At 46.6% G+C, this 57,671-nt stretch carries 54 protein-coding genes (2 of these 54 cut by a window edge); 21 read left to right on the top strand and 33 right to left on the bottom strand.

Annotated features, from left to right (window positions below; genetic code table 11):
• Together NDI44_RS07145 and NDI44_RS07140 are read right to left on the bottom strand one after the other, a co-directional pair.
• Positions 1-20, bottom strand: partial view of an ABC transporter ATP-binding protein gene (locus NDI44_RS07145; protein ID WP_347276889.1) — the 5' end (the start) only. 736 nt of this gene lie to the left of the window's left edge; 20 of the gene's 756 nt are visible here — the first part of the coding sequence; the start codon lies at positions 18-20; its stop codon lies off the left edge, out of view.
• A gap of 112 nt (positions 21-132) precedes the next feature.
• A complete protein-coding gene (locus tag NDI44_RS07140; RefSeq protein ID WP_190410571.1) occupies positions 133-1,026 on the bottom strand; it encodes a branched-chain amino acid ABC transporter permease in 894 nt (297 codons plus the stop codon).
• 116 nt (positions 1,027-1,142) lie between these two features.
• Here NDI44_RS07140 and NDI44_RS07135 point away from each other — a divergent pair, with 116 nt between their 5' ends.
• The 3 genes from NDI44_RS07135 to NDI44_RS07125 all read left to right on the top strand — a co-directional run bounded on the left by NDI44_RS07135 (position 1,143) and on the right by NDI44_RS07125 (position 3,546).
• The gene (locus NDI44_RS07135; protein WP_190410570.1) at positions 1,143-1,361 is read left to right on the top strand and encodes a hypothetical protein; all 219 of its coding nucleotides are present in this window, start codon (positions 1,143-1,145) and stop codon (positions 1,359-1,361) included.
• 107 nt (positions 1,362-1,468) lie between these two features.
• A complete protein-coding gene (locus NDI44_RS07130; RefSeq protein WP_190410569.1) occupies positions 1,469-1,726 on the top strand; it encodes a cytotoxic translational repressor of toxin-antitoxin stability system in 258 nt (85 codons plus the stop codon).
• Between the two features lie 233 nt (positions 1,727-1,959).
• Positions 1,960-3,546, top strand: coding sequence for a glucose-6-phosphate isomerase (locus NDI44_RS07125; RefSeq protein ID WP_190410568.1), 1,587 nt, complete (start codon positions 1,960-1,962; stop codon positions 3,544-3,546).
• A 298-nt stretch (positions 3,547-3,844) separates the two neighbouring features.
• On the opposite strand, the gene NDI44_RS07120 is transcribed toward NDI44_RS07125, so the two are convergent.
• Both NDI44_RS07120 and NDI44_RS07115 read right to left on the bottom strand, forming a co-directional pair.
• Complete coding sequence (locus tag NDI44_RS07120) at positions 3,845-4,516, bottom strand: 2OG-Fe dioxygenase family protein (RefSeq protein ID WP_190410567.1); 672 nt, start codon at positions 4,514-4,516, stop codon at positions 3,845-3,847.
• 220 nt (positions 4,517-4,736) lie between these two features.
• Positions 4,737-5,498 (bottom strand): aldolase/citrate lyase family protein, encoded by a 762-nt coding sequence (locus NDI44_RS07115; RefSeq protein ID WP_190410566.1) that lies wholly within the window; start codon positions 5,496-5,498, stop codon positions 4,737-4,739.
• Between the two features lie 95 nt (positions 5,499-5,593).
• Here NDI44_RS07115 and NDI44_RS07110 point away from each other — a divergent pair, with 95 nt between their 5' ends.
• Positions 5,594-6,259: a response regulator transcription factor gene (locus NDI44_RS07110; RefSeq protein WP_190410902.1), complete on the top strand. Its 666-nt coding sequence runs from the start codon at positions 5,594-5,596 to the stop codon at positions 6,257-6,259.
• A gap of 39 nt (positions 6,260-6,298) precedes the next feature.
• Here the strand turns inward: NDI44_RS07110 and NDI44_RS07105 are convergent, their stop codons facing one another.
• The gene (locus NDI44_RS07105) at positions 6,299-6,775 is read right to left on the bottom strand and encodes a low molecular weight protein-tyrosine-phosphatase (RefSeq protein ID WP_190410565.1); all 477 of its coding nucleotides are present in this window, start codon (positions 6,773-6,775) and stop codon (positions 6,299-6,301) included.
• A gap of 330 nt (positions 6,776-7,105) precedes the next feature.
• Here NDI44_RS07105 and NDI44_RS07100 point away from each other — a divergent pair, with 330 nt between their 5' ends.
• The gene (locus NDI44_RS07100; protein WP_190410564.1) at positions 7,106-8,476 is read left to right on the top strand and encodes an SGNH/GDSL hydrolase family protein; all 1,371 of its coding nucleotides are present in this window, start codon (positions 7,106-7,108) and stop codon (positions 8,474-8,476) included.
• A 217-nt stretch (positions 8,477-8,693) separates the two neighbouring features.
• Here NDI44_RS07100 and NDI44_RS07095 read toward each other — a convergent pair whose 3' ends face one another.
• The 3 genes from NDI44_RS07095 to murC form a co-directional block, all read right to left on the bottom strand.
• Positions 8,694-9,032 carry a YbaB/EbfC family nucleoid-associated protein gene (locus NDI44_RS07095; RefSeq protein WP_190410563.1) on the bottom strand — a complete coding sequence of 113 codons (339 nt, stop codon included), beginning with the start codon at positions 9,030-9,032 and terminating at the stop codon, positions 8,694-8,696.
• Positions 9,033-9,105: 73 nt separating this feature from the next.
• Positions 9,106-10,086 (bottom strand): UDP-N-acetylmuramate dehydrogenase, encoded by a 981-nt coding sequence (gene murB, locus NDI44_RS07090; RefSeq protein ID WP_190410562.1) that lies wholly within the window; start codon positions 10,084-10,086, stop codon positions 9,106-9,108.
• Positions 10,087-10,225: 139 nt separating this feature from the next.
• Positions 10,226-11,767: a UDP-N-acetylmuramate--L-alanine ligase gene (gene murC, locus NDI44_RS07085; protein ID WP_190410561.1), complete on the bottom strand. Its 1,542-nt coding sequence runs from the start codon at positions 11,765-11,767 to the stop codon at positions 10,226-10,228.
• A gap of 329 nt (positions 11,768-12,096) precedes the next feature.
• Here murC and nadD point away from each other — a divergent pair, with 329 nt between their 5' ends.
• The 3 genes from nadD to NDI44_RS07070 all read left to right on the top strand — a co-directional run bounded on the left by nadD (position 12,097) and on the right by NDI44_RS07070 (position 14,671).
• Complete coding sequence (nadD, locus tag NDI44_RS07080) at positions 12,097-12,735, top strand: nicotinate (nicotinamide) nucleotide adenylyltransferase (protein WP_190410560.1); 639 nt, start codon at positions 12,097-12,099, stop codon at positions 12,733-12,735.
• Positions 12,736-12,806: 71 nt separating this feature from the next.
• On the top strand, positions 12,807-12,956 hold the full coding sequence (locus NDI44_RS07075; protein ID WP_190410559.1) for a hypothetical protein: 150 nt from the start codon (positions 12,807-12,809) through the stop codon (positions 12,954-12,956).
• A gap of 701 nt (positions 12,957-13,657) precedes the next feature.
• Positions 13,658-14,671: a type I glyceraldehyde-3-phosphate dehydrogenase gene (locus NDI44_RS07070; protein ID WP_190410558.1), complete on the top strand. Its 1,014-nt coding sequence runs from the start codon at positions 13,658-13,660 to the stop codon at positions 14,669-14,671.
• On the opposite strand, the gene thiL is transcribed toward NDI44_RS07070, so the two are convergent.
• The 9 genes from thiL to NDI44_RS07025 all read right to left on the bottom strand — a co-directional run bounded on the left by thiL (position 14,668) and on the right by NDI44_RS07025 (position 25,379).
• Entirely contained in the window at positions 14,668-15,684 is a 1,017-nt protein-coding gene (gene thiL, locus NDI44_RS07065) for a thiamine-phosphate kinase (protein WP_190410557.1), read from the bottom strand. The two genes, NDI44_RS07070 and thiL, sit on opposite strands and share 4 nt — an antisense overlap.
• A gap of 250 nt (positions 15,685-15,934) precedes the next feature.
• Positions 15,935-16,777, bottom strand: a complete 843-nt coding sequence (locus NDI44_RS07060) for an exosortase-dependent surface protein XDP2 (protein ID WP_190410556.1) — start codon at positions 16,775-16,777, stop codon at positions 15,935-15,937.
• 710 nt (positions 16,778-17,487) lie between these two features.
• Positions 17,488-18,153 (bottom strand): phycobilisome degradation protein NblB, encoded by a 666-nt coding sequence (nblB, locus tag NDI44_RS07055; RefSeq protein ID WP_190410555.1) that lies wholly within the window; start codon positions 18,151-18,153, stop codon positions 17,488-17,490.
• A 96-nt stretch (positions 18,154-18,249) separates the two neighbouring features.
• Entirely contained in the window at positions 18,250-18,714 is a 465-nt protein-coding gene (locus NDI44_RS07050) for a CBS domain-containing protein (protein WP_190410554.1), read from the bottom strand.
• Between the two features lie 70 nt (positions 18,715-18,784).
• On the bottom strand, positions 18,785-19,858 hold the full coding sequence (locus NDI44_RS07045; protein WP_190410553.1) for a M20/M25/M40 family metallo-hydrolase: 1,074 nt from the start codon (positions 19,856-19,858) through the stop codon (positions 18,785-18,787).
• Positions 19,859-19,945: 87 nt separating this feature from the next.
• On the bottom strand, positions 19,946-21,070 hold the full coding sequence (locus tag NDI44_RS07040; RefSeq protein ID WP_190410552.1) for an SGNH/GDSL hydrolase family protein: 1,125 nt from the start codon (positions 21,068-21,070) through the stop codon (positions 19,946-19,948).
• 461 nt (positions 21,071-21,531) lie between these two features.
• Positions 21,532-22,581: an SGNH/GDSL hydrolase family protein gene (locus NDI44_RS07035; protein ID WP_190410551.1), complete on the bottom strand. Its 1,050-nt coding sequence runs from the start codon at positions 22,579-22,581 to the stop codon at positions 21,532-21,534.
• A 318-nt stretch (positions 22,582-22,899) separates the two neighbouring features.
• Positions 22,900-24,333 (bottom strand): S-layer homology domain-containing protein, encoded by a 1,434-nt coding sequence (locus NDI44_RS07030; protein WP_190410550.1) that lies wholly within the window; start codon positions 24,331-24,333, stop codon positions 22,900-22,902.
• 200 nt (positions 24,334-24,533) lie between these two features.
• Complete coding sequence (locus tag NDI44_RS07025; protein WP_190410549.1) at positions 24,534-25,379, bottom strand: XDD3 family exosortase-dependent surface protein; 846 nt, start codon at positions 25,377-25,379, stop codon at positions 24,534-24,536.
• Between the two features lie 589 nt (positions 25,380-25,968).
• On the opposite strand from NDI44_RS07025, the gene lepB reads away from it, so the two are divergent.
• Positions 25,969-26,493, top strand: coding sequence for a signal peptidase I (lepB, locus tag NDI44_RS07020; RefSeq protein ID WP_347275843.1), 525 nt, complete (start codon positions 25,969-25,971; stop codon positions 26,491-26,493).
• A 76-nt stretch (positions 26,494-26,569) separates the two neighbouring features.
• Here lepB and NDI44_RS07015 read toward each other — a convergent pair whose 3' ends face one another.
• Positions 26,570-27,118 (bottom strand): ComEA family DNA-binding protein, encoded by a 549-nt coding sequence (locus NDI44_RS07015; RefSeq protein WP_190410547.1) that lies wholly within the window; start codon positions 27,116-27,118, stop codon positions 26,570-26,572.
• A gap of 30 nt (positions 27,119-27,148) precedes the next feature.
• Entirely contained in the window at positions 27,149-27,532 is a 384-nt protein-coding gene (locus NDI44_RS07010; RefSeq protein WP_190410901.1) for an NINE protein, read from the bottom strand.
• Positions 27,533-27,983: 451 nt separating this feature from the next.
• Between NDI44_RS07010 and NDI44_RS07005 the strand changes: the two genes are divergently transcribed.
• Positions 27,984-28,106, top strand: coding sequence for a hypothetical protein (locus tag NDI44_RS07005; protein ID WP_348235263.1), 123 nt, complete (start codon positions 27,984-27,986; stop codon positions 28,104-28,106).
• A gap of 107 nt (positions 28,107-28,213) precedes the next feature.
• A complete protein-coding gene (locus NDI44_RS07000) occupies positions 28,214-28,537 on the top strand; it encodes a DUF1825 family protein (RefSeq protein ID WP_190410546.1) in 324 nt (107 codons plus the stop codon).
• A gap of 43 nt (positions 28,538-28,580) precedes the next feature.
• Here NDI44_RS07000 and NDI44_RS06995 read toward each other — a convergent pair whose 3' ends face one another.
• Positions 28,581-30,500, bottom strand: a complete 1,920-nt coding sequence (locus tag NDI44_RS06995; protein WP_190410545.1) for a PBP1A family penicillin-binding protein — start codon at positions 30,498-30,500, stop codon at positions 28,581-28,583.
• Between the two features lie 324 nt (positions 30,501-30,824).
• On the opposite strand from NDI44_RS06995, the gene tyrS reads away from it, so the two are divergent.
• The 4 genes from tyrS to NDI44_RS06975 all read left to right on the top strand — a co-directional run bounded on the left by tyrS (position 30,825) and on the right by NDI44_RS06975 (position 34,933).
• Positions 30,825-32,033, top strand: coding sequence for a tyrosine--tRNA ligase (gene tyrS, locus NDI44_RS06990; RefSeq protein ID WP_190410544.1), 1,209 nt, complete (start codon positions 30,825-30,827; stop codon positions 32,031-32,033).
• A gap of 67 nt (positions 32,034-32,100) precedes the next feature.
• Positions 32,101-32,853: an orotidine-5'-phosphate decarboxylase gene (gene pyrF, locus NDI44_RS06985; protein ID WP_190410543.1), complete on the top strand. Its 753-nt coding sequence runs from the start codon at positions 32,101-32,103 to the stop codon at positions 32,851-32,853.
• Entirely contained in the window at positions 32,850-33,473 is a 624-nt protein-coding gene (locus tag NDI44_RS06980) for a hypothetical protein (RefSeq protein ID WP_199299660.1), read from the top strand. The genes pyrF and NDI44_RS06980 overlap by 4 nt, the downstream gene beginning before the upstream one ends.
• Positions 33,474-34,078: 605 nt before the next feature.
• Positions 34,079-34,933 (top strand): exosortase-dependent surface protein XDP2, encoded by an 855-nt coding sequence (locus tag NDI44_RS06975; protein WP_190410542.1) that lies wholly within the window; start codon positions 34,079-34,081, stop codon positions 34,931-34,933.
• Between the two features lie 353 nt (positions 34,934-35,286).
• Here NDI44_RS06975 and NDI44_RS06970 read toward each other — a convergent pair whose 3' ends face one another.
• Both NDI44_RS06970 and NDI44_RS06965 read right to left on the bottom strand, forming a co-directional pair.
• A complete protein-coding gene (locus tag NDI44_RS06970) occupies positions 35,287-35,598 on the bottom strand; it encodes a hypothetical protein (protein ID WP_190410541.1) in 312 nt (103 codons plus the stop codon).
• A 99-nt stretch (positions 35,599-35,697) separates the two neighbouring features.
• A complete protein-coding gene (locus tag NDI44_RS06965) occupies positions 35,698-36,834 on the bottom strand; it encodes a peptidylprolyl isomerase (protein ID WP_190410540.1) in 1,137 nt (378 codons plus the stop codon).
• Between the two features lie 195 nt (positions 36,835-37,029).
• Between NDI44_RS06965 and efp the strand changes: the two genes are divergently transcribed.
• The 3 genes from efp to NDI44_RS06950 all read left to right on the top strand — a co-directional run bounded on the left by efp (position 37,030) and on the right by NDI44_RS06950 (position 38,932).
• Positions 37,030-37,587 carry an elongation factor P gene (gene efp, locus NDI44_RS06960; RefSeq protein ID WP_190410539.1) on the top strand — a complete coding sequence of 186 codons (558 nt, stop codon included), beginning with the start codon at positions 37,030-37,032 and terminating at the stop codon, positions 37,585-37,587.
• 145 nt (positions 37,588-37,732) lie between these two features.
• Positions 37,733-38,251 carry an acetyl-CoA carboxylase biotin carboxyl carrier protein gene (gene accB / locus NDI44_RS06955; RefSeq protein ID WP_190410538.1) on the top strand — a complete coding sequence of 173 codons (519 nt, stop codon included), beginning with the start codon at positions 37,733-37,735 and terminating at the stop codon, positions 38,249-38,251.
• A 327-nt stretch (positions 38,252-38,578) separates the two neighbouring features.
• Entirely contained in the window at positions 38,579-38,932 is a 354-nt protein-coding gene (locus NDI44_RS06950; RefSeq protein ID WP_190410537.1) for a metalloregulator ArsR/SmtB family transcription factor, read from the top strand.
• A gap of 8 nt (positions 38,933-38,940) precedes the next feature.
• On the opposite strand, the gene NDI44_RS06945 is transcribed toward NDI44_RS06950, so the two are convergent.
• The 3 genes from NDI44_RS06945 to NDI44_RS06935 all read right to left on the bottom strand — a co-directional run bounded on the left by NDI44_RS06945 (position 38,941) and on the right by NDI44_RS06935 (position 42,495).
• The gene (locus NDI44_RS06945) at positions 38,941-39,594 is read right to left on the bottom strand and encodes a GerMN domain-containing protein (RefSeq protein ID WP_190410536.1); all 654 of its coding nucleotides are present in this window, start codon (positions 39,592-39,594) and stop codon (positions 38,941-38,943) included.
• Positions 39,595-39,683: 89 nt separating this feature from the next.
• On the bottom strand, positions 39,684-40,502 hold the full coding sequence (locus NDI44_RS06940; protein WP_190410535.1) for a DUF2993 domain-containing protein: 819 nt from the start codon (positions 40,500-40,502) through the stop codon (positions 39,684-39,686).
• A gap of 184 nt (positions 40,503-40,686) precedes the next feature.
• A complete protein-coding gene (locus NDI44_RS06935) occupies positions 40,687-42,495 on the bottom strand; it encodes a proline--tRNA ligase (protein ID WP_190410534.1) in 1,809 nt (602 codons plus the stop codon).
• A 78-nt stretch (positions 42,496-42,573) separates the two neighbouring features.
• Here NDI44_RS06935 and NDI44_RS06930 point away from each other — a divergent pair, with 78 nt between their 5' ends.
• Complete coding sequence (locus NDI44_RS06930) at positions 42,574-44,013, top strand: 1-acyl-sn-glycerol-3-phosphate acyltransferase (RefSeq protein ID WP_190410533.1); 1,440 nt, start codon at positions 42,574-42,576, stop codon at positions 44,011-44,013.
• 12 nt (positions 44,014-44,025) lie between these two features.
• Here NDI44_RS06930 and NDI44_RS06925 read toward each other — a convergent pair whose 3' ends face one another.
• Positions 44,026-44,217 (bottom strand): hypothetical protein, encoded by a 192-nt coding sequence (locus tag NDI44_RS06925; RefSeq protein WP_190410532.1) that lies wholly within the window; start codon positions 44,215-44,217, stop codon positions 44,026-44,028.
• Between the two features lie 236 nt (positions 44,218-44,453).
• Here NDI44_RS06925 and NDI44_RS06920 point away from each other — a divergent pair, with 236 nt between their 5' ends.
• On the top strand, positions 44,454-44,933 hold the full coding sequence (locus NDI44_RS06920) for an orange carotenoid protein N-terminal domain-containing protein (protein WP_190410531.1): 480 nt from the start codon (positions 44,454-44,456) through the stop codon (positions 44,931-44,933).
• A 269-nt stretch (positions 44,934-45,202) separates the two neighbouring features.
• Here the strand turns inward: NDI44_RS06920 and NDI44_RS06915 are convergent, their stop codons facing one another.
• The 4 genes from NDI44_RS06915 to NDI44_RS06900 all read right to left on the bottom strand — a co-directional run bounded on the left by NDI44_RS06915 (position 45,203) and on the right by NDI44_RS06900 (position 50,013).
• Positions 45,203-45,883: an acetoacetate decarboxylase family protein gene (locus NDI44_RS06915; protein WP_190410530.1), complete on the bottom strand. Its 681-nt coding sequence runs from the start codon at positions 45,881-45,883 to the stop codon at positions 45,203-45,205.
• Between the two features lie 30 nt (positions 45,884-45,913).
• On the bottom strand, positions 45,914-47,317 hold the full coding sequence (locus tag NDI44_RS06910) for a DUF2079 domain-containing protein (RefSeq protein ID WP_199304713.1): 1,404 nt from the start codon (positions 47,315-47,317) through the stop codon (positions 45,914-45,916).
• An 87-nt stretch (positions 47,318-47,404) separates the two neighbouring features.
• The gene (locus NDI44_RS06905; RefSeq protein WP_190410529.1) at positions 47,405-48,385 is read right to left on the bottom strand and encodes a methyltransferase domain-containing protein; all 981 of its coding nucleotides are present in this window, start codon (positions 48,383-48,385) and stop codon (positions 47,405-47,407) included.
• A gap of 338 nt (positions 48,386-48,723) precedes the next feature.
• A complete protein-coding gene (locus NDI44_RS06900; protein ID WP_199304712.1) occupies positions 48,724-50,013 on the bottom strand; it encodes a mannosyltransferase family protein in 1,290 nt (429 codons plus the stop codon).
• A 176-nt stretch (positions 50,014-50,189) separates the two neighbouring features.
• Here NDI44_RS06900 and dxr point away from each other — a divergent pair, with 176 nt between their 5' ends.
• Entirely contained in the window at positions 50,190-51,386 is a 1,197-nt protein-coding gene (gene dxr, locus NDI44_RS06895) for a 1-deoxy-D-xylulose-5-phosphate reductoisomerase (RefSeq protein WP_190410897.1), read from the top strand.
• 35 nt (positions 51,387-51,421) lie between these two features.
• Here the strand turns inward: dxr and NDI44_RS06890 are convergent, their stop codons facing one another.
• From NDI44_RS06890 to NDI44_RS06880, 3 genes are all read right to left on the bottom strand, one after another.
• On the bottom strand, positions 51,422-52,231 hold the full coding sequence (locus NDI44_RS06890) for a methyltransferase domain-containing protein (protein ID WP_190410528.1): 810 nt from the start codon (positions 52,229-52,231) through the stop codon (positions 51,422-51,424).
• A 466-nt stretch (positions 52,232-52,697) separates the two neighbouring features.
• Complete coding sequence (locus NDI44_RS06885; protein ID WP_190410527.1) at positions 52,698-56,834, bottom strand: NACHT domain-containing protein; 4,137 nt, start codon at positions 56,832-56,834, stop codon at positions 52,698-52,700.
• A 287-nt stretch (positions 56,835-57,121) separates the two neighbouring features.
• Positions 57,122-57,671 carry the 3' portion of an ATP-binding protein gene (locus NDI44_RS06880; protein WP_190410526.1) on the bottom strand. 3,746 nt of this gene lie beyond the right edge of the window, so only the last 550 of its 4,296 coding nucleotides appear in the window; its start codon lies beyond the right edge, outside the window; the stop codon is at positions 57,122-57,124.

The raw sequence follows: 57,671 nt of genomic DNA, 5'->3' as shown, positions 1-57,671 counted from the left end.
CTGGCAGCGAGTAAAGCGATTTCTGAGAGTGGGGGTTTTGGGTCTGCTTCGACTAAATCGGGGCTTTCTTCGAGATGCTTGCCGCCCCCGTTTAAAGACCCCTCAGACAACCGATTGGGCGGAATGTGCGAGTTATTTGCCAAGGGTCAGTTCCTCTTTTTTCCCTAAGATACCTTGTGGACGCCAAACCATCAGCACCATCAGGATTAAACCAATCACCATGATTCTAAATGCCCCTTCCCGCGAGGCATCCAGTTGCACCAACTGAGGTAAGTAAAAGCGAGTCAAACTATCGTAACCCCAGAAAATCACCGCTCCCAGGATTGTGCCCACGTTGTTACCCGCACCGCCCAAGACAACAATCGTCCAAGCATAGAAAGTCGTCAGTGGCTCAAAGTTATTCGGGTAAACCGTTGTCGTCTGCCATGCCAAAAAAGCCCCAGCGACTCCGGCGATCGCGCCTCCCAGCATGAAAGATTGTAATTTGTACCAAAAGACATTTTTTCCTAATGCTTTAGGAATTTGCTCATCTTCTCGAATCGCTTTTAGCACTCGACCCCAAGGCGATCGCACCAACGTCTCCAGCAGCCAAAACGTCAACCCCAATACCAGCAGCGACAACACCATCAAACCAAGCTTATCTCCTGGTGGCAAGGCATATCCATATACCCCAAACGATCCTTGCCGAAATTCTTTGCCCATTGGCAATGGCTGATTATTGACAACTAAACGGAGCAATTCGGAAACGCCGATGGTCACGATTGCTAAGTAATCCTCGCGCAACCGTAGAGTTGATAATCCGATTAACAGTCCTAGCAGCGCTGCTAAAACAGCACCGATAGCCACCCCGAAAATTAGGGGAACCCCCTGCAAGCTCAACAACACTGTGGTGTATGCACCGACTGTCATAAAGGCAATATGCCCAAAATTAATCAGTCCGGTGAAGCCCCACTGTAAATTTAAACCCAAGCTAAACAGGGCAAAAATTGTCGTAGAAATTGTCAAAAAGATGAGATAGCCAACCATGCCACGCTTGTGAGACTCAATAAACTATAAACTCTAAGCTCTAAGCTTTAGATTGTCCAAGATCCCTCTAACAAGAAGGCTCTAGGGAATGTTACGTTGTTCGCCAGTGTTTAATTATGAATTTTCTCAGAGGTCGATTACAACGCTTAACTGCTCAGCTACCCGATTTAATCGATCAACTCGCTGATGACAACTTGGATGACGCCTGGAAAGTTCTACAACAGATTTATTATGACCTGTATATGCTCAAAGCCATCCAAGAGTCGAAGCATACCGTACAGCCGGGGGAAACCCTAACTCGCGAAGAAGCTCTCCGGATGTTGCACTTCCCCTAAGTTTTCCCCTGTTCGTCGGCTGAATCAAGGGGTAAAAATCGCTTTTAGTCAAATTTCGCAGTAAAAAGAAAAAGTATCTGCCATTTGGAGTAAGAGCCAGTTGCCCTGTGAAACTAGAAGTGCGCTATGCCCGGTCTTTTCTGCGAGACCTGAAGAACTTAGAATACGCAGCTAGAGAGCGGATATATGAATTCGTCTTTGAGGAGTTCATGCGGATCGAGCGAATTACCGATTTGCCGGAACTCCGGGGAATCGGGTCTGATAGTATCTTCTACCGCTTTACGATAGATGACTATCTGATTGCGATTGAAGTGACCGGGCATCTTGTTAAATTTCTGCGGGTTCTGCCCAAACCGCGTCTTTAAGAGGCTTTCGAGTTGAAAGCTGGTCGTTGTAAGACCGAATAGAGCGGTCTAATTGAATTTTCCTGGCTATCTCAGATAAATCTAGCTGTACAGGACTCTAAAGGAATTCTGAATCTCAATTTGGGGTAGGAGAATTACCCAATTAACGAATTGACAGGCTAATTCGTCAAAAGTGATGCTGAAGCTTACCTTAAACTTGTGTTGACTGGAAACACGCTTATTGAGATTTACTTATGGATGCTGCTGCACTTTGGCAACGTTACCAAGAATGGCTCTACTACCATGAGGGATTAGACTTTTACCTCGATGTCAGCCGGATGCGGTTTGATAATGAGTTTGTCGAGGCGATGCAGCCGAGGTTTGAGAAGGCGTTTCAGGAGATGGAGGCACTGGAGGGAGGCGCGATCGCAAACCCTGATGAAAACCGCATGGTAGGTCACTACTGGCTGCGCGACCCGGATTTAGCGCCCACTCCGGAAATCAAACAACAGATTGTCCAAACTTTAGAGCAGATTGAAGCATTTGCCCAAAAAATCCACAGCGGCGAAATTCATCCACCCAACGCTCCTAAGTTTACCGATATTGTTTCCATCGGTATCGGCGGATCGGCACTCGGTCCCCAATTTGTCGCCCAAGCGATCGCTCCAGACTTCCCACCCCTGGCAATTCACTTCATTGACAACACCGATCCGGCGGGCATTGACCGTATCCTCTCCCAGCTCAAAGATCGGCTGAACAGCACCCTCGTCTTAGTCATCTCCAAATCAGGGGGGACGCCAGAACCCCGCAATGGCATGGTAGAAGTGCAAAAAGCCTTCGCTGAGCAGAATCTGAATTTTTCCCCTCAAGCTGTTGCCATTACCGGGGAAAGCAGCAAATTAGATCGGCAGGCAAACTCAGAAGGCTGGTTGGCAACCTTCCCAATGGAAGATTGGGTGGGAGGACGTACCTCGGAGCTGTCAGCCGTAGGATTGCTCCCAGCCGCCTTGCAGGGAATCGATATCCGCGCCATGCTTGCCGGTGCCAAAGAAATGGACACTGCCACCCGCCTGCCCCAAGTCAAGAAAAATCCAGCCGCACTACTGGCGATGAGCTGGTACTTCGCCGGAAATGGCAAAGGCGAAAAAGATATGGTGGTGTTGCCCTACAAAGACAGCCTGCTGCTATTCAGCCGCTATTTGCAACAGCTAGTCATGGAATCTTTGGGCAAAGAAAAAGACCTTGACGGAAATATCGTCTACCAAGGGATTGCTGTTTATGGCAACAAAGGCTCAACCGACCAACACGCTTACGTGCAGCAGTTGCGAGAGGGTGTCCCGAATTTCTTTCTGACCTTCATTGAAGTCTTAAAAGACCGACAGGGTAACTCCCCCTTCGTCGAGCCGGAAGTCACATCCGGCGACTATCTCTCTGGTTTACTCCAGGGAACCCGGCAAGCTCTGTATGAAAACCAGCGAGATTCTGTCACCGTGACGATTCCTCAGGTAAACCCCCGCATGGTAGGTGCGTTAATTGCTTTGTATGACCGGGCTGTCGGACTTTATGGTTTCCTGGTCAATATCAATGCTTATCACCAGCCAGGGGTAGAAGCGGGTAAAAAGGCTGCCGCCGCCATTCTCGACTTGCAAAGACGAGTTTTGCAGGCAGTACAAGAGGAAGGCGCTCCCCTTTCTTTGACTGAGTTGGCTCAGAAAGCGGGTGCCTCCGATCAAATTGAGGCAATCTACAAAATTCTGCGCCACCTTGATGCCAATCAGCGGAGCGTTGTTTTACAAGGCAATTTGGGCGAACCCAGCAGTTTGAGGGTTTCCGCCATTTAAATGGCTCTAATTATCATAAATTTGGCATTTTAGAGCGAAGACAAAGCTTCAACTCAAAGGATGCTGAATACGGCTCTAATCAAGGAAATTGAGATCTGTCCGCTAGCTTCTGCAAACAGGGGAGTGGCTAAGTTTTACATCCCCTAAGTTTAAGTAGGGGCACAGCAATGCCGTGCCCCTATGGCTAATACGAAAGTTTAGAGACTCTACCTCCCAATGCCGGGACGCTCGTTCAAGCTGCTCAAAACAGTAACTAAAAAAGCACAGCTAAAACTGAGAAATTCGCTCTTTCTCCTTCTTAATTTGTCAATAAGCTGGGACAAGTCAGAACAAATACGTCCCTTGTTCCTTCACCATGAAATAGTGGCTGAATGGGAGTTGTATAGTGAAAAAATTCCCGATCGTTAACTAATAGCAGTTCGCCCGGATGAAGAACTTTAGAAAAAACCGGGTCATGCTTTTTGGATTTGTAGAGATGGGTTTCTCCACCTTGAATATTTTCCCGTCCTACAGAAAATATGCCGACAAAATCAGTCCCATCCCGATGAATCCCTTCAGGGGCAGGGTTCCCATAATTATCTGGCGAACAGGTCGTTCTAATTTGATGAACTCCTATTTCAACGGCTTCTGGGTCGAGTTGGCAGTAATCAATAAATGCCAAAACAAGTTTTTTGAAATCTTCAAGCTTCGTAATGGCATCATCTAGTTCGGCATACTCTCGCTTGATATCGCCGACTAATGGATTGTATTGCTTGCTTTGAAACAAGTAACCATGCGGTAGTTTGACTAAGTCATTTCCAAACACTTTGAACCGAGATAATCTTCTGAAACGATAATTATTCTTGATGTAAGGGTCAACAGGAAGATCGCTAAAGAATGGCTTAAAACCTTCTATCTTTACGGAATGGACTTTGTGTAAGGTAAACATCATGGCATAAGCCAAATCCGTCGATCCCGGTAGCGTTTGCATCGCTTTTTCTCCAGTACGCTTCGATCCCCAGTTTTCCTTCCTACTTTAGGAAGGCTATTCTTTAAGCATAAACTTAGAATTTTTAATTTGGTTGTTTATAATACAAAATTAATACAAATTTTTGATAAAGATTCCCTCCCAATGACTCAGTGAAATGTAAAAATTTAGATATAGTTTTACATATTTCTTCCTTCTCTGGGATTTTACTGAACTGGCAGCCTTAAGTTCGCACTGCTTTTACCAAAGCCTCGCACGCTCGCAGGAAAATACCGACATCCACACCGAGAGTTATGTACTGAACTCCGGCATCAATCCACTGCTTCGCTGTTTCAGGATTATCGGCAAATGTGCCCGCAGATTTCCCAGCCTTGCGAATCGTGGTAACGCATTTTTGCATCAGCTCAATTACCCGCGAGTCTTGCACTTGCCCCGGAATGCCCAAAGACTGCGACAAGTCATAAGGGCCGAGGAAAATGACATCAATGTGGGGCACGCTGACAATTTCTTCAATATTTTCGACGCCGCGAATCCCTTCGACGTGAACGACAATCAGAGATTCTTCGTTGAGCTGATTTGTAATTTGCGTCCCTGCTGCTGCGTACACGCCAGCACGGGTGTAAAATGAAAGTCCGCGCGAACCAAGAGGGCTATATTTGGCACCACGCACAACATCCGCTGCGTCGGACTGAGTTTCTATCTGAGGCACTTGAACACCGGCACTGCCGATGTCCAGTGCCCGTTGAATTTGCGGTGCGTCGTTCTTGCGGATGCGTACAATCGGTGCCAATCCCACGCAGTCGGCTGCACGGCACAGGTCTTCGGCAACCAGTGTGTTGAGGGCACCGTGTTCCATGTCAATCACGGCAAAGTCAAATCCTGCGTGTCCGCAGATTTCTATAAAAGCCGGATAGGCGCAGTTGATGAACGGGCCGAGGACAACCTCACCTCGCTTGAGTTTCCGTTTCAGTTGATTTTCACGCATTGGTCAGTTTTCACCTTAAGAGGCAGAACAGTGTTCCCACTTTTAGGATGGACTTGACCTATTCTAGGGGTTATGTACGCTCTTCCTCTGTGCCCATGCCTTTGCTCATCGTGGTTGCCGATGACGATCCAGGAATTCGGCTTTCTATATGCGATTATCTGGAAATGTCTGGCTACTCAGTTATTACAGCTGAGGATGGTCAAGCAGCTCTCAGTTTAGTTGAGTCATATCATCCTCATTTGCTGGTAACAGACATTATGATGCCCCGGATGGATGGCTATGAACTGGTGCGGCGTCTCCGTCAACGCCCAGCGTTTCGTCTATTACCAGTAATTTTCTTAACGGAGCGTGCAACGACCTCAGAACGGATTCGGGGCTACCAATTAGGCTGCGATCTGTATCTGCCCAAGCCGTTTGAGTTGGATGAGTTGGGGGCCGTGATTCGCAATCTTTTAGAGCGATCGCAGATGATTCAAGTCGAATGGCGATCGCTGATTCATGCTGTTGCCACACCAGAGAAGGAAGTGGAAGCTCCTGGGCTTCCCCAACATACTCCTTCAAACTCATTCAACCTAACTCAGCGAGAACAGGAAGTTCTCGATTTACTCACTAAGGGTTTATCTAACGCCGACATCGGCAACGAGTTGCACCTCAGTCCTCGGACGGTGGAAAAGCACGTCAGCAACCTGCTGAGAAAAACGGAAACTAGCAACCGAGCCGAACTGGTGCGTTTTGCCTTAGAGCATCATCTAGTGGAATAGTCAATTGCTAATGGCTAATTATTGAATCGAATTAGCCCATTAGCGATTAGCCTGACTAACGTGTTGTAGCAGACCCTCACAGGCATCTAAAAGTAAATCGATGACTTGGTTAAACCCCTCCGGACCACCGTAGTAGGGGTCAGGAACCTCAGTCCCAGTATGGCGGGTGCAAAAGTCACACATCAGCCGCACCTTGTCCCGATACTGCCCTGATGGGTCAAGGGAGAGGATATCGCGGTAATTCTCCCGATCCATTGCCAGAATCAGGTCAAAGTCCTCAAAGTCAGACCTTTGAAACTGCCGCGCTTGACCTTGGAGTTTAATTCCTTTGTGTCCTGCGGCTACTCCCATGCGTCGGTCGGGGGAACGACCAATGTGATAACCAGCTGTACCGGCAGAATCGCAGATGATCCGTTCCCCTAAGTTTGCTTGCTCAATCAAATGGTTCATGATGTTTTCTGCCGCAGGCGACCGGCAAATATTACCCAGGCAAACGAATAATAACTTGTAGGACATTTGATGCTAAGATGTCTAGTTTTGTACGTTTAATGATTGATACACTTCCCCATTCACAAGTCTCTAATTCCGCACCAGCATTAGAGGAAAGCCAATCGGTATAACTCATTAATCATAAGTGGTCATCTACCCCGGTGTTAAGTTTAGCAACGAAATTGCTGCATACTGGGATCGCAGTGGGATAACGAATGCCGGGATTGAGTTAATCTTTACTTTTGTTATTCTGCCTGACTCCACCGGCAACTCATGAAAGCGAAAGGCAAGCATTTAATCATCCCTTTTTTGCCTTTTACTTCCTTTGTTCGTTGGTCATTTGAGGTTCATTACTTGATGTTTAAAAAGTCCCGCTACAAACCTTACCAAAAACGCCGCCAGCCGCCTTCGCTCCTCATCCTACTCCTAGCTTTGCCCCTCATTTTGATTCTCTTGGAACTGCTTGCACGGGTTGCTGTGAGCGTTGCGGGCAAAAATGCTGAATTGGCAGCCTATGAAGGTGAACCGACAGAAGTTACCGCCTACCGCCTTAAATTCCTCGATCAAAACCAGCAAACCTACGGGGGTTTACCGAATTCTGGGCGTCTGGTTGCCAAACGGCGTTTATCAGTGGGATATCAGCTGGCAGGAAATCAACAGAGCAAATTCTGGCGCATTAACGAACAGGGTTTTCGTGATGACCAGCCGGTTTCTCAAGCGAAACCCAAAGATGAAATTCGGATTTTCATTTTGGGCGGTTCTACAGCTTTTGGTCAAATGAGTTCCAATAACGCAACCACGTTTGCCCATAAGCTCGAAGGTAGTCTGAATATACGGGTAAAGCAGCAGAAAGCTTCTCCAGAGAAATTTCGCCCGGATTTCTTGCCCTACTACAAGCCAGAACGGGTGAAAGCACTCGCCTTGCCGCTACGGATTCGGGAAGGCAACTATCGTGTCATTAACGCGGCGGTTCCTGGCTATACTTCGGGGAACGAACTGGCTGGGCTTGCCCTCCAGATTTTGCCTTACCAGCCTGATGCGATTGTGGTTTTGAACGGGTATGCAGACTTAATGCTACCCAGCACTGAAAATGAAACGGATATCCCTTATATAGAAAACTTTCTGAACAATGCAGCAGGGTATCTGTGGTTTGAGCTGACTCAGGACATGAATCGCTGGCTCAATCAGACCTATTTAGTGAAAGCAACACAGTATTGGGTGTTAAAACCACAACCGTCTGTGGACCAGCTGACGATGGCAGTGAGTGAGGAAAGCGTCCCTTTAGCACAACGTCTGCCAGCTAACAACACTGAGCTGGAGCGTCGGGTTAAGCGTTATCAAAATCACCAGACACAGATGGTTCGTCTGACAGCAGCGGCGCAGATTCCATTGGTTTTGGTAGTTCAGCCAGAAATCACCGGGCGTTCAGCGAATAATCTTTCTCTCAGAGAACGGGAGCTTTTAAGCGAACTCGGTTCAACCTACACCCAGCGAGTACAAGCCGGTTATGGACAAATAGACACAAAGACTGGGCAGTTACAGAGAAGTTTTCCGGAAAATGTGAAAGTGCTGAATTTTTACAAGCTTTACCAGAATTTCCCAGGTCAGGCTTTTTCAGACGCCATTCACTTGACGGATGAAGCCAATACAGTGCTGGCAGATCGGCTCTACAAAACATTTTTGGAGTTACCAAGGCTACAGATACAGCCAGCAAAGCAGCCGCAATAGGCAGGAGAGCCAGGGAGCAGAGGAGAGAACAAGTAGTGTAGAGCCAAATTCTCCTCTATCCCTGAAGTTATTATGCCTATCTTATAAAGATTGCTAAACCTAGGAAATATTCCCGCAGTTTTGCCTGCTAGCCGTCTCTCTACGATAAGTAAGTGGCAGGCGAGAAGCCTGCCTAAGAAGAGCGGCAGATATTGATGCCTGGGAAATCCCTTAAGGGTTACAGTGGCAGGTCGAGTCCACTGGTGAGGTCTTCCATCCGCGATCGCATTGTTGCCGTGGATTTTTCGTAAGCATCTTTCATTGCCGCTGTTACAAGTTCAGCTAGAGCATCTGCTCCCTGATTGTAGGCGTCTGCTGAAATTTCTACCCGCAGAGGTTCTTGATTGCCGCTGAGGAAAACCTTAACGCTTCCACCGCTGCTCTCTCCCCCAATCTCCATTTGCTCCAATTCTTCTTGGAGCCTTTTGGCACCTTCTTGAACCTGCTGGGCTTTTTTAAAAGCTTCGGCTAGTTCTTTCATTTTGCCTAAGCCAAAGCCAAATCCTTTCTGTGTCATAACTATTAATGCCGTATGCGATAGACTTGCAAGCCAATTTCAATCTTAGTATCCCTGGCGTCTGGCGACACCTTTAAGCAGGCTGAAACTCACCTAAGATTTTCACTTCTGGTTCTAAGCACAGAGACCAATGCTGTTCCACTTGCTGCTGAACATAGCGAATCAAATGGAAAATATCGCTTGCTTTAGCACCGCCACAGTTGAGGATAAAGTTGGCATGGCGTTGGGCGACTTGGGCACCGCCAATCTGGTAGCCTTTGAGTCCGGTTTGTTCGATCAACCAGGCAGCTTTGTGAGAATCGGGATTGCGGAAAACGCTGCCGCAACTTGGCAAATGGTAGGGTTGAGTGGTTCGCCGTTGCTCTAGATGTTTGGCAGTTGTTGCCATAACTTTAGCTGGGTCGGCTCCCGGTTGGAGTTGGAAGGTTGCCTGCGTCACCAAGCGATCGCCTCCTTGCAGAATTGAGGTGCGGTAGGCAAATCCCAGTTGTTGTGGTGTCAAAATCTCAGCTTTTCCGCTGGGTGAGAGGGCTTGGACGTTAACTAAAATATCAGCGGTACAGCTGGTGTGAGCGCCTGCATTCATCACCACTGCGCCGCCGACTGTACCGGGGATGCCAACAGCCCATTCCAACCCTTGCCAACCGCGTTCTGCTGCCTGCCATGCGAGGCGGGCGATGGGTTCTCCGGCACCTGCACTCACCTGACCCGTTTCGGGGTCGAAGCTGGTGTGGCGGAGATGGCGAGTACAGATGGCTAAACCGGGAAGACCTTTATCGCTCACCAGTAAGTTTGAACCGGCTCCCAAGAGGGTGATCGACAATTCTTGATACCGCGCCCACTCAAAACTAGCTTGCAGTTCTTCGGTACGGCGGGGAGCTACATACCATTCGGCTGGTCCTCCCACTCGAAAAGAGGTCAGGCTGGAGAGGGGAGCTTGCGATCGCACAATACAATCGGTTCCTGGTAGGTAAAGCGGGGAAGAAGACTTGGTGGATTTTTTCTGGGGGGAAGAAGCGTTTACAACGCTGGCTGGATCATAAGAGAGAGTCATATCAATTCACAAATTTGAATGCCGAGACAGCTGAGGCCACAACATGAGTTTTGAGTAATTTTGAGTGAATCTGTTAGCTGGGAACTTCTTTACTCATAAGTACGACTTCAATGCAGCTAACGGATTCAGTCATCACCGATTACTTGAGACTGGCTTCGTCAGTTTTTTGATAGAACGCCATGACCTCAGGAATAATCTGATTTAGATTCCCCGCCCCCAAAAACAGAGCCAAATCGCCCGGTCGAAGGGTATCTGTAAGTAACTTACAGATGGACGGGAGAGACGGTTGGTAATGCACGTTCGGATGATTACCCGCCACTAATTCCGCGACTTGTTCACCGCTAATTTGCCCCAAATTAGGTTCTCCGGCGCTATAAATATCGCTGAGAATCACAATATCGGCATCTTTAAAAGATTGAGCAAATTCCGGTAAAAAAGCGAGCGTCCGGCTGTAGCGGTGTGGTTGGAAAATAGCGACAAGCCTTCGCGGCGGCAACACTTGCAAGCGAGCTGCTGACAGGGTTGCCAGAAGTTCGCTGGGATGGTGGGCATAATCATCCACAAAGTAGATGCCATTACGTTCGCCCCGCAGCTCAAATCGGCGGCGGGCACCCTCGAAGGTCGCGATCGCCTCTGCAATTACCTCAAAATCCATCCCCAGCTGACGACCCACAGCCACGGCTGCTAGGGCATTGCTGAGATTGTGCTTGCCTAGCAACTTTAAGGAGAGCTTCCCCAGAATTTCTCCCCGTTCCCAAACTTGTGCCTCTGTGCCATCCGCCCGATAATCCACCCGATCGACCGTATAATCAGCCCCAGAATCTCGCTGCAAGCTATAGCTGATTGCGGGTTGCAGAGAATCTCTAACTACAGCACAATCAATGCACCCCACCAAGGTTTTACAGCGTTTAGCGAATATCTGGAAGGTGCTAATCACCTCTTCGAGCGATTCATAGTGATCTGGATGATCCAGTTCAATATTTGTAATCACACCAATTGCGGCTGAGAGTCTCGATAACGACCCATCTGATTCATCCGCTTCCGCGACTAGATAGGGACCGTCTCCTAACCGTGCGTTGCCTCCCCAGGCATTCACTTCACCGCCTACCACGATTGTTGGGTCTAATCCTGCTTGTAGCAGTAAATACCCAATCAAACTGCTAGTTGTAGTTTTCCCATGAGTACCAGCGACAGCAATACTTTGGTAATCCTGAATCAAAGCTGCTAATAAATCAGAACGATGAAAAATCGGACAGCCTAATTCAATAGCTGCCCGATATTCAGAGTTTGCCGGATTGATTGCAGTTGAACAAATCACTTGGGGCAGAGCCATTGCCCTTAGGTTCGTAGATGACCCTCGATTACTCGACCGAGTTGCTCCAGTTTCTACAGGTTCCCTGGAGGGTTCCAGGCGATCGCTTATACCAATGACTGCCGTTGGTAATGCTTCGTAGGCTGAGTCCTCGGTTGGTTGAAAAAATTCCAAGTTTGCGGCGTCTTGACTTCCAAAAACATGAGTGCCAACGGCCTGCAAACGTTTAGTAATATGGCTGGAATGAATATCCGATCCAGATACAGGCAGCTTACGCTTGGCTAGAACGTAGGCGAGAGCTGACATTCCAATTCCACCAATGCCGATGAAATGAAACGGCCTCCCGGTAAAATCAACAGTATTCGGCATCTTAGCTCCTTACACACCACACCACACCAGGCTGCACGGATAACACGCGCTATCATATCAAGAATTGATTTTTCTTGATACAACCTTGCCAAGATTTACAGCACAATCCCAGAGCGCGATCGCAGAATCCGCTTTCGGTCGCTATAACTGCACTTTAGGTCATTCCTAAATAGAGCGGCTTCTATCATGGGATGGTTTTTATCTTTACACGTCAAAATGCATTTCAGTCCGGAAACTTCCTGCAAAGACTAACACCAAGACAGTAGCAGATCATCCGCATTTTTACTGCTTAACCTAGAGAATAGGAAACAAGCCACAACGGATCTTGTATGCAAAACTTGGGAATTTTGGGTGGAACCTTTGATCCCATTCACTGTGGACACCTGTTGATGGCGGAAACTGCTTTATCTCAAGCGGCTCTAAACCAGGTCATTTGGGTACCGAGTCGCTGTCCTGCCTACAAAGTGGCGGTGGAATTTGAGCATCGCGCTCAAATGGTGCAACAAGCGATCGCAGACCATCCAAACTTTGTTTTCTCGCCTCTAGAGACAAATTGCACCCGTCCAGATTATGCCATTAATACCCTTTTAGACCTCCAGATTCTCTACCCGAATAGCCGCTGGCACTGGATTATTGGCACGGACGCTTTCAGAACCTTACCTCGTTGGCATCGACGGCAGGAACTTGTACCCGCTTGTGAATGGTTGGTGGCACCGCGTCCAGAAGAACTGCCGATCCCGGTGGATGATAACCGAGAAAATTTGCTCTGCCAGCAGATTGTTCAACAGCTTGTCGCCCAAGAGTTGACGATTCGCTGGCAGTTGTTGAAAATGCCGAAAGTGGGCATTTCATCAAGTTTGATTCGCCACTATTGTCGCCAAAAACACTCGATTCGTTATTTAGTCCCAGAAGCTGTCAGAGTATATATTTCCATCCACAACCTCTACGGAGGCGAGATTTTAAATTAATTTGGAATTAAAATAATGATTCAAAATTATGAGCCGTTTTAATTTTGAATCATTATTTTAATGATTCTTGAATGCTTCAGAACGTCCCGATTCAGGCAGAGCATTCCCTTTGTCAAACAACGCTAATAGGTCATTTGGCTGGGGTTGAATGGCTGCATCATAGTTGGCGAGTGGGCGATCGCTTCTTGATACTGTCCTCTACTAAGCCTGTAGCCTCGTAAATACCAGGAGATGAAGTCGTCTCGGCTTTAAGTTTTAGCACTTAGTCAAAAGCTGGTAGCGCTTCTTTGTACTTAACCTAGCCTCCGTAACTCGCAAGCGAGGTTAAACAACTCAATCAGTGCTTTTAACTTAAGCAACCAGTTTCGGGGTAGATATGGAACAACCAGTTAGACTAGGCGCTGGAATGAGATCGAGTACCCTAAAACTTGCGATTTCTGTAGTTCTCAGAGTACCTAATGCTCCTACCGTCAAAAAATTGAAATTCTTCACTTTATGCTTTTAGGCACTATTCGTACCAAACAATAGCTACAAGTTTTTACAGGGATTAATAATAAGAAAATAGATTTAATTAGCAATTAAATCGCCTAAATCGGAGAAAAAAACCAATAAAATAATTATCTAGGCCAAAATTCAGCTCGCAAAAGCCTCAAAATCGGTTCACTTCCGCTTCGACTCGCGCCCCTTCCCATAGCCTCTAGCGGTAGAAGTTGTGCCACGCTGGAAACGAGCACGTCAGCGATCGCGCGGTTTCTCTAGATTTTGTCCTTTTTCCAGTCAAGAAAGATTCGTTTCGATCCACAACGGATTCGATTTAGGAGAATCGCTGCAAACCACTAGGTAGAATTGTTCAGCCTTTGCGATATGATTGGGGTCATTAACAGGAAAATTCTGTAGGTCACAAGACAGAGGGCAAGACGCTGTGATTAGAGTAGCGATCAACGGTTTTGGACGCATCGGACGTAACTTTATGCGATGCTGGCTGGGTCGGGAAAATAGCCATATAGAAGTCGTCGCGATCAATGACACTTCTGACCCAAGAACCAACTCCCACTTGCTGAAATATGATTCCATGCTTGGGAAGTTTAACGCTGATATCAGTTACGATGACAACTCCATCACTGTTAACGGCAAAACGGTCAAATGCACATCGGATCGCAACCCAGAAAACTTGCCCTGGAAAGATTGGGACATTGACCTGATTATCGAATCAACTGGCGTCTTTACCAGCAAGGAAGGGGCATCCAAGCATATAAAGGCTGGAGCGAAGAAAGTTCTGATTACCGCTCCCGGTAAAAACGATGATGGCACCTTTGTGGTAGGCGTCAACGATAAAGACTACGACCACGACAAGCACGTTGTGATCAGCAATGCCAGCTGCACCACCAACTGCCTAGCGCCTGTTGCCAAAGTGCTGCACGAAAACTTCGGCATTATTAAAGGCACGATGACCACCACCCACAGCTATACCGGCGACCAGCGCTTACTGGATGCTTCTCACCGGGATTTGCGGCGGGCACGGGCAGCAGCGCTCAACATTGTTCCCACTTCAACGGGTGCTGCCAAAGCAGTAGCTTTGGTGTTGCCAGAGCTGAAGGGCAAGCTGAATGGAATTGCTTTGCGGGTGCCTACTCCAAACGTTTCCGTAGTGGATTTGGTGATTCAAGTCGAGAAGCAAACCTTCGCGGATGAAGTGAACCAAGCGCTGAAAGCTGCTGCTGAAGGCCCTATGCAAGGCGTTCTGGAATACAACGAACTGGAGCTAGTCTCCAGCGATTATCGGGGTACCGATGCTTCTTCCATTGTGGACGCCAGTCTAACGATGGTTATGGGCGGAGACCTGGTTAAAGTTGTCTCTTGGTACGACAACGAGTGGGGTTACTCTCAGCGGGTTGTAGACTTGGCTGAACTGGTGGGTCAGAAGTGGAAAGCTTAAAAATGCTGAAAGCTTTGGCTTAGGGTGAGTTGTTGGTCGGGATAGACGCCGGTAGAGTCTCCTAACAAGACGTTTGAGCCGATAGTAATTTTCCCGACCACAGCAGCTCCTTTGCCCAGTCGTTTGATTAACGCCTGGGCTTTTTCTAACGGTAAGCACAGCACCAGTTCAAAATCTTCACCACCGTATAAGGCCCAATTCAGAGCTTGCTCGGCAGGCACGAGCTGAGTAAGGGCATGAGAAAGGGGAATTGCGCTGCGCTCGATATAGGCACCCACTCGGCTGCACCGGCAGATTTGCACAATGGCGTCTGCTAGACCGTCGCTGCTGTCCATGCCAGCCACGGGAATTTTAGATTTTAGATTTTGGATGTGGGATGGAAAATCTAAAATTTCCCACAAAAGCGGCAATACATCTAGCCTAGGCTTGGGACGCTGGTGAGCTTCGATTAAAGATGCTTTGTCAGTTTCACTGAGGTGTTGACCAAACTCTGGATGAAGCAGTAATTCTAGACCAGCTCGTGAGGCTCCGTGAACGCCGGTGACGACAATGGCATCCCCTACCTGAGCATTTGAGCGCCGAAGGATCTGAGTTGGTGAAGCTTGACCAAAGGCGGTAATCGCGACGGTAATCACCGATGAGCGGCAAATATCGCCGCCGACGATCGCTGTATTGTATTGTTGCAGGCATTCGGTGAGTCCCTGATAGAGTCGCTCAACCCAGGTGACAGGTGTATCACCCGTGACACTCAAACCTACAGTAATGCCCAGAGGCAGTGCCCCCATTGCGGCTAGATCGGATAAATTGGCAGCAGCAGCACGCCAGCCAGCGTCTTCTGGGGAAGTGGTGCGATCGCTAAAATGAGTTCCATCTACCAGTAAATCGGTTGTCACTACCAATTCTTGACCAGGCTGAAGGGTCATCACCGCCGCATCATCCCCCACAACTTCCGGCGGACAAAAGCGCTGCAATCGTTCTAATAAACCTTGTTCTCCAATATCTCGAATTTTCATGCATCTAAACTATTCAGTGTCTGATAGTTTAGCGGCTAGAAGAAACGCGATCGCTAAAATCGACTTATCCAGCAACATATCTGTCGTAGCTACCAGCAATTGTCCAAGCTCAGCCTCAAGATGACATTATCTGGCGTTTGGCAGTCTACCTCACCCGCAATCTTTTCTAAATTGGCAAAAAATCAGGACTAGAAGCCTTGTTCAGCATCTAATCCCGATTAATATATGCATTGTTTAAAACAATGGAGAATTAGGACTTAGCAGCTTGACGGCGGCGGCGAGAAACCACTAAAGCACCTGCTACCATTCCTAAACCTGCAAGGCTTGCTGGTTCAGGCACGCTCACGTTTTGAGCGAATACCTTATAGTCAGGCCCGTTAAAGCCCTTGTGGCTTGTCAACCGGAGACCCATAGCCTTCTTTGACGCCTTCAGACCATAAGAACCAACTTCTTGAATTTCGTGGTCGGTTCCTTTGATTTCTTTGGTGGCGATACTGTAGCCAGTCTTAGTCCACATATATCTGGTAATCGTGAACGTTTCTAGCACTTTTCCATATTTATCCAGAGACTCAACCAATAGATCGCTGTTCCCAGGGCCTAGATCTTCTACCTTAGGATCTTTTGTAAAAGGGTTGCCTCTTTCAAAGAAGAAGAATGTGTCGGTTGCCTTCCCGAAGAAAACATCGATTATAGATGTTCCATAGTCGTCTTCAGTGTCAATGATGCTGTTGAGATTCAGGTTGCCTAAGCTAGCAACGATATCAGCAGCAGTCGGGTTTTCCTTTTTGGGGCCTTCTGGCAGGTATGAATCGCTGACAGTATCAACGCCGTGGTCGGAACTGCCTGGACCAGTTTTTTTCAGCTCATTTTTGACAATTTTGGCACCTGTAACCAGCGAGAAGTCTTTGACGACCTCGAGTGTAGGTTTAATAGTAACTGCTTCTAGCTTGATATCCTTCTTGGGGTCAGCAGGATTTGGAGAAAAGGTGGTGTCGAACGTGAATGGAGCGAAAGCCTGAGCTGAAGTCGCGGAAAAAGCTAGAAGGCTGCCAGCCAATAAGCTCATGAAGGCTGAAGTCTGTTGAAGTTTCATCTGGTTCACCTTAATTGATCCGAAGTTCAAGATTTTTAATGTCCGCATATTTAGGGATTGAGCCGTGTTGCTATTTTTTTGTTGAACCTAGTAGTTTGCTTGAGTGATACGGATGAGTGCGTTGAAAACTACTTAAGCACCTGATGAACGAAGACCAATTACCTAAGAGATGACTCTAACTTTTAGTAGCAAACTCAGAAGACCGCGTAAATATGCTTGGCTTTGTTCTTCCTAATATAGGGAATCATTCGAGGGGATAGCAATCATTCGGACGTATCTTTACTGACTCTTTAACATCAGCCGTAGTTTCTCCAAAAACTTGTAAAGTTGGTGTGAAGTAAGGCTTTAGAAGCGGGAATATATATGTATCCGGATTTTTAACGATTAAATAAAAACAATTTTTGGGATTTCCGGGAAAATACGGTTTACTAATTTCATACCATTTAAAAATAAATTAAATATACGAAGAAACACTGGAAAGTTAAAAATTGAAGTGCGGGAAATACTGAAAAATTAACTTTTAAACTTGCTAAAGCTAATAGTTATTACGAGAAAATACTTAAAAAATAAATGTGAAAACGGGCAAAGCCCTTTCCACGTTGGGGATAAACCCCTAGTTAAAGAAAGGAATGCTTCGCCCGTTTAATTTCCAGCCAAAAAAACGGCTCGTATCAGGCTATGGTAATTTTAGAGATACTTTAACCAGTTATTTAAGCGGATTTTAAACAATTTTGTGCTTCCTGGGCTACTTGCTCGACTTCATCATTCGCTAAAGCTTCTAATGTTGAGCGTGCTTCTGCTCCACCTAGACGCTTGAGGGCTTGTACGACCCGGTAGCGGATCTGCCAATCCGAATGGGTGGAGTAGGGAACAATCAGGGGAACTGCACGCGGATCTCCCAGTTCCCCCAGTGAAGAGATAGCAGCAGTTTGGACTAAGTCGTTCCCAGAGGTGAGGGCTTCTTCTAGAAGTTCAAACCCTCTGCTGTCGCCCATTTCTCCCAAAGCAGCAACAATGCTGAACTTAACGAGCCACTCTGGGGTTTGGTTGTAAACTTGCTGCAAGTCCTCAAAAGCTTCTTTTAACTGTAGCGCTCCCAAAGCATCAGCAGCGGCAGCTTGGACATCTGCTTCCGAGTCATTGAATAAGCGATCGCGCAAAACACTCAAAGATGTTTGCAAATCTTCCTGTCCCAGAGTATCCATCTGGCTGACAGCGGCATATCTAACGCGGGTGTTGCTGTCTGTCACAGCGGGTTGCACCAGCTCAAACGCGATCGCCCTTTCCAGCTGGCGCAGCTGGTTAATACCGCGAATGCGATCGCCAAAATTTTCTGAACCCAGTAATTCTTTAACAGACTCAGGGGTAATGCTCATTATTATTTGATTATTGATTAGTTTTCAGTTGTCACTCGTTATGAGTCATTAGTCATGAGTCCTTTGCAGCAAACTCCCATTGACTAATGACCAAGATTAATCCACCTCAGATGCCATTGCCCGCACAATATCCCCACGGGTGAGGATACCAATCACCTGAGCATTTTTATCAATCACCGGCAAGCGGCGAACATTTCGCTCGTGCATCAGCGCCGCTGCTTCCCGTAAAGGTTTCTCGGCTGTAATGGTAATGGCATCGTGGGTCATTACTTCTCCAACCGTTTGCCCCAGAGACTTGTGCAGGTCTCGTTCAAAGGTGGCTGGATTTTGCAGGTAAATCACGCTGTCTAGAAACATGATGTAAGCCGGGGGAGTTACCCCTTTTTCTTGCCACATCAAGTCAGTTTCCGAGATAACGCCCACTAATTTGCCAGTTTGTTCGACTACTGGCAGACCGCTGATGTGTCGTTCTGCCAAGATTTGGATGGCCTCTTTGAGAGGCGTTTCAGGCCGTACCACGATAGGGTCGCGGCTCATAACATCGGCTACAGTTTTGGGCATACAAGGCTTAACTGCTGTCACAGGATAACTGGCTTAATTGTAAGGAATTGCAGGGATCAATTGTCCTTTGTCAGTTATCAGTTGCTGTTGACGAATCGCTAAAGTCGGTTTCGCAGTAGGCGCGGAGGATATGCGTACAGTTTGCGATCGCGCCTAAATGGGCAATCTCATAGCCGTGCGTGTTTTGCGTCGGAAACGCCAGACACGCAGCACGGGCCACATGACCGAACTTCATCGCAATTGAGCCATCGCTGCCAAAACCGCTCAACGTCGCCAATTGCACGGGGATCTTCAGATTCTTCGCAACTTGCCGCAACTGACGATTTAAGGCTTCATCGTAGATTCCATAGCCATCTTGGGAAAGCAACACCGGCGCATTCCCATCAGCGATCGGGTATTCCGGAGCCAAAGGACAGATTTCCAGCGCAATCAAAGCATCCACACGCTGCTTCTGAGTAAAGTACATTGCGCCAATTGCGCCGACCTCCTCCTTCGCAGACGCCACCAGATAAATATCCACTGGGGGCTGTTTTACGGTTTCAGCCAGCGCTAACAAAATTGCGACAGACGCCTTATTATCCAGCGTGTAACTGGCAATCCAATCCTTCAACCGCACGGGACGCTTGCGATGCTTCCCCACTACCATTCGGGTTCCCGGTCGAATTCCCGCTATTTCTAGTTCTTCGGGCGTGCATTTGGTTTCCACCCAAGCATCTTCCCAGCGCACTGGTTTGTCTTCTTGCTGGGATTTTTGAGGAGATTCATGGGAGATGTGGCGCGATCCAAAAGAAAGAATCCCGGTAATTGTTTGCTCGTCTCCCAGTAAATCTACAGCGCCCTCGCCATAAACCCAAGGAAACGCACCTCCCAGCCTGCGGACTTCCACCCGTCCCTCGTCGCCGACTTGTTTGACAATTCCGCCAATTTCGTCTTTATGGGCGGTGATAGCGATGCCTCTGTCTTGCTTTTGACCGGCAATTTTCGCAATGACATTCCCGGCATTATCCTGCCAAACTTCGACTCCCAGCGCTTTAAATCGACTCATCAACAATTGGTCAATTTCTTCTTCCGCACCGCTAGGAGAATGATGCAGCACTAATTCTTCAATGGTGTTAAACAGATTGTCGTAATCCAACAAAGCCATGCCTAAAAGTATGAAGTGTGAAATATCAAGGATGAACGGTGAAATTTAGCCTTAATACGAACCTGTTCATCCTTGAGTCTTCATCCTTTATACTTCAGTCTTGATTGAGCTGGCTTTCGTCTGTTGGCGTTTCAGCACCAAACCCGCGCTTAAAGCACCAAACGCTAATATACCGAACGTAGAAGCCGGTTCGGGAACGCTTTTCTGGGAGTCGGACACCAGTACAGGTGTCAGCGTTGCAGAGGCGGATTGTCTCAATAGCTGATTATTACTAGCGATCGCAGATGCCTGAGTCTGTTGCCCTAGCACTGAAAAGGCATATTTTCCTAATATCTTATGAGCAGTCGTCGTCGGATGGATGTTATCCCAGAACAAAAACTTGTCTGCATTAACAGCACAGGCAATTAATTTGTCTAAACAAGCCTCAGTAACATTTCCTAAACCAAATTCCTTTGGATTAGCGATGACCCGATCGAAGAGAGAATTAACATCAAGGGAGATAATATTGATGCTGTCACCTAGGTTCTGGCTCAAACCATTGAGGCTTGCAGCTAAGCCGGAGTTATGAGTCGCCGTCAAGACACTGAGGTTGGCTGAATTCGAGCTTGTCCGGGTGTCCGGAAGTTCCCCCAAATCTGGCAAGTTGACCACCATGATATTTTTAGCGCCGAATGTAGCAAGCGACGTTACTGCTGTCGATAAATTTCCGACTGGTATAGCAGCATTGGTTACGCCACCACCGATGTAGTCATTGCCACCCGCCCATACGATGTATAATGCATCCGGATTAGCCGATAAATTGGCTTTTTTGAAGTTATTAATCTGCTGCTGCAAGCCTGGTAAATTCAGCACTACGCTAGGAACGATATCGTTCAAGACGTTACTGTTTCCCGTAGTTGCACCACCGTAAGCCAGATTAATATTTGAATTGGAAGTTAATCCTAAATATTGGGCGAGATAGTCTACCCAAACTGGACCGTTGGAAAAACGTCCATCAGAGTAAACCGGGCTTGGCGGAATATATCCTTTCGTAGCATCAAACAGATTTCCATCATCTGAAAGGCTGTCACCAAAAACATAAATTTCATTAAAATTCTGAGGCGATAAGCTTGCTGCTTTTACTGCTGTTGGCAACCCAGCGATCGCGCTGAGGGGTAACGCACTCACAAGAAATACTGCCCTCAGGCTAGAAAACACTTTTTGGAAGGACATTGTGTTTTTTCTGTAGTCAAGCTAGTGAATAAGTTTATTTATCTAGTCTTTTACTAAATTGATATTTGACAACTAAAAAGTTTTCCCTCTAAAGACACATTTTCTCTACCACCGCTCTTCTGTCGTTCTAGGTAGCAGACAATCGGAATTTTTCCATTTGTAGAAGTGTGGGAACGCCCAATGATTTTAGTTCTCTAATTATATGAGTAGCAATTTTAGGTTATTTACACTATTTCCAACTTGGATACGTTCTGCAAGGTTTATAGACTTCAAAAATTAACGGTAGGATAATTCTATTACTAATTGCGTAAATTATTGATAAGCTTATTCAATTTATTAGAAAGCATGTCATTTGAGTTCAGGAATTCTTAAAATCTCAAAAGTAGTAAGTATAAAATATCAAGGATGAACGGTGAAATTTGGCTTTAACAGGAACGCCTTCATCCTTGAGCATTCATACTTTATGCTTCAGTCTTTATTGAGCTGGCTTTTTCCGATTTGCGCTGCCTCAGCGAACCTGCTCCTAAAGCCCCGAAGGCTAATATCCCCAATGTCGAGGCCGGTTCCGGAACGCTTTTTTGAGGTTCGGATGCGGGTGTCAGCGCTGCAAATGCTAAGTCTGCCACTAGCTTATGACCAGCTGCTGTAGGATGGATTGCATCCCAAAACAAAAAACTGTCTGGGTCATCGCATACCTTGTAGTCCAAAACCAAGGGAGGAGCGTAGTTGGTTAGGCAAGAGTCAGTCACATTTGTGAAACCAAATTTCTCTTTATTTGCGATGACATTGTTAAATAAAGAATTGATATCGAGAGATTTGAGCTTGATTCCGTCTAATGACTTGCTCAATTCACCGAGACTATAGCTCAAGCCCGAGTTATGGAATTCGGTCAACTGGTTGAGACCGTTGGACATGGCAATACCGCCACTAAGACCGACAGGAGCCTTTCCCAAATCTGGTAAATTAGCTACGAGGAAATTTCGAGCGCCGAGGTTGAAAAGCGATGTTACCGCTGCCGATATATTCTTGACAGGCTCAGTTGGATCTGTAACGCCACCACCGAGGTAATCATTACCACCAGCCCATACTATATATAGAGCTTCTGAGTCAGCAGACTGCTTGGTTGCAGCCAAACCACTCTTAAAGAAATCGATCTCCGTTTGCAATCCCGGTAACGGACCAGCGACGTTTTTGGTTCCTGAGGTAGCACCACCAAAAGCGAAGTTAATACCGTTGCTAGAGTTAGCTCCTCCCGCAAGTTCAGTGACCAGAGCCGGAGCTAATCCCAACTTATTTGCCAGAGCATCTACCCAAATCGGGCCATTAGAAAAGCGCCCCTGATAGTAGGGTGGAGATTGGGGAGAGAATCCTCCTGTCAGATTGGACACATTGCCAGTATCGGAGAGGCTGTCACCAAAAACGAAAATTCTATCAAAGGACGCCGCCACTGCTTTAAGTGGCAATAGGAAAGAAAAAAGCACAAATCCTGTGGCTAGAATTTGCTTTTTCATGGTGATCTCTTTCTCCGTATTTTCTGCTACATTTTTCTCCACTCTATAAACTTTTCTACGAAGTTCTTACAAACTTCTGCCAAAATAGTGTGAAGTTTCTGTGAATTTAAGGCTAAATTCATTGAAAACACACGGGGGTAGTAATAAAATTTTATTTTCTTAAAATTTTATTAAATAGGTACTGACACTGCCTCCGCCTACGCTTCTTAAAAGGGAGCTGTTGTATTCCAAAGAATACTCGAAGCGATCGCTTACCCCCCCCCCAGCAAGGGATTTGCCTGATTGCGATCGCTTCATTGACTGTTTTTGACTGTCAAGTTATTGATTAGCAGAACTTGATGGTGTAGGCTCCGGCGTAGATGTCGGTGATGGCTGGCTCTGTTGACGCTGGCTCTGCAAAGCATCTTGAGCAGATACCCCTTCACCTTCAGCGCCAAAGTACCAGACTGCCGCCGCCGCCTCAGCCCTCGTTACGGGTTTTTTCGGCTGGAACAGCGTCGTATACCCAAAAACCCGCCGGATATTTGCCAATTCCCCATTTTGAAAATCTGCCAATACCGCCCGCAACGCCTTCGGCTCAGTTTTGCCTGCATCCTGAAATCCCCACGTTTCCTTCACCGCATCAACCGAAGCAGTGGGCAAAGTCTGGCGGGTATCTAGGGGCACTTTCCAGAGAATCAAGTTTTCGCGGGTAAGCGGTGCATCGGGGCGAAACAACACAGCGGTAGCATCACCCGTCAATCGGCTGGGAATTAAACCTGCTTCTGCTAAACCTTGAATGGCTGGAAAATCAGGGTCGCTGCGGGGAATATCCTGGAAAGCCGGTTGGACATCTGATGATGCTAAACGGATTTGCTTGCCTGGACTATTGCTATAAATCTGATTATTCGCAGCTACCAGCCAACGCGCATACTGGCGGCGGGTGATGGTTTTATTTGGCTCAAACTGTTCGCCTGCGGCTGAATTACTCTTGGAACCACCAGCGTTGAGCGAAAGTACCCCCAACGCTGCCAGGTTTTCTACGTACTGACGTAATTCTTGGGGTGCTTTGTTGATATCTGTAAATACAGAGGGTTGAGCAGGAGACCCAGGCTTGTCTGTCGTTGCCTCAGTCGTTGGCTGGCTGGCGACCTCTGAGTTACTGGATGACGGTGCTGCTGCGCTGCCGTCGCGGACATACTGAATGGTAAATTGTGTAGTACTAGCTGCACTACTTGTTGGACTATTAGCAGCAGTTGCTGGAGTCGGTGAGGGTGTTGAGATAAAGCTATTACTACCCGAACCTGACTGAATAGAGACGGTAACTTTCAGGTTATTCTGGCGAGCCACTAAGGTATCTGTTAGAGGAACAGTACCCTCCTCAGTCTCGGTTGGCTGACTGACAATTTCCCAATTATTCGATTGAAATTCCTTCTGGTAAAAGCTTTGGACAGAGTTGCTGGGGTCAGAAGTCGTCCAGCGAAGGGTCTGTCCTTGAGTGGTATCGGATGTTGGTGGCGTGACTTCTTGCAGCTGAGCCTCTGGATAGACGGGAATCTGCGATGGGAAATCAGAGGGGAGTGCAACAAGCGTTTCGTTCGGAGAGTTATTTTGAGATGGCAACCCAAACGCAGCCGGATTGTCCTTAAGTTTAGGGTCTGCTGCGAGCGATCGCTCTAGTGCTTCACTGTTGGTACTATTGGCGCAAGCACTTAAGGAAATCAGCAAGCAACCAATAAATCCGGTAAGTATAACAGGACGTTTAGACAACACAGGGCAAACTGGGAACACGTTTTACTTTCTACGCTAGCGCAGAAAGTAAAACGTGTTCCCAGTCAGTTCAATATCATTTTTTAGCACCTTGTCTAGATGTACCTTACCCAAACAAGGGGCGTTGCACATTGGACGGATGATAATTTCGCGCTCATACACTAAGTTTTTCTTTGCATATGAACGCGAAATAAACCCGAAAATCAACGGCGCTTACGCAGTTTGCTGCCCAATACCAGACCTACTACAGCGATACCAGCGATTCCAGAAGGTTCTGGTACATCCTTAAGATTTCCTTTCAGGACAACCCCATCATTACCGCACTCAATAAAAGTATTAGCAATGTAGTTACCGCCTTCAAACAGAGACTTGCTAAACTGGAACCCAATCGTCTGAGAACCACTTGCGGAGAATTTAGCGAAGTCAAGTCCAGCAGTACTCAATGCAGAGGCAGTGAGCATGGTAATGTCACCCACTTTTGTCCCTGAACCAATTACATTGAGAATGGAACCTTCCCCGAAGTATGCATAAGCATCCGTTTTGGTAGCCAAATCCGTGCCTTGAGTATTCTCCCGATCCCATCCAGAATTATAATATTGCTTCAAACTGCTATATCCGTCGTTTGTTGCAGTGACGCTAGCAGCTTGAACATTTTGGTAGACGCCAGTGCTGGAAACCATTGAATCATTAGTTGCTGCAAAGCGAATTCCAAACAAACTCTTTGCATCACTAGCAGCTTTAAAAGTTTTATCAGTGAAATTAAAGAATAAATCTCCCCAACCAATGTTTTTGTCAGCAGCGCCACTCGCGTAAGTTCCTGTCAAGGACGTACCACCAGTCAGAGCGACAAAAATGCTGTCACTGGTTTCCTTGATTGCTATCCCCTTAATCTCATAACCAGAACCACCAGAGCCATCATTAAAGGCATCAATTCCATAGTTCCAATCTTTGTAGATCGTTCCTGCGTTAGCCTGCTGCCCAGTTACAGATACCAAGCACAGAGCCGCCGCAGCGCCAGCCATTAAGGTTGCAAAATTACGCAATTTCATATTATGAAAGCTCCTTCTATTTACCCTAAATTAAATCCCCCTTAATTTGTAACAATAACCTTATGGATTGTCTCTAGATGATTTCTCGTAACTTTGAGATTTTGCGGAAATCCTAAAAGCAAGAAAATTTCATAAAGATGGATCTATTAAATCAGTACTTCTCTATAAAAATATAAAGGTAACTTTTTAGAGTCAGTAAACCTAGTTAAACTAGAACAAAGATAAGTTTTAAAGATTGAGAAATATTACACCCTCCTGAAATCCAATGGATCTAAACCAGAGGTCGCATGGTATCTTGGCTGAGAGCTGAAATAAACCAGACTATCTCTGTGGCTAACAACGCCAGATATTTTTAGTTGAAACTTCTATGGCATCTGAGGAAAAGGATTTAGCAGCCGTCAACGAATCTCCACAATTTGCTACCTCAAACTCGACCCAACTGGGACTTCCGTCTGAGATTCAGGCAGATGCTTCTTCCCAGGACGGAGTCAATCAAACTGGGGCAGTTGTTGCTGAGAAGACAAAACAGGGGCAACCCAAAGGCGTAGATTCCGGGGGACATAAAGAAAAAAAGGCAGCAGGAGGGGGAATATGGGAACAATTAAGAGAAAACCTGCAAATTCTATTGATTGCCCTATGTTTAGCCCTTTTTATCCGAACCTTTGTTGCCGAACCCCGCTATATTCCCTCTGATTCTATGCTGCCGACCTTGCAAGTGGGCGATCGCTTGGTAGTGGAAAAAATCTCTTATCGCTTTCGGGCACCCCACCCAGGCGACATCGTAGTTTTTGACCCTCCCCAAAAATTGCAAATTCAGGGCTATGCGAAAGACCAAGCCTTTATTAAACGAGTGATTGGCACACCGGGTCACGTCGTTAAAGTTCAAAATGGTAAGGTCTACGTGGACGACTCGCCCCTCCAGGAAGACTACATCGCAGAACCCCCAGAATATCAGTGGGGACCAGCGCTAGTGCCTGAAGACCAGGTATTAGTCATGGGAGATAACCGTAATAACAGCAACGACTCCCACGTTTGGGGCTTCTTACCCCAGAAGAATATCATTGGTCGCGCCTTTTTCCGCTTCTGGCCTCTTAGCCGGATTAGCCGCACTTAAGTCAAAGTTTTGAGTGATGAGTTTTATCTGTTTTCAATCCAAGGCTGAAAACTCATCACTTTTCTCGATAAGTTATTCAAAATCGCAAATAATGCATTAATTGGGCAGTTAGATTTCCAGGAAGCGATAGCCGTTGCTGGAAATCAACTAGGTTGCGGTACGACCCGGCAACGAGACGATTTTGCACTACTGTTACGGCGAGAACCGCGTCAATCAATGGAATCTGCATCAACTCTTCGACAGACGCCGTATTCGGGTTGATGAGTTGCGGCGTTGCCAAACTAGAGTCGTCGTAGTAACAAAATCGGATGACTGCCTCTAGAGGTTTTAGCCGAGCGGGTGGCATTCCTAGTGCTGCTGCAATATCCTCGATGCAGAAAAATTGAACGCCAGATCGAGCGAGGGAAACGAGCGATCGCGCTTGATGAATTGATAACCCTGGTAATCTCAGCCAATCGTCTACACTTGCCTGATTTGCATCAATCTTGATACCAAGTTCCGCTGCGATCGCAATTTCTTGGGTTGATTGCAGGCGGTAGTAGGGATCGTTCAAAATCCTGCCCCGAATTGACTGCAAATTCGGATTTAATCGAGCTGCGGGTGGTAGCCATTCAAACAGTGCCATAAACCAGTGCCATCAAAAGTGCCATAAATGTCAAGCGATGCGATCGAGCCATTGACGGCGCTTTTGCTCAAATTCATATTCTGAGATCAGTCCCTCTTCCCGCAGGCTGTCCAGTTGGCGCAATGCATCTGCGATCGCACCCACCCGATCGGGATCGACACCAACGGGAGAAACCGCCGGTTCCACGCCCAAATTAAAATTTCGGTCAAACTCATCCCCATCTTGGACTAAATACCAAAACCCTTCAATCGCGCTAGCAATCCGAGGAATCGGTGTCCCCCACGACAAGAGCAAATAAGCCAGACCCCATACCGGCTGTCCCATATAAAACTTGTGGAATCCAGCAACGGGTATCACTGCCCCCACCAACGCCAAGATAGCTGCAACTTTTCGATTTTTTGCCTTTGTTAACATGAACCGCACCACTCCATGACCCCTTGGCTCTTGCTTGCAGACTGATTTCCTGCTTCCTGAAGCTGCTGCCAAATTTTACTGCCAAATTTTCCGGAAAAAAGCTTAGGGAAAGCAAAGAATTTTTCTATCGAGACCATACTTGCGATGGAAGCAATTGTCTTCTTCCATAATATTGATTTTTTTCCTTGAGAAGGCTTGCAGATGCTGGGCGCTGATAATTACTGAGAAACTGGATAGACTTTCCTTAAAAACTTGTCAATGGTAAGTAGGCGATCGGATGCCATCTTGGACAATCGGTATTGCTATCAGACTCGGCTTCATTTTGCTGCTAGCTATTTTTTCTGGCAATTTCATCACTTAACAATCATCTGCCAAACAATCATCCGCCAAGGAAAGTAGACATCAGCGTCACCAACCCACAATTAAGCGACAAAACAAGCTGCTGAGACTGTTGAGCGGGGATAGGGCAGCTGCGGTGCGGCTAGTGGAGCGGTTAAAACAGAGGCATCCGGCTAAATCGGAGGAATGGTATTGGGAAAAAGCGATCGAGGATTTAGAGCGCGATCGCCGTTAATACGGAAAACCGAATATAACGGAAACATTGGGCTGCACTAAAATGATACTCAAAGCAGTAAACTTCTCCTTGGCGGGGAAGCCCATTAACGGGAAAAAGAAAAGGCTATGGGATTTTTTGATTCAGAAATTGTTCAGCAAGAAGCCAAGCAGCTATTTGAAGATTATCAATCCCTGATCCAACTGGGAAGCCACTACGGCAAATTCGATCTCGAAGGAAAAAAGATTTTCATTGAGCAAATGGAAGCCATGATGGATCGCTATCGCGTCTTTATGAAGCGATTCGAGCTATCTGATGACTTCATGGCTCAAATGACAGTACAGCAGCTACATACCCAGCTTGGTCAATTTGGCATCACTCCAGCTCAAATGTTTGACCAAATGAACCTCACCCTAGAGCGGATGAAATCCGAACTGTCCAAGCAACCCTAAAGATTTTGGATTTTGGAGTGAATCCAAAATCCAAAATCTCAAATTATGAGCGGGGTCGCTCAAATTTGGAAGGCGATGGGAAGTATTGCACGGGTTCGCCAGACATAGCCGTTGACATAAAATCGCGCCAAATCGGAGCGGCGTACTGGCCCCCTGTAACACCACCGCCTAAGCTGCGGTTGTTATCCTTGCCAATCCACACAGCCGTTGACATTTGCGGGACATAGCCCACAAACCAAACATCTTTCTCTAAAGAAGTCGTACCCGTCTTACCAGCCGCCGGACGACCTATCTGTGCAGCTTTCCCCGTACCGCCACTGATCACCCCTTGCAGCACTTGAGTCAGAGATGCAGTCGCCCACGGGTCTAACACCAGACGGGGTTTAGGAGTGTTATCGAGCAACACATTGCCTCGGCTGTCTGTTACCCGGACAATCAGCGTGGTGTCAGAATGCCAGCCATTACTGGCAAACGTGGCATAGCCGCCAGCCATTTCCAACGGCGTCACACCAATCGCTCCCAGAGGCAAGGAAATCACCGGCTCAATTGGACTCTTAAAGCCAATCGTCCGCAAGGTTTCAATTACCTTATCCAGCCCCACAGACCGTCCGATTTTCACCGCAGGCACATTCGCAGAGACGACGAGAGCTTGGCGAATGCTCATCGCACCGGAGTAGCCACCGCCGTAGTTTCTAGGAGAGTAATAGCCCCCTCCATCTCGATAGCTGACTGGCGAATCGTAGACCGTGGAATAGGGCGAATATTTCCCAGTCGCGAACGCCGTATAGTAAACAAATGGTTTAAAGGCAGATCCTGGCTGGCGTAGCGATTGGGTTGCTCGATTAAACTTACTTTTTTTGTAATTAACCCCGCCGACCAACGCTTTCACAAAATGCGTCCGAGGATCGACTGCCACCAGAGCAATTTGGTTGTTATAAACTCCCCAACCCTGAAGTCTTCTATGCCAACGACTGACCTTTTGTTCCGCCATCCGCTGGAATTTGTAGTCGATGGTAGTTTGGACTCGCATTCCCCCTTTTAGCACTGCATCCGGGCCAAAGCGCTCTTTCAACTCAGCCACGACTGCATCTGTGATGTAAGGTAGTTCGCTGGTTTGCCAAGAAGTCAGCTGACCCTTTTTAATGGTTAGCTTGCGGGCGGCTGCTTCCTCTTGGGCTGTAATCCACCCCAACTCTTTCATCCGACCCAACACCTGCGCTTGTCGCTGTTTGGCGAGCTTGTAGTTGGTGAAAGGGCTGTAGTCTTCTGGAGCCTGAATCATTCCTGCCAACATTGACGCCTCTGCCAAGTTGAGGTCAGCAGCTTTTTTGCCAAAGTAGCTTTCAGATGCGGTTTGGGCACCGTAATTGTTGTGACCCCAATACACCTGATTGAGGTACATTTCTAAAATTTGGTCTTTCTTAAAGATTTGCTCCAAACGAATTGCCAGCACAGCTTCAGCAATTTTGCGGCTAAAGGTACGCTTGCGAGAGAGAAATAGGTTTTTCACCAACTGCATGGTGATCGTCGAGCCGCCCTCAACAACCGAACCCTTCTGCCAGTTTGCTCGGACAGCACGACCAACGCTGTTGGGGTTGATGCCTTGGTGGAAGTAAAAGTGGCTATCTTCAATTGCGAGAACCGCCCGCTTCAGTTCAGGAGAAATTTGGTCAAGGGGGACGATTTCGCGATTGGCTTCGCCGTGGAGACTGGTGAGGTGCTTGCCCTTAACATCGTAGATGTAAGAAGTTTCAGTAGGCGCATAGCTGCGGAGAACGCGCACATCTGGCAGGTTACGGAAGCTAATTGCTAATCCAACCAGTCCACCAGCAGCTACCGAACTGGTAAGCATGGTGATGCCGAGGAGGGTTCCGCCCGTTGCTTTCCCGACTCCCTGCATGAACTTAAAAATCGGTGGGACTGGCTCTCGCGAGTGTTTGTCTTGAATAGTGCTAGACGACACGGGGATTTCACTTCCTCACTAAAAAATGTGGGACTTTGATGTTGTGCGACTGGATAGGGCTTTGCTGATTGAAATTACAAAGACTTTCCAGGGGCAGCCGGAGGGACGATTTTAAAATCTGTCCGGGAATGCGATCGGGAGGTTAGACCGGGGAGGAAACTGATCTGCTATAGCATCATAAGTGCAGCCTGTTCCTAAAATTTTGAAATCGGGCATGGAGATTTTAACAATTTTTGCAAATTATACTAATCTGATTTGCCTTGAACTTGCATTAAATACAAATATAGTGATTAGTTACCATACCCGATTGAGTTTTGGCAAAGCATGACCGCTAGTGTATCATCGGCAAAAACGCCTCCAGAAGCCCTCAGTTGGCTCTATCGCGGCGTCAGCGAAATTTTTCCCAATCAGCCTGATTCTTCTGACCCGGCGGAGAATTTGGCTCAACGGTTAGCGCAGACTGACCGACCTTTGCGGGTCAAGTATGGGATCGATCCGACAGGTGCAGAGATTCATCTCGGTCATACTATCCCCATGCGAAAGTTGCGATCGCTTCAGGATGCTGGTCACACGGCTGTTCTAATTCTGGGGGATTTTACGGCTCGGATTGGCGATCCAACGGGGAAGTCTGAGGTACGCCGCCAGCTGACAGCAGAGGAAGTGGCTCAAAATGCCCAGACGTATCTGGATCAGGTGCGTCCAATCCTGGATTTCGATACGCCGGGACGGTTGGAAATTCGTTACAACTCCGAGTGGCTGGGCAAACTAGATTTGGCAAAAATTCAGGAATTACTCGCCACGATGACGGTGGGACAGATGCTGGCGAAGGAGGGGTTTGCTCTCCGTTTTGAACAAGAAAATCCGATTTATCTGCATGAGTTTCTCTACCCATTAATGCAGGGTTATGATTCTGTAGCGGTAGAAGCGGATGTGGAGTTGGGAGGAACCGATCAGAAATTTAATATTGCTGTGGGGCGAGATTTACAGCGGCATTTTGGTCAGAAGCCTCAGTTTGGGGTGTTGATGCCGATTTTGATCGGGACAGATGGCGTCCAGAAAATGTCGAAGTCTCTAGGCAATTATGTGGGGCTATCGGAACGCTCGACTCCAATGTATCAGAAGCTGGAAAAGATTCCAGATGAGCTGTTGGAGCAGTATTTTGAACTCCTGACGGATCTGCCTTTGGATCGGTTGCCAGAAACTCCGCGCGATCGCCAGCAAGAACTTGCGTTCGAGATTGTGAAGCAGTACCACGGTCAGCAAGCAGCGGAGGAAGCAAGGAAGGGAAAAACTGACGATGTACCGGAATTTTCGCTTTTGAGCGTGCAATTTCCGGCTAAGTTTTTCTACATTGTCAGTGCTAGCGGTCTGTGTAAAAGTAGTTCGGAAGCACGGCAGCGAATACAAGAGGGTGGCGTGCGACTAGATGGCGATCGCGTTGACACGATCGATCTCGTCTTTGACACGCCCGAACAACTAGCCGGACGCATCCTGAGTGTGGGGAAAAAGCGATTTGTCCGCCTTGTAAGCTAAGGTGAGCGAGTGAATTGAAAAATTCACTCTGGTTGCCAAGTCGATTTTTTCAGCCTTACTCCTACCCGTGAACCCAAATCCTACTCGCCTAGAATCCCCTAAGTCAGTCACAGAGCGCATCATCGTGCCGCTAGATGTGCCGACAAAGGAAGCCGCGATCGCGCTCGTCGATCAATTGCCCCAAGTATCATTCTGGAAGGTGGGGTTAGAGCTATTTGTCAGCAGTGGGCCGGAAATCTTAACGGCGCTCAAAGCTCGGCAAAAGCGAATTTTTCTGGATCTGAAGTTTCACGATATCCCCAACACGGTTGTTGGGGCTTGCCGCGCCGCTGCCCGCTACGGGGTGGATTTAGTGACAATTCATGCAACTGCCGGTTGCGGTGCCTTGCAGGGGGCAGTAGCAGCGGCACAGGAGGGCGCACAGGAGGTAGGGGTGACACCCCCCAATTTAATTGCGATTACGCTGCTGACCAGTCTCACCTCACGCCAGCTAGCCTTTGAACTTAAAATACCGCTAGAACTGCCAGAGTATGCCTTACAGATGGCGCTGCTAGCCAAAGAAGCAGGGCTGGCTGGGGCAGTTTGTTCCCCCCAAGAGGCAGACCAGCTGCGGCAGACTTGCGGCGATGATTTTCTGCTGGTGTGTCCGGGTGTGCGCCCCTCTTGGGCAGAAGCGGGAGATCAGAAGCGATCGCTCACCCCCACCCAAGCTTTCCAAGCAGGCGCTGATTACTTGGTAATCGGACGTCCGATTACCGCCGCCTCTGACCCTGTTGCGGCTTGGGCAAGAATTTGTGACGAGCTAACAGGGGTTTCATGAACTCAGGTCGAAAGCGTCAGTTGTTAGAAGTTAGGCGGTTACTTCTGATTTCTGGCTGTTCGCTGTTCGCTGCATTCAGCACTCAACCGGGACAAGGAAAGTCCGCCCCTGCACTCAACAGTAACAGGGTTTCTCTGCCCCGGCAGCTTTCTGCTTGCCCCAATAATTTAGAAAACCTCACACTTCTACTCCTGCGGGATTTACCCAGTTATGCGAATCGGGTCAATCAACGTGCTCGACGCCGCAGCAGAAAAGTTGATATTTCTTCTAGTTCGGTGATTATCGCTGGACGCCCAGAGTTTGAGCCGCTTAGCCTGGGTCCCGGTCAATATACCCCAACGACTCCAGCCGAACTTGCCGCAGCCCCCAAGCAGCTATTCATTACCACCTTGGAGCGACAATATACAGCTGGCAAGGCAATTGAATTACAGCAGTATCACTGGCTATTTCTGGCTCAAACTGACAGTGGTTGGAGCCTAGCACTCATGTTTTCCCGTACTGGCCCTTCTCCGGGAGGACGACCCCCTACACCGCCGCGCGATAGCAGTAATGGCATCATTGGTCAGGCAGTTCGGAATTGGTTGCAAGATTGCCGGGTGGGAAAAGTGCGATCGCTCTAAATGTCCGAACTCTCACGCATAAGAAGCGAGCATTTTTTTGACACTTCCGTAACTTCAACGGGAATTCATCCATCTTTTACTTAAATGATGGTTAATTTCTAATGGGTCTCAGTAATTTTTTCTCAGTAATTTCATCATTATCTACAAGTTTTTACTTGAGTGCGTAATTGTAGCTTTTGAAAGTGCGATCGCTATCTATCTAAAGTCTTACTTTTGTAGGTAATTCCTTTTAATAAAACTTCTATATCTCTAACAACATTTTCAAGGTATCCGAAATTTTACGCACAGCAAGAAGCATTCTAATTTTAATTTCCGTAGCTTCAAGGATGACTTAATTAATCTTTACTCTTAGGATGAAATAGTGCCGATTTATCAAGGATTTAGCTAAAAGAACTAAATTATTTGAGAAAGTTGGCAGTTTAATTTAGATGAAATAGCAGAAAAGCAAAACTTTAGCTAAATGACTAAAGTTTTAGCTTAGACCTACATCGCTAAAGTTTGGGCTTAACGAGTTGCTGTGGATTGGGAGAATCTGTCACTGAAAACCTTCAACTAATACCTTTCAACAACGTTTCTACATGAGCACCTACCAGAGGATTAAAAGAATGAATTTTCAGCGTACATCAACTTTTCTATGCTTAGCCGTTGGAACAGCCTTCACGATTTCTAGTTCAGCGCAAGCTGCAAGCTTCCAAACCAACGTTAGCCAAAAAAGTAACTCCGAGGCAGATATTTGGCTTCAGTCGATTACCCAGAATAAAGTCACAATTGATAGTTTTAATCTGGTTAAAGAGGCTAAAATAATCTCCAATACTGCTATTAGTCTCACTGGCAAGAAGGGAGAAACTGCCAATCCAGAAGCCGGTGGCTACAACAATAATACGGGAGCTGCTAGCACAGATAGAGGCGATAAAGCTAGCAAACCAAACGGTGTTGAAGTATCTGGAATTAAAAACCCAACCAATACTGATATTGCTACTTATCTGGGCAACCAAAACCTCAACAACATTATTGATACTGAGGATAATGGTTCCATTAGTATCAACCTTTTCTTCAATAACCTAGTTCGTTCAGATAAGACAGGATTAGACAACCTCTTTTTCTGGGAACGGGGCAAGAACAGCGATTTAGGTATTCAAGCAATTGATAAAGCTGGCAACCTCATTGGTAATTTTCTAAAACTCAAGCGAACCGCTCAATTTTCCGCAGGCTATAGCATTGACACAATGGAAATTAGTGGAAGTCAAGAGGTTGGTTCTTGGGGAGTTAGCCTAGCGCAATTGGGAATTACTTCTCTAGCAGGTATCCGAGTGACAGCAGACGCGAGTTACAATGGCCCAGACTTTAAAGTAATGGCTAGAGAACAAAAAGTTCCTGAACCAGCCACGCTTGCTGGCTTGGGATTAGTAGTTGGATCGTTGATAACAATTCGTCGGCGTGGAAATAGCAAATCTAGCTAGTTTTTAGAGAAAATTTGCGTTCATAAAGACTGAGTGGAAATGAAAAAAGGGCTAGAAAGTGGATAACACTTCTAGCTTTCATTTTTTTGTCACTGATACTAGAATTCGTCTGGAGCTACACCTACTATTATTGCTCCTGAAGGCAAAATACCAGACTTCGAGGGAGAAGCTGGGTATCTGAACCGCTTGAATCTTACCACTCTTATAGGCTTACTATAGAGGTGCAAAAACTTAAAGCTGATTTACCAGAAAATAAGAGAGCAAAGGAAATAAAATTGCTCCTTATCTACTCCACACAAAAACGCGAACTGACAAGTCAGCGCTTCGCTATCGCTCTATTTCCTCACTTCACGCTAATTTCTATCTGAAGCAGAATCCCGCTTCAGCTTAGGAAAGCGGTAAAAGGTATCTCCATCAGCATCTACTTCTGGCAGCACCCCAAACATCTGCACCTGACGATCCAGGTATTCCTTCGCTAATGGGACATCTACTCTTGCTGCTGCTGTCAATTGAATGAGCGAAATACAACTATTTTGAGCTTCCAGCAATTGATAAAAAGCATTTTCTAGTTGCATCTGCTGCTGTCGTTGCTGGGAGGTACTGTAAACCAAAAAAACCGCCATCACACTGACAGTGATGACAAAAATTACCTCAATAATTGCCATAAATTTCCTAATTTTATAGCAGAGAGGGTGGGCGATCGCGCAATGCTGGCATTGCCGTCCCACCCACCCTATTAATAGCTCTTTATCGCCCTGTGATGTTTATGCGGCTTGTGGCTGGACTAAATTCTCCACGCCCTGGATTACTTTAGCCGAGACAATCTTGTCGCCTGCATCGAGTTTTTCCAGAACTTCTTTGCCTTTCGTTAAATAGCCAAAAACTGAATATCTCCCATCCAACAGGTTACGACCGGCTGGGGTTAGTTCTGGCTCAAACAGGAAGAAAAAGAACTGAGAAGAACCGCCGTTGGGTTCTGTTTCCGGACGAGCCATTGCTAAGGCACCATAAGCTGAGAAAGGAAGCACGGGTAGGTCGAGGTAACGCCCCGCGTCTTCTAAGGTAATGCCATAGGTGGGTTCTTTGTCGCCTCTCGCCAGCACTTCTAACGGAACCGCCCGGTATTTGCCAGTTTCTGGGTCAATAAACCCCTGATCTGGGCCGGGAGGATCTCCCACTTGCAGCACGTAGGAGTCTTCGGCGCGGACAAATTCTAGCCCGTCATAGAAGCCACGCTGGACTAAATCCACAAAGTTACCCGCAGTCACGGGCGCACTGTAACCGTCTACTACTAGGGTCAGGGGGCCTTTCTCGGTTGTCATTTCTATGGTGGCGCGTCCCTTGAGTTGAGGCAGATTACTGTACGCTGAGGGCACCTCGAAGGGGAATCCCGGCACCATTAGCTCTTCTAGCTGACCCACGAGATCGAGAACGTTGCCCCGTTCCGCCTGAGTTTGGTCTTTATCTTTGGCTTCTACGGTTTCTCGAAGCTTCCCAAATTGTTCTTCCATCTTCGCAATTAGGGCTTCTGCTTGAGATTTTTGCGACGGAGAGACGCCCGCGAGCAAGTCGGAGGAGCGATCGCTTAAAATTCGAGATGCCTTGCTAACATCGCTGGCGATCGCACTCCAACGCTTACTTCGCAGTTGTATGGAAATATCTTCTAAATCGGCTTGCATTTCCCGCACTGCTTGATTGTCAATGGGTAGGGCATACCGTAACAAAGCTTTACCATCTGTGATGGCATTTCCCGATGGCAATCCACTATCACGGGCAGTTTTGCCAGAATCCCACCAAGCAGCGCTGAGTCCTGCTGAGAGTGTCATCATCAGCACTACTAAGACGCCTGTTAAAGCCAAGCGTTTGAACCAATCGAGCGTGGAACGGTTTGAATCAAGCATAAATTAATTCCTGCATGCTGCTTTCCCGACTGCGGTTGAAGCTTTCACGCTTACCAAAAACTCCATTTTTAATCTTGCCACACGGGTGTCCCGACCCAGCGACATTAGACGCAGCCGATCGATCTACGAGTAATAGGAAGAACCTCCGCTCGCGGTAAAATGAGGTGCCGATTGTTCTCCCCTAGATAAAGATTCATGATTTCGAGTAACGACTTTAGAACTGGCGTCACCATTGAATTAGATGGAGCTGTGTGGCGGGTAGTGGAATTTCTCCACGTTAAGCCAGGGAAAGGAGCTGCGTTTGTCCGCACTAAGCTAAAAAATGTGCAGTCAGGCTCCGTTGTGGAACGAACCTTCCGAGCCGCAGAAACGGTGCCCCAGGCAAATCTGGAAAAGCGCACGATGCAGCATACCTACAAAGAAGGCGACCAGTTCGTGTTTATGGACATGGAAACCTATGAAGAAGCAAGCCTGAATGCGGTTCAGATTGGCGATCGCGTAAAGTACCTTAAGGAAGGAATGGAGGTGAACGTCATCAGCTGGGGCGAGCAGATCATGGAAGTGGAACTGCCCAACTCCGTAGTGCTGGAAGTGACGCAAACCGATCCCGGTCTCAAAGGCGATACCGCCACTGGCGGCTCGAAACCCGCAATCGTGGAAACAGGTGCCCAGGTGATGGTTCCCCTGTTTATCACGGTCGGAGAGCGGATCAAGATTGATACCCGTACCGATACCTACCTGGGTCGAGAATAATGCAAAAGTTTTTAGTCAGTGGTCAGGGGTCAGCGGTACAGAAGAAACAACCAACAACCAACAACTGACACTGACCTTGAGACGAGATTTACCCTTGTCTCTACCAAGCAACAATTAATCCCTGACTACTGACATCCTTTTTCTCATGTCCATAGACTTCAACGATCTCCGTGAACTGCTGGCAGCGATCGCGCAAACCGATATTACAGAGTTGACACTCAAAAGCGCTGATTTTGAACTCACCGTGCGGAAAGATCCGCGCGGAGGTTTGCCGGTCTTGCCACCCGCCCTGGCAGGGAGTGGGAGTCCCGAAGTCTCGGCTCCCCCCTCCCAGGCATCTCCGTCCATGCCGTCCAGCCCGAACTTAGAGGCGGTGCCACGAACTGCCCCGCCGACCACTGCTGGTTCTCCCATTGATAGAAGACTCGAAGATGTCAAATCACCGATGGTGGGGACGTTTTATCGCGCTCCCTCACCGGATGATTCTCCATTTGTGGAAGTGGGCGATCGCATCCGTACCGGACAAACCGTCTGCATCATTGAGGCAATGAAGCTGATGAATGAAATTGAAGCCGAGGTGTCCGGTACGGTGATAGAAGTTTTGGTTCAAAACGGCGAACCTGTTGAGTATGGTCAACCGCTGATGCGGATTAACCCCGAATAACTTTAGCGTTTGTAAACGTTGCGCGGAGGCATCTGCCATGAATCGTCCAAAAAGTTTATTCCCAAAATTTTTCTATTTTTGGAGTAAGCTTTTTTGTATAATTTAATTGTCTAAAAAATTCCTTCTAAATAATGGAAATATCGATTAATTTTGCTAAATACGCATATTTCCATTATTTAATTCTACGAAGTTTCCTTTAAGAAATCGTATCTAAAGTTACCCGATTTACAATATTAATCAACAAAAGAAATTTAACAATTACTAAATAGTTATTAACCAAAAAACATCATATATAATCAGGATGAACTATCATTTCTGGTTAGTCTCATGCGACAAGCTTTGTCTGTACCACCAGAAGTTGTACAACAACTTGCAGAGTATTTCAGCATCTTGAGCGAACCAATGCGGTTGCGGATTTTGAACTTCCTGCGCGACGACGAGAAATGCGTACAAGAATTGGTTGAGGCAACACAAACCAGTCAGGCTAACGTTTCTAAGCATCTAAAAGTGATGCTGCAAGCCGGTATCCTGAGTCGCCGCAGCGAAGGGACATCGGCTTATTACAAAGTGGAAGATGAGTTGATTTTTGAATTATGTAACTTAGTTTGCGATCGCCTTGCCGCTCGGATTGAACAGCAAGCCCGTCACTTCCGTGACTTTAGCTTAAGCGCGAGAAAGTAAACAAAGCCCTATAAATCAAAATTTTTCTCAAAGTTTTGGCGAGTCAGAGGCTGATTGAGTTCCAACCCTTCACCGCCCAAAACTTCCAACCTTTTTCCCTCTACATCAATCCAAACATTGGTATTGGGATTGATACTGGTGGCTGTATAGAGGATTTGCGCCACGCGACCTGTCATCGAGGCACTACCGCCACCAGCAGTAAATTCTTGGGACAAATCTACGTGAACACCATCCTCCCGAACATCCAGATTTCGTAGCTGCGTTCCCTTGGGAATCGTGCTGCTGTAAGCCGGATCGTTCGGGCCTGCCAACAAACGATTGAACGCACCTTCTAGAATGTTCTCAGACTTAACTCCTGCCTGTATTTTGACCGGAGCGGGCACCACCTCAATCTTGCTACCACTACTCTTGAGCCAGTAGACTTGAACCGTCTTCTGACTAGATAGTTGCTGAGCGGACGGCTGCACAGAGGGTTGCACAGATGGCTGCACAGACGCCTGAGGCGAAGTAGTCGGTTGGATAGCCGTAGAAACTGACGGTGTTGGTGAAGAGTCTGTATTTGCTGCCTGTTGTTCCCCTGGGCTACAAGCCGCCAAAGCCATCGCCAAAACACTAACGGCGATGCCAATCCCGATTCGACGGCCTGGTTGTTGAATTTTCATATCAATTTCCCTCCTTAAAATTTATTTGGATGCTGGTGAGGAGGTTTTGTTGAGGAATACAGTGAAGACGAGCGCTGCTCCGGATAATTCTAACGCGGCGTAGATGCGGAAGCTGTGTCTGGCTTTTCTACCCTCACAAATGCAGCTAACTCTAGTTGTTCCTGATTTAAATCTAATTTTAGGAGTCGGGCAGCAATCCCTCTATCTTTCAAGGTGCGTAGATCCAAGCGGCTATTGAGACCGGACACGAAGGAGGCAACCAGGAGGGGTGGCACTGGCATCCCATTGACCAAGACATTTGGCTCGATCAATTGCAACTGATGCTCAGACACGATACCTAGCCCTGATTCCACCGAGACAACCAGTTTATCTGCATTTCCCGGCTCCTGCAATTCCAACTGGAAACGCAGCCGGTTATCTCCCAGAAATTCCACTTGAGGATTGACAAACTCATAGCGCTGAACCAGCATATCAGCGTTGCTGCCAAGAATGCGGCTTCCCAGCTTACGCAATTGAGCGCTAACGGCGGGTGACTGTAAAGCTTGATTAATATCTTGCTGGGTAATCACCAAACGCACCCCAGCTTGTAAAGGTTCCTTCAACAATTCGGTCGGTCGCACTCGCTTCTGCCGGAGACGCGCCACATCCAGGTTAATGGGATCGGTTTCCATTTCCAGCTCTGCAATCCGGAATTCTGGCGTTACCCACAACCCTCGCCCACCAATCCGCACTCGCTCAACTTTTCCTTGCACAATTTGGAAATTTGGAGCATTGTCAACGCGGACTTGCAACTGCTCCACTTTATCAAACTGGGAACGAATGGCATTTTCAGCGATGCGGTCGATGGCTAAATTTGCGGGGGAAACGAGAGCAAGCAAACCAGATAGAAAAATTGCTATAAATTCCATAGTTCTCGCTTAAATTTTCTGGCGCACAATGACGCGATTTTCTAAATTCACGCGCACAGACGCAAAGTTTTTAGGAGTTATAAAAGCGCATTGGCATCAAATATCATCCAAGGGTTTTTTGAAGCGTAAAGGCACAAAGACACAGAATGAGAACCTCGTGTCTTTGTGCCTTTGGGGTGAATTGTTATTGATTTAAAGCAGCATCAATCCGCTGCTTTAAAGTGGTCGCGACTTCCTCCACAGGAATTTCCTGAGATTTGCGAGTCGCCCGTTCGACAACTTCCACTTTACCGCTATTGAGCGATCGCCCGGTTACGATGCGATAGGGTATCCCGATTAAATCGGCATCTTTGAACTTTACTCCCGCTCGTTCATCGCGATCATCTAAAAGAGTTTCGATTCCCGCTTGATTCAATTGGGTGTATAGTTTTTCAGCGACTTCCACTTGTTGGGCGTCGCTGGTGTTGGGAACTGAGATGATGACGTGATAGGGCGCGATCGCAACAGGCCAGATAATTCCATCTTTGTCATAAGATTGTTCTACGGCTGCCTGCGCTAACCGCGAAACACCCAGACCATAACAACCCATTATTAGGGGAATTTCCTCACCTTGTTCGCTGGTGTAAGTGGCTCCCATTGCTTGAGAATACTTGTTACCTAGCTGGAAAATGTGCCCCACTTCAATGCCACGGGCAGTACGGAGTGTTTGAGCGGGATCGTGAGTTGCGCGATCGCCCGGTCGTGCCTTGCGGATATCTACGACCCCTTCTGGTAACTTAAACTGCTCGCCCCAATTAGCACCGACAACATGGTATTCCAAGTCGTTAGAACCTGTGACGAAGTTTTTTAGCTCGACCGCAGTTTTATCGACAAACCGCAAAAACCGGGGAGCTAAATTTTTCGCCGAACAGATGTAATCGTCTGCAATGTCGGGAGCGATATAGCCCAAAGGTAGAGGTCTCGTCGCCCATAGTTGCTGAAGCGCCGCCGCTGGAACCTCTACAGATAGCACCGTTTTGGCTTGATATTCCGGTGCCAATTTTGTCAGAGCATTGTGCAACTTTACTTCATTAACTTCTTGGTCGCCTCGGATACTAATCAGTACCAGCACCGTCAAGCCGTTGTCATAAACTGCCTGGTAGAGGACGTTTTTCACCACTTGAGTCGGCGAACACTTGAGGAATCTACAGAGTTTATCAATGGTATCGGCGTCCGGCGTCTTCCGCTTCTCATAAGTCTTAAACGGAGATGGTTCGATGTCAGCAGGTAAAGAAACCGCTTTTTCCACATTGGCGGCGTACTTGCCATCTTCGGTGTAGAGAACTTCATCTTCCCCAGCTTCAGCCAGTACCATAAATTCTTGAGAACCAGACCCCCCAATCGCACCTGAATCAGCTTCTACAGCACGGAAAGCTAAACCCGTCCGGCTTAACATCTTGCTGTAAGCATGGTGCATATCCTGATAAGTTTTTTTCAAGCTTTCTTCATCGACGTGGAACGAATAGCCATCCTTCATGATGAATTCCCGTCCTCGCATCAAACCAAATCTGGGGCGAATTTCATCCCGAAACTTAGTTTGAATTTGGTAGAGGTGCAGAGGCAACTGGCGGTAGGAGCGAATCATATCACGAGCGATCGCTGTAATCACTTCCTCATGCGTTGGCCCCAGCCCCAGTTCCTGCTCTCGGCGGTCTGTCAGGGCGAACATGATCCCTTCAGCTTTGGTATAAGTATCCCAGCGCCCCGACTGCTGCCACAATTCAGCGGGTTGTAGTTGCGGGAGTAGACACTCTTGTGCGCCGGTTGCATTCATCTCTTCCCGCACAATCTGAGAGATTTTTTGCAACACCCGCCACATGAAGGGTAAATAGGCGTAGATACCGCTCCCGATGCGACGAATGTAGCCTGCACGGAGCAGTAATTTATGGCTGGGGATTTCCGCTTCCGCCGGTTCTTCCCGCAGAGTGACAAAAAACATTTGTGACAGTCGCATCGCTGGTTCCCTCTACAGATTGGATAATCGATATCTCAGTTAAGTCTAGAATGTCCACAAGTTCACAAGAAAACCACTTTGCCCGATTTAATGAGTGCGGCTCAGCCTCCTCTAGAATTTATTCCACCGGCGCTCAACCCCCTGGTTTTACGAGCCGCCCAACAAGTGCTACCTGGCTGCATACGTTCCCAAACAGCGATTACCCAAATTCAAGCAGAAAACGTTGAGATTTTAGTCGATTTATATCGCCAATTTCAGGATGGGAAGATCCGCTTTATGATGGCATTTCGCCATCCCAGGGTTGAAGATCCGCTGTGCATGAGCTATCTGCTTTGGAAATTAGTCCCACGGGTGGCACGAGAAAAGGGTATCTCGCTACAAAACCCGATTCATGCCCACTTTCTTTATGACCGAGGGATTCCTTTATGGGCGGGAGCCCACATGGGCTGGCTCTATTCTCGCTTAGGTGGTACCCCTATCCATCGCGGTAAGGCAGACTGGACGGGATTGCGTTCGGCTCGTGACCTATTTGCCAACGCTCGGTTTCCGATAACCGCTTCCCCAGAAGGAGCCACCAATGGTCACAATGAGATTATCAGCCCTCTAGAACCCGGAATCGCACAATTAGGCTTTTGGTGTGCTGAAGATTTGCAGAAGGCTGGACGAGGGGAGCAAGTTTTAATTGTGCCAGTAGGGATTAAATACCGTTACGTCGAAGCTCCCTGGAAAGAGATAGAAAAGCTTTTAGGCGAATTGGAAGTAGCGAGCGGTTTGCCAGAAGGAAAGTTGAAGGGTGAATTGAAAGGCGAATTACAGGGTGAAAGTTTAAATCCATCTGCTAACCTGCAACCTTTTCAAGCTTCTCTCTATCAGCGACTGTGTCGTTTAGGCGAACATTTACTGTCTGTAATGGAGGAGTTTTACACTCGGTTTTATCATCAAAATTTGCCGACTGTAGAAGCATCGCCCAGCAATGCGAATGAAGCTTTGGCGATTCGACTTCAAGCACTACTGAATGTGGCGTTAAAAGTGGCAGAGGAGTATTTTAACCTGCCATCCAAGGGAAGCGTAATTGACCGTTGTCGTCGTCTAGAGGCGGCTGGCTGGAATTATATCTATCGGGAAGACCTGAAGAATATTAAAGCGCTGTCTCCCCTAGAACGCGGATTGGCGAATCGAATTGCTGAGGAAGCCAGCCTTCGGATATGGCATATGCGGTTGGTAGAAACTTTTGTAGCCGTAACTGGACAATATGTTCTAGAAAAACCAACCGTAGAGCGTTTTGCCGAGACTACCTTACTTTTATGGGATATGGTAACTCGAATCAAAGGCAGCAATCCCTTCCAGCGTCCTCGATTAGGTAAGCAACGGGTAGAGATGAGTGTAGGGCAACCCATCTCGGTTTCAGAACGCTACCCAGTCTATCAGGCAAATCGCCACGGTGCGAGACTTGCAGTAACTGATTTGACTAAAGATTTGCAACACGCGATGGAAGGTTTGATTGCTTCGGCTGGATGAAATCCCCAGTTCTTAAATAAGTTGGCTCGTAAAAATCCGCAGGATGGCATTTATAAAATCTTGCGGATCGCGAGTAATAATTTCATCCAAATTATTCATAACGGCTGTACTCAGGGCAAACCCAATTAATTTTTGCAATAAATGCTGAAAAAGAATTTCAGCGTTGAGTTTCCTGGTGTTTTCCCAACCTGCGAAAATCTCCAAGTTTATTCCATCCGGCTACTTAATAGCGAATGACGACTTCTCTGCTTACGTCTTCCTTTAGTTAGAAATCTTGTAATATCTTTGCCATCTTATTGATGGATTTCTAATGGGGATCATATCTGTCTCTAGCGGGGTTAAACTTCCATGATTTATTCGTTAATTTTCTTTAAGTAAGTGAAAACCTGTTTCTTGAACAAAAGAGACAAAGCAATTATTAATTTTCCGGAGGGTTAAGTATGACATCAGGCACTTTACACGCATACGATCAAGGTAAACAAGCTTTTCAAGGCATGGATGTAGACCAGCAGCTTGCCGTGCTGTGGTTTGTGTACACCAAGATGGGTAAATCTGTTACACCAGCCGCTCCAGGCGCTTCTGGTTCCGAGATTGCTCAGGGATTGTTCAATCAAGTTAAGGAACTATCCCATGAAGAACAACTACAAGTTCAGCGTGACATTGCTTCTAAAGCGAATACACAAATTAGCCGCGAATATGGTTCTCTGAGTCCAGAAACCAAACTAGCGTTCTGGTACTTTTTAGCGCAAGGAATGGATAGTGGTACCATTATTCCGATGCCTCCTAACTATGAACTTTCCCAAGCTGGAAAAGACTTGCTAGCAAAAATTGAAGGAATGGACTTCCAGCACCAAATCGATTTTCTACGCGGTGCGGTGCTACCGATGGGTGCTGAGGCTGCTGGGGGTTCTGACATCTAGAAAGAATATTTAATTTCCTGTTGAATTCCTCCTTTATACCCCCGCTATGTTGTTAAGCAATTAGCGGGTTTTTTCACGGATATTTTGCACAAATCCGGTAGCCTACTCGAAATTCAAATTCCGGGGTAACAGCTCAAGTCCATCAAAATGGACTTGAAGCTTTGAGACTTTGGAATTTTAGCCCAGATGAATTCCGAGAGGCCGATTCGTTTGTGTAGCTCCAAGTTGTAATGTGTGAGCTACAGCAAGTTTCGCAAGAAGTTTAGTTTTTAAGGGTAGCTAAATTCAACTTCCCTGGCTGTTACTGTTGTGCCTACTGCTTCTGGCGCACCGACTACTAAATTCATCTCGTCGCAGTAAACAGTTAGTAAAGGCTGACCTAAGTTCAACTGGGAAAAAGGGCTTTCTGCTGGGATTTCTAGCTTGCCACTCATTGCCTTTAGTTGAGATTCAAGCTGACTTTTGAAAAAAAGCAAATCGTAATTTTGGCTACTAAACGCAGTTCCGATTAATGGCTGCCGCCACCATGTAGAGATGGGCAATAAGGCGTCTGTGTAGCTGAGAGTGCATAGTAACCGATCGCCTTGACGGACAGTGACACCAGCGCGATCGCCTTTTTCCCAGGTAAACTCAGCAAGTTCCTTCGGTAAACCCCAGATTCTTCTCCCACCAGCAACAGAATCGGCATTATCTACATAGATGTGGGACACCCAACCGCCGAACTTGTCTTCATATTTGACCATCGCTGGGATAACAATTAACTCGCTATACTCCAACACGGAACCCGATCCGTAGTAGGAAAGATAAACCCCGCCTAGGGTTTTTCCAGGAAAAACTGAGACGATTTCTAACTCTGGAGGGATGAAGGGACGCGATCGCTCAACATCTATCAAGTGCAGGGTTTGTAGCGCGTAACCCTGGAGTGTCCAAGGTGCTTGTGGATATGACATTTTCAACTCCTACAATCATATTCATTTTTATTAAGACTTTTTCCTAAACAAATAAACATCATCACGTTGATAGGTTAATTGAAATCCTGGGGTATTTTTTAGTTGATTTGCCAGCTTGGCAGCGAACTCTTGGCTACCAGTCCCGCCAGCACCGCCTGGATAACGTACATTGAGCAATATATACTCAAAAGGAGATAGATTGGCAGGGAGCGGACTCAGATCGTCCACTAATTTGATCGTCTGGCGGTGAGTTAAATGAGGTGCAATCCGATTGGTGGTTAACACACCGCCTTTCGTTTGAACTTGAGCGATCGCTTCTCGCGCTGCTTGCCAAGTATCAACAGAATTTTGATATTTCGACCAAAAATAGCCATACTTTCCTAATGCTAAGAAAGCCACTATCGACCATACGATTATTGCCCGTTTGTCTCGCAACCAACTTCGATTTGCGGCAAGGCTGGAAATGACAGCCAGCATCAAAAAAGGCAGAATTGGCAAAGAATATTGGTGGAGTAAATCCCGTTGGTGTGGTTTGTCGGAAAGAATGTTTAACGCCAACGCGGGAATCGCACTTACTAGAGGAGTCATGTGTCGGGGAGAAAGTCCCCAAATTACTGGAAAAACCAACAGTGCCAGATATTCGAGTGTCTTAAATGAGAAAATTCTTCCCAATATCAACTCAGGCTTAAACAGGAGATTTCTAGCAATATCTAGAACTGAGTTACCGAGATAGCTGTAACGTGAAACGGCAGCTACTTCGCTACCGCTGAAAGATGGAATAATTAGCTGAGTTGCAATTAGGAACCAAGCGATACCAGCAGAAAGAGCAAATGCACCACATAAACGCCGCTTCTCAAACATCAGCAGCCAAATCCCCATTGCTGTGACAGTAAGGGATAAAACAGCTTTACACCCCAAAATAAAAATAATACTGACACAAAACCAGCCAATTCGATTTTGTCTAGCACACCATACCCCTGCTAAAAAAGCGGGAACTGCCATCACTTCCGGGTGGAATTCAAATAAATTTGCATTAAAAATTAGCGGGTAAAGCAAGTAGACTGCTGATATTGTGATTGCTTGCGATTCTTTCAACCCCGCTTGACGTGCTAGGTGCCACATTGGTAAAGCACCTAAAGACAAAGCGATGGCTTGTACTCCTAACAACCAATGAACATTAGGATAAATTTTGTACAGGAAAGACAGCAGATAAACCGCCCAAGCAGCATGGTTTCCCATGTGATGAAAGCCTAGAATCGAAGAAATTGGCGGCTGTCCTTGACTCATTAAATAAACCACTTGGTCATAAATTCCCAAGTCATAAGCCCCCGATTGAAACATGGAGTGTCGTAGGCTACTGCACGCGAATAATATTACGGCACTTGTGCCAATCATCAATGACAGGGCACTCGGCTTGATTCGTGTTTCTTTCATAAGATATTTTTCCCGCAGAGAACGCAAAGAATTAGCGATTGCTGGTTACTTTACGTCCTAATCCCAACTCAACCTAAAAGTCGAATGCTAAATCTTTTGACACTTTAAATAAAAAGAATATCCTTCATCAGGATATTCACTCAATCCAACTGCATCAATCAGTTCTAGGCGACTAAATCTTCCCGTTCTTAAACTAAAAGGCATCGGGGAGACAGCCTTTTTATCTACGACTTTAAACCCAAATTTTTCTATGTTGTTAATTAATTCTTCTGGACAGTATTCGATTTTATGTTCTGGATGAACAAAACCCATTTTAACTTGTAAACGAGTAAGTTTTCGATTGGGAGTATCTAAACAAAAATAGCCTGCCGGTTTGAGGACACGATGAACCTCCATATATACTTTTTCCGCTTCGTTTTCTGTAATGTGTTCAATACTCTGTCCTGACCAAACTAGATCAATTATTTCATTCTCAAATTTAGATAAATCCGTCATGGATTGATAATAATAGGTTACTTTAGTGCCTTGAGGCGTTGTTACTTCATTTGTAGGTAGGATAGCGGAACCGAACATTCTTTGTTCAGGAGGCAAATCAATAATGTGGACTCGATCGGGAATAGAAGGATACCCCATCGCTAGTAAGCTTCCTTCTATGAGATGACCAGCAGCACCCCCAAGATCCAAGATTACTTTAGCAGGAGGAAGATGTTCTCGGACAAGGGTTAAACGCGCTAAATGGTGGGAAAGAATTCCATTCGTTTTGAATAACTTTCTTTCAGTTTCAGCAGGAATCATCAAAAATGAAAAGACTAATGATGTCCGTGTTATTTCACCGGAATCTAGCTTTTTTAAATAAAATTGAACTTCTTCATCTAAAGGAGGTGAATTAATCAAATATTTATAAAGGTTAATTATATAGTTTTCATTATTTACTTTGATTTTGGTTAGCTGATAGAAGGAATTAACCGTTAAAAAAATTGAAATTAAAAGTAAGTCGAAGGGATAAAATATTACATACCTAAAAACTTTAAACGCTAGAAGCTTTTTGTTTCGTAATGAGTTTTCCATATTTTGAATCAAATATTAATCAAAAATAATTTAAAATGAAAATTAGAGATATATAGCAACTTTATTTGAGTTGTACGCCAATATTCGCCTTAATAGAGACGCGATTAATCGCATCTCTACAGAAGATCGCAAATTCTCAGGATTGCTATATAAAGCCATCGGATTAGTTTATTGTGAATTTAGCATACTGGTCGCGGTTCTTGTAAAACTTGGTTTAGTGAAAGTTGATTTGATTTTGATAGTGCAAAAATCACAGCATTTTAGGGAAATTTAATAGCTGGACGATCGCATTTGTAAGGGCGAAGATTTCCCCCCTCCTTTTGCCTTTTGGTTTTTTCTTATCCTGCCCAAAGGTGTTGGGCAAATCGAATCGATAGCGGAATAAGTAAGACGGTAAAGAAGCCGATCGTGGCATATCCCCAACGCGGGTGACGGGAAAGTAATAAGCCAAGCGCGATCGCAAGTGACACAATGCCGTAAGCAATCCGCCCAATCGACCAAGTTCCTCCGGAGGACAAAATTAACCCCAAGCCGCAAAAGCCATAAATTACGGTCACTAAACTGAGTTGATTCCGGAAGTGCCATAACAAGTAGCCACCCCCTACTAACGAAACCGTATTAATCAACGGATCGCCTGCTTGTAACCACAAAATTAACCATAAAACACAAAAGCCGTATCCGACTTTAACCGAACCTAATTTTTGACGGAATCGCCACAGCAAATAGGCACAGCCGACAAGGATTAAAAACAGTAGCGGATGCCAAGGATCTTTAATCCCGCCATACTTCCAATTCGCTGTACCAATCGAAATTTGCATCAGCATTTTCCACCAACCCTGCCAATCGAAACCAACTGAAGGTCGCCATCCTCGCTGTGCTTGAATAAACGCGAAAGGGTCTGCAAATCGAATCCAGCAATACAAACTAAATAGAAGCAACCCTCCCGCAGTCGCTAGACTGGCAACGTAGGCGATAAGAGGTCTGCGTTCTTTCCACGCTGCAATCAGAAAGGCGGGGATGAGGGCAATTCCGGTGGGACGGGTGGCAGTTGCTAATGCACCGCACAGGGATAACCAGGCATATTGGCGTTTATCAAAGGCTCGTAAAGCCGCAGTGCTGAAGAATAAAAATAGCCCTTCTGTGTAAATTACGGTTCCAAAGAGGGAAAAGGGACACCAAGCTAATACGGCACTTGCCCACCGTGCAGCACTTCTACCATGACGTTCTTCGACCCAAAAGTATACAAGAGCGATCGCTCCTAATAATGCCAAATTATTTACGAGCGTGCCTGCGACTTCAAACGGCAAGCCGAGGGTCATCACTCCCCGGATGAGTAAAGGGAAAACGGGGAAAAAAGCAACATTATGTCCTTGTCCGTCATTCGCGTATTCGTAACCAGAGACAGCGATCGCTCGATAATGAATGCTATCCCAGCCATCAAAAACTCCCCAGCCAGATGTAGGCATTATGTTTGAGGGACTTGGAAGTGCAGGGGCGACAGCCATCATTGCGATCGCAATGATGAGTCGGCTGCTTAGCCACATTGCCGTTGCGAAGACGAACCCATTCGCCCATATCTCCTTTTTTTCAACAGCAGTGGTTTCCACAGTTGCAGCGTATTTTTGCATAGATGCCCCACTCAGTTGATCTTCGCAATCCTATTGATTAACACTCATCCAGCCCACCTATTGAGGGCTTATGGTCAGTAATAATACCCCGATCTTTATCAATCCGCTCAGATGAGATGTTAAGGATGAACCCCAAGCAATTTATAGTGGAATTGCCCCTGAATCCTTAAATGATTGTGAAAGCGATTACTCTCCTTGGCTCCACTGGCTCTATCGGGACTCAGACGCTAGATATTGTGGCTCAAAACCCGGAAAAGTTCAAAATCGTGGGGTTGGCAGCAGGGCGCAACGTGCCAATGCTTGCCGCACAGATTCGGCAGTTCCGACCGGAAATAGCCGCTATCTGTCAAGAAGACAAATTGTCTGAACTGAAAGAAGCGATCGCAGACCTCGACCCCCAACCAATCCTGCTAGCTGGGGAAACTGGGGTCGTTGAAGTCGCCCGCTACGGCAATGCGGAAACGGTCGTCACCGGAATTGTCGGCTGTGCGGGGTTATTACCGACCATTGCCGCGATTGAAGCCGGGAAAGATATTGCTTTGGCGAATAAGGAAACTTTGATTGCGGGTGCCCCCGTAGTGCTGCCACTGGTAGAGAAACATGGCGTGAAGCTGTTGCCAGCGGACTCCGAGCATTCTGCAATTTTTCAGTGTCTCCAAGGCGTCCCCAAAGGCGGCTTGCGACGGATTTTGCTCACGGCTTCTGGTGGTTCTTTCCGCGATTTACCGGTCGAGAAATTAGCCTCAGTCACGGTTGCAGACGCCCTGAAGCATCCCAATTGGTCGATGGGTCGCAAAATCACCATTGACTCCGCTACGTTGATGAATAAGGGGCTGGAAGTGATTGAGGCGCACTTCCTCTTTGGCATGGATTACGATGGCATCGAGATTGTCATCCATCCCCAAAGCATTATTCACTCGCTGATTGAGTTGCAAGATACGTCAGTCTTAGCTCAGTTGGGTTGGCCTGATATGCGTTTGCCGCTACTCTATGCCCTATCCTGGCCTGAGCGAATCTATACCGACTGGGAACAGCTAGATTTAGTGAAAGCTGGGAATCTCACTTTCAAGGAACCCGACCATGAGAAGTATCCTTGTATGCAATTGGCGTATGCGGCGGGTCGTGCCGGGGGTTCGATGCCTGCGGTCTTGAATGCAGCGAACGAACAGGCAGTGGCGCTATTTTTAGAAGAAAAAATTCAATTTTTGGATATTCCCCGTTGCATCGAATCAGTTTGCGATCGCTTTACTTCCCAAAACCGCTCAACTCCTACTCTTGATGACATCATTGCCGCAGACAAATGGGCAAGACAGGAAGCACTTGAGGTCAGTCAGCAGTTGCACAAAGGTAGTAGCGCCGCAGTCATGCGTTAGGGTATTTCCTGGTCTTCCTTCAATCACTCAGCAACTCATTTTCTACCTCGAACAAAAAATTTTGTGGTGTCTTCCCAGACACCTTTCTCGGTTGCTAGTTTATCAATTTCTGCTCTGTACTCAACTTGAAACCGCTCTAATTGTTCCGGTGATAGTTCGGTCAACAACGGGTTGCCTTTAAAACTTAAATTAATTCTCTTCGAGGATAATTCGTCATTTCTTATATTGCGATACCGTCCAGACGGCTCAATTTTGATTTCGATATCTCTAAAACCTGCCTGTTGTAGCAAATCCCGACACTTTTCTGGAGTACCGAGTGTTTCGAGGATGTGTGGCAGCGATATGCCCAATATTCTAGCGCAGATAGTCCTGTAAACATCTCCCAGATAAGCCGTTTCAGGAGGACACGTAAATGCTACAAATCCTCCTGTTTTCAGGAAGCGATACCACTTTTTCAAACTAGCAGGAATATCAGTAAAAAGTATAATTGCCTCACAGCAAAAGATAGCATCAAAACTACCATCATTAAAGTTAATTGATTCTGCATCCGCCTCAATCAACTCGATGTTTTGTAAGCAAGCTGCTTCAACTTTAACTCTAGCTTGATGGAGCATTCCTGGAGACATATCTATGCCAATAACATTGCCTTCGGAACCCACTTTCTGAGCAGCAGGAATCGCTACTAGACCCGTCCCAGTGGCAACATCAAGAATTTTATCTCCCTTCTGAATTGGGACAAATTCAAGTAGGAGATTGGCTTCAAGTAGATGGCGTGTCCCTTCCTCGAAATCGTAGGCAGTTCTACTATTGTAAAATTCAATTACCTGTTGCTTGTAACTATTCATAATTCGATGAAGTTATCAACGTATGCAAGTACAGCAGTCCTATTTGAGTTGTAAAAAAGTAAACCGCTTTAGGACGCAGATAAAGAGAAGCCAGGATTTTGCAATTCTTAAAAGTGAAAGGATTGCTATATATAGCAATCCGATTTAATTGATGAACTCTTCTTCTTTCCTTTCGTGTACTAAGCGTCTTTGCGGTTCCTAATAAAAAATGTAAAAGGAGAATAGTTAGCTGAACTGATAAGGCTTGAACACCTTGATTTTATGTGCTAGTTCAGCGGAAACTCAAAAATAGTTAATTAAACTGAGGATCTTTTCTTGATTAAATCGCGTTCAGACCGAGAGAATAAAAACCTGAACTGGTAAATCTCTCATCAGACGGCTAGTTTGGGACACAAGCCAAGGACTCACACCTCCTACAGAATACTAAGACAGTACGATCACCCAAAAAGTCAAAGTCAGCCTGGGCCTAAAAGTAGTTAGCAACTTTCCTCCAATCTGGACGCACCCATCCAACAATACGCATCACCTCCTTGAATGCGGATAGTGATATTCCTGGTTCAAGCTGCTCAAAGATGGGTGAACATCTAGCCAAGATATGTATAAATTCGTCCAGAGTTTGTGAACGTATTTCCTGTAAGGCTTCGGAGAAATGCTGCTGTTGAGCGAGAGCTATGGCTAGGGAACCTAATGCCCATCTTCGTTTCTTTTCCTCTTCAATTGTCTGTATTGCCTGCTTGGCATCTCTAAATTGTTGAGCCTGAGCGAGTCCTCTAGCCAACGTCATGAGGGCTTCGTCTCGCTCCCTAAAATACTCCATGCTCTTTATGATTCTCCTCGACTCGGTAAAACACCCAACTTGAGCATTGACTATAGCAAGCTCTTTTAGGGCAGATTCTCGATATCTGGGTTCCTCATCCCATGCAGCATTCTGTGCTGCTGCGAAAAATTCATTGGCTTCAAGATGCCGTCCAATTTGAATCAACGCCTCGGCTAGAGACAAGAATATGCCTGTTCGCCAAATACCACTACTGATAGCTTCAGCCGCTTTTCCAGCTTCTATGAAGTGTTTAGGTTGAGCTGATGCGATCGCTAGTTCTTTCAGACTCCAAGCTCGTTGTTCTGCATCTGCGATCGCTTGTGCGATTTCCTCAGCTTCTACGAAATGCTTAATCTGGGTTAACGCTGTAACCAAGGCTCGTAGTGCCCATGCTTTCCATGTAGAATCTTCGATGGATTCCGCAACTTTCCTAGCTTCTGCGAGAAGTAATTTAGCATTTGCTCTGTCTCCGGCACGTACTAAGGCTACAACGACTGAACCTAGAGCATCTACCCGCTTCCAGTCAGTCTTAGGAATCGCTCGTGTAATTCTCTGAGCCTCTACAAATTGTTCGGAGTTAGCTAAGGCTTTGGCTAACTCGGATAGTGCCCACGTTCGCTTCCAGTTATCGTCTTGAATAGCTAACGCCACTCGTTCGGCTTCGGCGAAGTATCCAACCTCAGTCAGTGCTTTGGATAGCTCTCCTAATACCCAATCCCGATGTCCCACAACAAAATCTTGGTATCTATTATTTTTGACGACATCTGCCAAATCTTCAATGTCCGCAAAAATCTTTATGGCTTCTGCTCTACATCCTTTCTGGGCTAGTGAGATGGCGATCGCTTTCAGTGCCCATGCTCGCTCCAATGGGTTGTCAATAGCCCGCGCCAAATTTTCAGCCTCTAACACGCAACCGTGTTGGGCGAGTTTCGAGGCTAGAGTTCTTAGTGCAGATGTCCGGCTTGTATTGTTTTTGATCGCCTTTGCTGCTGCTAGGGCTTCTTGAAAAACCTTTTCTCCTAAAATTTTGTAGTCAGCCTCTACCAGCGTCATTGCCAAAGCTGCTAGGGCAAAGACGGGTTTTTCATCATCTTCAATGACTGGCGCGATCGCACCTGCTTCCTTAAAAAACTGGGTTGCTGCTGTCGGATTACCAGTTCTGGCGTGGACTAGGGCTAAAACCCTCAGCATAAATGTCCGTCCACTATTATTTTGCATCATGTCAGAAATCCTCTCAGCTTCAGTGAACTGCTCCTCTTGAGCTAATTCTGCTGATAAAGCTAATAAAGCTTTTTCCCTCGCCCAATCAACCTCAATCGTCAGAGCAACCCTTTCGGCTTCTGTGTACTGCTTGGATTGAACGAGCGCTTCAGCTAAGGCTTGCAGGGCTTCTCCTTGCTGAAAGTCGTAATCAATAAAACGTGCTAAGGTTTCCGCTTCGGTAAATACAGCTTTTGCTTTGGTTCCCAATCCAGCTTTCAGGAGAGCTGTACCCAATTCACTCAATGCTTCAACGCGCCTCTGAGGATTGTTAATAATCTGGGCAACGGCTTCTGCTGCATCAAGATTCATTGCTTCTATATGTGCGCCAGCAATCGCCTTGAGTAACCATGCCTGTTCATGGTCATCTGGCAAGGACAGTGCTTGTTCTTGGGATTCTGAAAATAGTGTTTTTGATTTTTCTAGCTGGTTGGCTTGGGCTAAGGATGCACCTAATGTTGCTAGACTCCAAGCTTGCCACTTGCGATCTTCTATGGCGCGTGCAGTTTCTTCGGCTTCTAGAAAATAACCTGCAAGAGCCAGGGGAACAACCAGTTCTTTTAGTGCCAAAGCTTGCTGACTTTTATTGTCAATCTGGAATACAAGCTGTCTTGCCTCAGCAAATATTGTCTCTGCTGCCCCCTTGCCTTCCACCTGAGCCAGAGCATGGGCGACCGCTCCCAGTGCCGCAACTCGTGCTTTGAGTTCCTCAATAGAGTAAGCTGTTTCTTGAAGTTCGTGCAGTAGTGAAGGGTAAGGCTGACCTCTTTGGCAGAAGAGTTTGTAAAGGATAAATAGACCCCAAAAACGCTTCTGAGCATTAGTCCGTAGGCGAACGTGATTGAATGCCTCAGTTTCCCGCCCCAGCCAAACTAACGTTCTCAGATCAATGTCCTCATAACGATTGCTCCTTTGCCCTACGACCTGGCGTGCGGTGTGGAGTTGGATGAGGATAAGTAATTGGGACGCGGTCAGTGGATCGGAGAAGTCATTAATTGCTAAATCCAGGTCGGCTGCATAAGATGCATCGCCGTTGCAGTGAATAAATTTCGCCTCTAGCCACTTAGGGGATGATGTTAATAGGCAATACAGTTCTTCTTTACGATCGCCCTCAAGCAAATGATACGTCAAATGGTTGTAGGCATAGCTGTCCAGATGATGCAAATCTAATGTTTCTAGGGCTTGAGATGGTTGCCAATAGTGATAGGTGATTTGTTGGTGGAACTCCTGGACTGGAAGGTAGTAGGGATTATGTCGAGTATTTTTTCCAAGCGTAAGAGATCGCTTCCTGAGAAAGTCAACCACTGACTGGTGATAGAGCCGATACTGGTTCCCTTCCTCTTCCTGTTTTGTTGTTGATTCAACTTCTTCGAGGAATTGCCGCAGGTCAGTGAGACACTTCCAGACAAGAGACTCAGATTGTTGGGTGAAGGCTTGCAGTTGGCTTAGAGTGAGACTGGTACGTGCTACAGAAAGAATTCCCATGAATGGCGCGTAAGTTTCATGCCAATCTTGTTTGCCCAGTTCAATGACTCGTTCCAGGGATTGGTAGTACAATCCATCGAGTCCTTCTGGCAATCCTTCCAGATCGCAGAGCGATCGCTGCCCTTTGGCGATCGCATTTAATAGAAAACTGACATACAGGAAATTGCCTTCTGATTTTTCAGCGATTTGTTCAATGGATTGTTTTCGCTGTTGAGGTTTCAAATCGGCGACAAGGACTGATAGTGGCTCATCCTGAACGAACCGTTTCTCTATATATTTCTTAACGTCATGCTGATTCAGTTGATTGAACTCTGAAGCTGACAGGTAAAGCTCTTCTGTGTCTAGAAACTTGGTTTCAATTCGTGATTCTTTACGGCTAGTCAGAATGAATCGAATTTGAGGGGGGAGATTCTCTAGTTTTGAGAGCAGATCGACAATACTTGGTTTTCCTTCATGGGTTAGTGCTTCGTCTAACGCATCTACGAGAATGGTAATTGGCTGGTTGAAGCCGTTTTGGTAGATGTACTGGAGTGGGTTCAAAACCAGTAGATTGAATGCCTCTTGAGCGGTCATCACGCCTGAAACATCCAGGTTATTGATGACCACGTTCTGAATGGTGCTGTTTGTGACTGTTCCTAGATTTTGAGTCGCCTGAATATTGACGTGTTTTGTGTCAATATTGGCTAGGGCAATTGCATAGTCTTGAATCTCGGCAAGTTGTAGTGCAACTGATTTGCAAAAATTTCTGGGATCGACTGAGGTGCTGTCGCGAGCAGAGCAGATGTGAATGGCATTAAGGAAACTGGGTAACAAATCCGGATACAGGGACTCTTGGCTTTGGGAGAATTGAGTGAGGCGTTGAGCGATCGCTGTCTTGCCACTTCCGGGTTCCCCAGTCACGAGGAAGTAGCGAGAAGCATTGGGATTGGATAGCCAATCATAAATCTTTTGGAATACCCACTCTCGACCTGTGAAGTTAGGGGTGCGAGTGCTCATGTATTCAGTAAAATCGATTCCTGACTTGAAGTTCAGTAATGCCATCCGTACATTCAGATACTCTTTATTTTACTGTGTGCAATCAACCCGACTTAATATGAGGAGAGTAGCCGCAAATCTTACAGTAAGTAGGTAGGCGCAAATAAACGAAGGCATATAAATAAATTTTAATTGATTAAAATCCTCTTTCCTTCTGCATAAAAGCCCTTTGCCCTCTGCCTTGCCTCAACGACAAATATTAATGCCTACCTAGTTATCAGCTAGAAGGGAGTGTTTATGATTTCTTACTAATGGGTATGGTAGCAGGATTGCAGCCTAGAAAACGTATTGTATCACCACCATCGTCCCACATTTTCAATGACTCCAGCAGTTGCTTCTACCTCTTCTATACTGAGTGTAGGAATAATGGGAATCAATGCGCCAATATCTGAAAGTAAATCTCTACGTGTACGGTTTGCTGAGAACCGAAGCGTTTGGCTCCAGACTGGGTGAAGCTGTTCAGCAGGAAGATTCTTTAAGTAAGGAATGAATTTCTTGAGTACCTGTATTCGGTATTCATGATTTTGAATGTTTAGAGTAATTTCTAAGGCTTGCTGTAGTAAAGAGGTCGGTAGATGAGGAATTATCCTAGTTAGCATTTCTTGTCGGTTTTCCTCATCTGGAATAGTTTGAATTGTACTCAGAACTTTCTGCCAGAGTTCTTCTTGCTCAGAGACTTGTAAGTAAGAAGACACATTGGCAAACGTCTTGATTTGACGTGCAATTTCTTGAATTAATTCTGTATCCTTAATTGCCTCAGCAGCATTAAGTACCTTTTGCAATACTTGCTCACGTTTGTCTCCCGACATCAAAGGAAGTAATTCTGCCAACATTCGTGCTCGT

It is taken from the genome of Trichocoleus sp. DQ-A3, assembly GCF_039961975.1.
Taxonomy (GTDB): Bacteria; Cyanobacteriota; Cyanobacteriia; order Cyanobacteriales; family FACHB-T130; genus FACHB-T130.
This window is presented reverse-complemented; position numbering and strand designations above follow the sequence as displayed.

Excerpts from the sequence above, each read along its gene's own strand:
- NDI44_RS07140 (WP_190410571.1), bottom strand. The coding sequence starts at position 1,026 with ATGGTTGGCTATCTCATCTTTTTGACAATTTCTACGACAATTTTTGCC.
- NDI44_RS07135 (WP_190410570.1), top strand. The coding sequence starts at position 1,143 with ATGAATTTTCTCAGAGGTCGATTACAACGCTTAACTGCTCAGCTACCC.
- NDI44_RS07125 (WP_190410568.1), top strand. The coding sequence starts at position 1,960 with ATGGATGCTGCTGCACTTTGGCAACGTTACCAAGAATGGCTCTACTAC.
- NDI44_RS07120 (WP_190410567.1), bottom strand. The coding sequence starts at position 4,516 with ATGCAAACGCTACCGGGATCGACGGATTTGGCTTATGCCATGATGTTT.
- NDI44_RS07115 (WP_190410566.1), bottom strand. The coding sequence starts at position 5,498 with ATGCGTGAAAATCAACTGAAACGGAAACTCAAGCGAGGTGAGGTTGTC.
- NDI44_RS07110 (WP_190410902.1), top strand. The coding sequence starts at position 5,594 with ATGCCTTTGCTCATCGTGGTTGCCGATGACGATCCAGGAATTCGGCTT.
- NDI44_RS07105 (WP_190410565.1), bottom strand. The coding sequence starts at position 6,775 with ATGTCCTACAAGTTATTATTCGTTTGCCTGGGTAATATTTGCCGGTCG.
- NDI44_RS07100 (WP_190410564.1), top strand. The coding sequence starts at position 7,106 with ATGTTTAAAAAGTCCCGCTACAAACCTTACCAAAAACGCCGCCAGCCG.
- NDI44_RS07095 (WP_190410563.1), bottom strand. The coding sequence starts at position 9,032 with ATGACACAGAAAGGATTTGGCTTTGGCTTAGGCAAAATGAAAGAACTA.
- murB (WP_190410562.1), bottom strand. The coding sequence starts at position 10,086 with ATGACTCTCTCTTATGATCCAGCCAGCGTTGTAAACGCTTCTTCCCCC.
- murC (WP_190410561.1), bottom strand. The coding sequence starts at position 11,767 with ATGCCGAATACTGTTGATTTTACCGGGAGGCCGTTTCATTTCATCGGC.
- nadD (WP_190410560.1), top strand. The coding sequence starts at position 12,097 with ATGCAAAACTTGGGAATTTTGGGTGGAACCTTTGATCCCATTCACTGT.
- NDI44_RS07075 (WP_190410559.1), top strand. The coding sequence starts at position 12,807 with ATGCTTCAGAACGTCCCGATTCAGGCAGAGCATTCCCTTTGTCAAACA.
- thiL (WP_190410557.1), bottom strand. The coding sequence starts at position 15,684 with ATGAAAATTCGAGATATTGGAGAACAAGGTTTATTAGAACGATTGCAG.
- NDI44_RS07060 (WP_190410556.1), bottom strand. The coding sequence starts at position 16,777 with ATGAAACTTCAACAGACTTCAGCCTTCATGAGCTTATTGGCTGGCAGC.
- nblB (WP_190410555.1), bottom strand. The coding sequence starts at position 18,153 with ATGAGCATTACCCCTGAGTCTGTTAAAGAATTACTGGGTTCAGAAAAT.
- NDI44_RS07050 (WP_190410554.1), bottom strand. The coding sequence starts at position 18,714 with ATGCCCAAAACTGTAGCCGATGTTATGAGCCGCGACCCTATCGTGGTA.
- NDI44_RS07045 (WP_190410553.1), bottom strand. The coding sequence starts at position 19,858 with ATGGCTTTGTTGGATTACGACAATCTGTTTAACACCATTGAAGAATTA.
- NDI44_RS07040 (WP_190410552.1), bottom strand. The coding sequence starts at position 21,070 with ATGTCCTTCCAAAAAGTGTTTTCTAGCCTGAGGGCAGTATTTCTTGTG.
- NDI44_RS07035 (WP_190410551.1), bottom strand. The coding sequence starts at position 22,581 with ATGAAAAAGCAAATTCTAGCCACAGGATTTGTGCTTTTTTCTTTCCTA.
- NDI44_RS07025 (WP_190410549.1), bottom strand. The coding sequence starts at position 25,379 with ATGAAATTGCGTAATTTTGCAACCTTAATGGCTGGCGCTGCGGCGGCT.
- NDI44_RS07015 (WP_190410547.1), bottom strand. The coding sequence starts at position 27,118 with ATGGCACTGTTTGAATGGCTACCACCCGCAGCTCGATTAAATCCGAAT.
- NDI44_RS07010 (WP_190410901.1), bottom strand. The coding sequence starts at position 27,532 with ATGTTAACAAAGGCAAAAAATCGAAAAGTTGCAGCTATCTTGGCGTTG.
- NDI44_RS07000 (WP_190410546.1), top strand. The coding sequence starts at position 28,214 with ATGGGATTTTTTGATTCAGAAATTGTTCAGCAAGAAGCCAAGCAGCTA.
- tyrS (WP_190410544.1), top strand. The coding sequence starts at position 30,825 with ATGACCGCTAGTGTATCATCGGCAAAAACGCCTCCAGAAGCCCTCAGT.
- NDI44_RS06980 (WP_199299660.1), top strand. The coding sequence starts at position 32,850 with ATGAACTCAGGTCGAAAGCGTCAGTTGTTAGAAGTTAGGCGGTTACTT.
- NDI44_RS06975 (WP_190410542.1), top strand. The coding sequence starts at position 34,079 with ATGAATTTTCAGCGTACATCAACTTTTCTATGCTTAGCCGTTGGAACA.
- NDI44_RS06970 (WP_190410541.1), bottom strand. The coding sequence starts at position 35,598 with ATGGCAATTATTGAGGTAATTTTTGTCATCACTGTCAGTGTGATGGCG.
- NDI44_RS06965 (WP_190410540.1), bottom strand. The coding sequence starts at position 36,834 with ATGCTTGATTCAAACCGTTCCACGCTCGATTGGTTCAAACGCTTGGCT.
- efp (WP_190410539.1), top strand. The coding sequence starts at position 37,030 with ATGATTTCGAGTAACGACTTTAGAACTGGCGTCACCATTGAATTAGAT.
- accB (WP_190410538.1), top strand. The coding sequence starts at position 37,733 with ATGTCCATAGACTTCAACGATCTCCGTGAACTGCTGGCAGCGATCGCG.
- NDI44_RS06950 (WP_190410537.1), top strand. The coding sequence starts at position 38,579 with ATGCGACAAGCTTTGTCTGTACCACCAGAAGTTGTACAACAACTTGCA.
- NDI44_RS06945 (WP_190410536.1), bottom strand. The coding sequence starts at position 39,594 with ATGAAAATTCAACAACCAGGCCGTCGAATCGGGATTGGCATCGCCGTT.
- NDI44_RS06940 (WP_190410535.1), bottom strand. The coding sequence starts at position 40,502 with ATGGAATTTATAGCAATTTTTCTATCTGGTTTGCTTGCTCTCGTTTCC.
- NDI44_RS06935 (WP_190410534.1), bottom strand. The coding sequence starts at position 42,495 with ATGCGACTGTCACAAATGTTTTTTGTCACTCTGCGGGAAGAACCGGCG.
- NDI44_RS06920 (WP_190410531.1), top strand. The coding sequence starts at position 44,454 with ATGACATCAGGCACTTTACACGCATACGATCAAGGTAAACAAGCTTTT.
- NDI44_RS06915 (WP_190410530.1), bottom strand. The coding sequence starts at position 45,883 with ATGTCATATCCACAAGCACCTTGGACACTCCAGGGTTACGCGCTACAA.
- NDI44_RS06910 (WP_199304713.1), bottom strand. The coding sequence starts at position 47,317 with ATGAAAGAAACACGAATCAAGCCGAGTGCCCTGTCATTGATGATTGGC.
- NDI44_RS06905 (WP_190410529.1), bottom strand. The coding sequence starts at position 48,385 with ATGGAAAACTCATTACGAAACAAAAAGCTTCTAGCGTTTAAAGTTTTT.
- NDI44_RS06900 (WP_199304712.1), bottom strand. The coding sequence starts at position 50,013 with ATGCAAAAATACGCTGCAACTGTGGAAACCACTGCTGTTGAAAAAAAG.
- NDI44_RS06890 (WP_190410528.1), bottom strand. The coding sequence starts at position 52,231 with ATGAATAGTTACAAGCAACAGGTAATTGAATTTTACAATAGTAGAACT.
- NDI44_RS06885 (WP_190410527.1), bottom strand. The coding sequence starts at position 56,834 with ATGGCATTACTGAACTTCAAGTCAGGAATCGATTTTACTGAATACATG.